The organism is Pseudomonadota bacterium (genome assembly GCA_039193195.1).
In the GTDB taxonomy this organism is placed as follows: Bacteria; Pseudomonadota; Gammaproteobacteria; order Steroidobacterales; family JBCBZW01; genus JBCBZW01.
On sequence record JBCCWS010000032.1, the window covers coordinates 1 to 57671 of the forward strand.

Below are 57671 nucleotides of genomic sequence, written 5' to 3' on the forward strand. Positions count from 1 at the left end.
CATGCAGATGATGTCCTTGGACCGGCGGGATAGTCAGCCAGGGTGGGTGGTGACCGTGCCGGCTGCTGGGGGCTCACGACTAGGACAGCGAGGCTGCGCCAGCGCCAGGGTGGCAACTCCCGCTGCCATCTTGCGAACTAGGTGCGCATTGCGTGTTTCTTCATCGGCGAGCCTGTTCTTTACTACAAGTGCTGGTCCTTGGCGTCGCCGCCAGCTGATCCCCGCCGCGTCGCGACGATCCTGCCCTTTGGTCTGCACCAAAAGGCACGCAGCAGCAAAGCCCTGAGCCAGAGGCTCTGCGATCGGCATCCTCTATCGTTCAGCTTGGGCGAACCCTCTGCTCAGGTGGCGTTGATCGCGCCCTCGTGCGGTACCCGTGCGGCAAGGCCGGGACCCGCAAGGCCTCGACTGAGCAGCTCTAAGCAACGCGTCGCGCGATGTTTGAGCCCCGAGGCATTGCGCTGGTAGGGTACCGTATCCGTAGCTTAGCCTAATGGGCCAAAGGCCGATCAACTGTGTTTGCGCGCCAGTGGCAGCTTCTAGTTGCGAGTCTCGCGGTGCTTTTCGGAGCCTCCCTCGTGGTGCTCGAGTTTGCCCGAAGGCCGTCGACGGCGACTGAATTTCAAGCGTCAGCGGCCGGGGTTCGTTGGCTGGATGCCCGGCTGTCTGCCGACGGCAGCGGGCGCGTCTGCGCCGCGGGCGCGTCCGCTCTGCCGTCGCTACCCTGTAAGAGACGGCTGTCGGAGCAAAAGGCGGCCCTGCGCCAACGCACGCTACTGAGCGTGCTTCCAACCTTAAGCAATCAGGAGAAGGCGCTGGCCTGGCTGATCTCCGGGCGTTCCAGTGCGGGCGCGGCGCAGCTCCTCGAGCAAGCGTTGCAGCAACGCCCGCGGGACAGCTCACTATGGAGCGACCTTGCCGCTGCGGAGTACTTGGCTCGCGATGACGATGACGACTGGAGGTCCCTGGAGCGAGCCCTGGCGGCGACCTGGAAAGCGCTTGAGTACGCGAAAAACCGGCGTGCTAGCGACAATCGCTCCCTGATTCTCCACACCCTTGGGCTCACTGGCCAAGCAGGGCGTCTTCGCGCAGGAACGCCGCAGCTTACCGAGGGCCCGCCCACGATGGCCGAGCGTACGCGCGGCGGAGCAGACCGCGAAACTGAACTGACCCCGGGCCATTCTGCGGCAAGCCCTATGAGCGCCTCAGCACTGCCCGCGTGGCTTGGTGCGCCAGGGCGCAGTGAACTCGTGTCCGCAATGCTCGACGATGGTCGGCTCCTCTCGCGCCTCGCAGCAGACGCGGGGACGGTCTGTGTTGAGGAGGCTGCGGCGTGGCAGACACTGTCGGCATCGCTGAACACCCAGCACAAGTCCTCCCTACTCACTGATACCATCGATTGGGTATGCGGCGCGCAGGCTGTGCAGTTGGAGGCCCTCGGCACGCTGGCCAAGGCCGTTCGCCTGTACGGTGAGAATGATACTGCGCAGGCCGAAGCCCACGCCAAAGCGGCGTTGCTGGTACTTGCGGCTACGCCCCTCGAGGTCATTGCTAAGCTGACGATTGGATCGAGCTATTTCGCTGCTGGCATGTCCTCGGAGGCAGAACCGGGGCTGTCGGTCGCCGCAGCGAGTGTCTATCCGGAAGTTGCCGCTAGGGCGCACGAACGGCTTGGTACCCTGCGCTCACGACAGTCCAATGTGGAGCAAGCCCTAGGTCACTACGATCGCGCCCGAGAGCTGTTGGCGGGGGGGAGTGATCCGGCGCGTTGGGTGAGGATCGGTATCGTCAGCGCGGATGCGTACTCCCTCTACGGCCAGCCCGACGCGGCGTGGCGCAGTGGGCTATCGGCGCTGCGCGAAGCGCGGCGTCAACGGCTTTCACCTGAGTTGCTGGCCTTTGCCTGCGAAGTCCTTTCCATCGTGGCTACCGACGTCGACGCGAAGCAACTCAACTATGTCTTCTCTCAGTGTGCTGTCGACGTGCTGGAGGGCGGTGGAGACGCCAACCAGGCCGCTTCTGTCCATCGCGCACGCGCGGCGGCCCGCTTTGCCGCCGGCGATCGCGGGGGTGCGATCGCAGACCTTGAGACCGCTAGGGCGCACGCAAGGACCCTTCCAGCCCAGGACCGAAGGACGGTCGAGGGCTACCTCGACCTCACGGCGGGTCAGGTTCACCTAGAGGCCTCCCCGCAGCGTGCTCAGACCCTGTTCGCGCGGGGCAAGGCGCATTTTCTTGCTCAAGACAGCCCGGAGAACGCCATCATCGCCTCCCAAGGCTTGGTCGATGCGCTGTATCAGCAGCGGCTCTACGAGGAAAGCGAGGAGGAGCTCAAGGAACTAACGAAACTGATCGGTCAGTCCCAGGCGCTCGCCGAGTCTACCGCGGTTACTCAGACGATTCACCAGCACCGTCGGGGTGAGTTCGAGCGCCTGATCCGCGCCCAGCTGCGCCGAGGGGATCAGCTTGCCGCGCTCACGACCCTGGTGGCTGCGCGTAGGCCGAAGGAGATGGCCACTCTAAACAGTGGTGTGCTGCTTGAGCGCTTGGCACCCGCGGCGGGATCTGTGCGGCTTGTCTATGCGTGGGTACTCGGGGAAGTCAGCTGCTGGGTTATCTCCAGCACGGGGCAGGTCCGGTGGTTCGAATCGCCTCGCCCGCCCGCGGCGGACCAACCTTGGGAGCTGCTAGTTGATCGCGCCTTGGGCCGGCATCAGGAGACCGCGATCGGTGGACGCCGCGCGGCCCTGAGCGCTCTTTACGACGGATTGATTCGACCTGCACTTGCGTACGCGGATTCGTCGGACACGCTGATCGTGGCGCCGGACGGGGCACTTTTCGGTGTGCCCTTCGCGGCACTGTGGGATTCGCAAACCGGAGAGTTCCTTATCCAGCAGCGCAGAGTGGCTGTGGTGCCGGAACTGCTCGCCGGCGCTGCGCCGGGAGAGGCGACCTCCGCGGCGCAGTCCGGGCGTGGGCACGCTACCCGCGTTGTGATCTACGCCAATCCCGCTGCGGATCCGTCGCGTCCTCTCGCGTCGCTGCGATCGGAGCGACGCGCGGTCGCCGATGCGTTCGTGGACACGCACGCCACGGTGCACGCCGTCACTGCTGCCAACGCCAATTCGCGCACGTTCTTGCAGGCGCTACAGGATTACGAGGTTGTGCACTTCGGTGGCCACGGTGAGGTCGATCCTCGCTCCCCAGGCCAATCGAGGCTCATCTTTTCCAGTGGCGCGGATGGCCGCACTGCCGACTCCCTTTCCGTGGCTGACATCGACGATGCAATCGCCAGTGCAAGTGCTGAGTCGGTGGGGAACAGGCATGCCCGCTTGGTAGTGCTGGCAGGGTGTAGTACGGCTGGCTACGCTAGACGCCTGCCCCACGCACTGTCCCTAACCCGACCGCTACTAGCCTTAGGGGTGGAGCAGGTACTTGGTAGTCTGCGAGAGATCGAGGATGCGGCGTACCTAGACCTGATGAGAGGCTTCTACCTAAGGTACGCAGAGACTGGTGACGCGAGGCAGGCACTGCATGATACCCAGGTTGGGTTTGCGCAGGCGACGTCCGTCGATGCCCCTGCCGGCTGGCAGTATCTTCAGTTGTTCTCCTACCTGTAGCGGTTTGTGCGAGCGGCGGCCAAGCGGCCGTGGTGTCTGAGGAGTACAGCGATAGAAGTTGACCGCAAATCATCGGCGCTCATCAGGGCGCCGGGGCACTCAGGCCTTGCCGATACAGCGAGACGTTGGGCGGCTAAGCGGCTGTCGGCTTGGGAGCGCCATGGCTTGAGATGAGCTTCCGCGAGGTCCATTCGAGGCTATTCCCGGAAGCGTCGAGGGGGCGGACGTCGTGTTCCTGCATTCGGAGCGTTGATCGGCGCTCTTCAGGTGACCCTACTCGATCACTTTGCGCGCGCGCCCGCGAAGACCGCAAGGATGACGGCAACATCGACGATAGGCTTAGGGCAGCACTACAGTCTCTCGCGCGCTTGAGACACGGCTTGTCCACGCGATGGCGCTCCGTCTAGCGTACCGAGTGCCTTTCGTCACCTTCTAACGGACCGTGCGCGGCATCCAGGTGAACCTCATCAGCTGCCGCGGCTACGGCGACGGTGCGCTCAACACGGAGCGCTTGATAGCCGCTGCCGAGAGGGCACTTGGCCGTTCGGGGAGTTAGAAGGATAGTGATGTGTCGGCCCTGGTAGCTGCACGCACCCTCATTTGAGGGAAATCTCAAAGGCGTAGCTGGCGAGGATGTCGTCACTGACAGCATCCACCAGTCTCAACTCGTAGGCGCCGGGCGTGAGAGAGGTTCCCGGTATGCTCAGGCGTACCGTTCCTTGATCTGGCTCCGGCGCAGGCACGCTTGCGATTAGGTACTCCACGCCGCCGCCCTTCACCCGCAGCTTCAAGCTACCTAGTGTTGTGCCGCGCGCAGGGAGCTTGAGATCCAGCACGAGGGACTCTCCAACACCGGGCAGCGCCACGCCCTGGCCCAGGGTGGCGCTTGAGCGGACGGGGGCGAGCGTAAGCGTGTTGGAGACGAGGCTAGCACTCCGTTCGGATTCTAGCGTGGTGAGCAGGCTCTCGATCTGCTCTTGACTCGCCGCCAAGCGTTGCAACATGTAGAGGCTAGGTGCCAACGTGACCGCTAGTGCGATGCTGGCTGCGAGCGCAAGCCGCTGTGGTGTAAGGCGGATGGAAGCGTTTGGTAGGTCCTTCGCGGGTGTCTTGATGGGTGGCGTGGCGAAGTGCTGATGTACCGCCTGCTCAATCTCGACCAAGCGTGCGAGCTTCCTATCGACGAAGAAAGCCGCCTCAAATCGCTCTGCGTCGTCGTCGGTCAGCTCGTTCCTGACGTACTGGCCGATGATGTCGTTTTCGGCGATGAACTTATGGTCCATGTTCTGTCCCCCTAGTCCAGCCCCGTAATTTCCGGTTCGTCATCCACGCAGGCCTTTAACTGTTGCCGCGCCCGATGGAGAAACATATGAAATCGTTCGATCTTCAAGTTGATTTCCCGACACAGGGCGTGTCGGTCCTCCCTGCGTACCTGACCTTCGAGGATGCGAGCGTAGCGTCGGTGGATCTTCTCCATGCAGTCGGCTACCTTGCGGTGCAGCTGTTCCGCCTCTGCGTACCTTTCGAGCGATGGCTCTAGGCTCTCCAGCAGGGCCTGCATCTCCGTACTCAGCTCCAGCAAGCGGCCCTTGGGCTTGAATTGCTCCAGCTCGACCTTGCGGGCAATGCCGAGAAACCAGGCGACGTGGGAGTCCGGTTCCTTGCCCTCGAGGAGATGCTCGAAGAAGCGTAGCCATGTTTCCTGGTAAACCTCCTCCACGCGTTCGGGAGCGACCCGGCGTCGTAAGCTGATCAGTAGGGGCGTGTGGAGGAGCCGGCCGATCTGGTCGGCAGCGTTGGGGTCGCCGGCTCGCAACCGCATTGCCAGCGCTGCGATCTGCTCGTCCAGTTCCTTTCGTCCCACTGCGATCGTTCCCTCGCGTATCTGTTTCAGAGCACTAGGGTACACTCGGCGTGGAGTCATGCAGTAGGCCTCGTGGTATCGCGGACGCTCTCCCTAGTGGCGTGGCATCGGCAAACACCTCAACCGCCGGTCTTGCAAAGACCAAATTCGGTTCGGAATTGCGGGACAGGGGGCCAAGACTGTCCCACCGCTCGGTTGAGACAAACCGAAGCCTGTCGACACAGAACAGGGCAGGCGCTATTCCTCGAGCGTCCGAGTGTGCCGTTCGAGCAAGCGGTGCTCGCTCGGTGCGGACAGCCAAGGGAAGTAGACCTTAGGCGCCGATCAGCCCCTAGGGCGGAGCAGTCGACTCACGTCACGCTGTGGAACGCGGCGCCCATCACCTATTAGGTCAAGAGGGAGCTGCCGTTAGGCATCCGCGCCTCGCTAGAGGTGGTGACGTAGATGTCCCCTCGCGTGGCATCGTGAACTGCGCCATTGGCTTTCAGCGCCACTTCCATGGACGTTGCGATGTCGGTTGCCTCCAAGTTGGTGATGGCTTGTGCTATCCCGTCGGTAATCGCACCGTCTCGCTCACGACCCGGGGACAACCGGGTGCATCGGTCGACCCTGCCTCTGTCGCCGACCGTGCAGTCTAGCGCAAGGAGAGTGCTGAACTTCACACTGAGAGACACTAGGCAAAATGCACGCCTATTGCAGCCGTCCACGGTTGTCAGGAGGTGCCGGAATCGCTCTGCTCTTGCGATGGGCGTCGCGGCGCCAGGGCCAGGGCAGGCCAATAGGGTATCCTTCGCTCATGAAAACCGACTTCCTCTTCGCTAGCCTCTTCAACCTTGGCATCAACCTACTCTTCACGATCATTGCGTTGATCATCGGCGTGACCGCGCTGATCCTGATCGACAAGAGGATCCTGAGATCCGTCGACATCGAAGCGGAACTGAAGAAGGGCAACGTGGCCGTCGCCATATTCGCCTCTACCATCCTGATCTTCGTCGCTCTGATCGTGTCTTTCGGTTTGAAGGGCTAGTGGGCCGCTTGGTAAGTAAGGTAGCGCTCAGTCTGCGTAGGGGCAGCGTCAGCAAGGCGCGTCGCGCAGCCAATGGCATCGCCATTGGCAAGCGATGCAACGCCGCGATGGCGCCCGTGCTACTCGCTGAGCGTCAACTTATTTGCCAAGCGGCCCACTAGGGCAGCAGGGAGATGCGTACGGCGAGCGCCCTGCTGGGCGTCGTGATCGCGTTCCTATACGCGCTGGTAGAGCTGCAGACAGCGCTGGACGGCCCGCCCACCGACCAGCTGATCGAGGAAGGGCTGCAGCGCGCGAGAGCGGTTCCCCTACCGCAGCAAAATACCCTCCAGGATGGCTACGTGGAGGTGTTCGGTCAGCCCGGGCGCTTCTCCCAGGCGAGACTCCACGAACTCACTGAGAGCCGACCCGGCAGGGATCATACCTACGCCTGGAGCTGGGGCAGCCCCGACGACGCTGTCACCACCGCTTCGGCGTTGGGGTTGGACAATCTGCACCACTTCGTCAACTCCTACCTGGTCGGCTACCGTCCCTTCGACACTGATCAACTGTGGATTCCCCTCTACGTGTTGGCGAGCAGGAAGACCTATGAGTTCGACCACCTGCAGTACACGGGACTCAACGACGTCTGGCAAAACTCGGCCCAGGCGTTCCTCCAAACCCGCGGCGACTGCGAAGATCACGCCATCGCCCTGGCGGACTGGCTGATCGACATGGGGGCGGATGCCTGGGTGGCGCTTGGCAGATACCAGAACGAGGGGCACGCCTGGGTGGTGGTCAATCGCGAGGGCAGTACTTACCTGTTGGAAGCGACAGGTAAGCGCCGTCTGTCACGCTGGAGCGAGTATCGCCTCGCCGCTACGCAGACGGACTATCACCCAAAGTACATGTTCAACAGGGAGCAGTTTTGGGTAAACACCGGGAGCGAGTACACGGTCCGCTACGAAGGGGCGAGCTGGCGGCGTGCGTCGGCCTTTCATCCGCGCTGAAGGACGGTTTGCGCAGTTTCGCCCTCGTCAACCTGGCCGCTGTCTGCGCCGTGCGTGCGTCCATTGGGGCGGAGATCCCGCGAGGATCATGATCGAGTCCCTTCGCGGACGCGATACCTGGGTGGCTCGGGGGACATCGCGCGCCATCATCTGACGATTGCTGGCTTCCGCAACCAAGTTGCAACTTGGATCCAACCCTGTCGGCGGTTCATCTGCGCGAAGACCGCGGCCAATGGACTGGCAGGAGAGCGATCTCCGCCTTTCGAATTCGCGCTGTCAGGCCGAGTGCACGTCAGCTGACCGCCTCGCCCGCGCCCGCAGACTACTCACTGCCCAGCGGTGCTTCGCGCGCGGGCTGAGCCCTCAGACGATGGAATCAGCCCCGGGTGCGAAAGCAGTCGTGCTCCCGTCACTTGTCAACTAGCTCAACACAGAAACTCGGCTTGTTTTAAGGAGTGCTGTCCGATGCGCTATGTGGACTTCGTGACCGTCACGGCGACTGGCGTCAAGGTCCCGAGAAAGGAACTAGAGCCGCTAGGCATCTTCAACTCTTCCGTGTGCTGGGGAGTCTGGGTGGCTGCCTGGCGTGAATCGGACGAGAACCAGCGGACGCCCCACCTCGTCATCTCTCCGTTCGAACCGGAGTGCTGGACGAGGCTCATTCGAGTGGAGCTTCAGCTGCATGAGCGCCCGGGGGTGATCGCTGATGCGTGCAGAGTGCTGAAACAGCAAAACTTCAACATCCTTAGCATCGACGGTACGCCCGTTGGCCACTACTACGGAACTGTGAACATCATTGGGGAGGCACTTAGTCTGCGCGAGGTCGGTAATCTCCCATTCGCAAGCCCATCCCCCACCAGCCCGGAGCTTCGCAAGTACGTGCACGAAGTCCTGGCACCCGAGACGCTGAGATACTGCGAGGTGCTTCAGCAGGCCCTCGAGCGGGAAGACGAGGTGCTTACGGAGCAGGGCTGTCCGCTGCTGCATCCACCCTTCAGGGAGCTCTGGAGGGGGGCAACAGAGCGCAAGCTTCCTAAGAAGTTCGAGAGCTTCGCGAAGTACGGAACGCTCTATAGCGTCGATCAGCTCCCTGGCGATCTACGGCAGTTAGGACAGGAGCAAGCGACGCAACCGATTCATATCCGTTGGCTGCAGAACCTAGCCTTCTACCGAATTCTCAATCAACCCAACTACGGACCTCTGCGCTACCAGTTTGACGGTAGCAACCAGAAGCTAAATCTGGTCTCTTCGACCAGCTTCGACCATCCATTCTGGCTGACCAGAGACGAACGTACCGCCGGGATCGAACTGCCCAGAAAGACCATCGCGTGCTTCGACTCGGACGAGAAGTTCTTGCGTTTGCACCTGTCCGATCTCGATGTGCCGCGAAAGTCGCTGGAGATCCAAATTCCCTACAGAACGCATGGGAGCACATCTCTGGGACTGCAGCATGAGTTGGCGAAGGGGCTTTGGGACGCGGGCTTTCATATCCGAGCTCTAACGAAGACGGTGAAGGCGATTTCCCAGCAAGGGGAGGAGGGCAACATACGTATAGCCATCTCGCGCATAGACAGAGGTGAGATAACCTCCCAGGACCCCGACCGACTGAAGGCGGCTGTCGAAGACTCCGCCAACAAGATGCAGTTCAACACCCACTGCACCAACACTACCTATCGACGACTGTCTGCGGCCACACTATTTGTCTCCACGAAACACCAATTCAGGAAGGACCGAAAGTGGGCGTTTGAGAAGCTTGGGAAGCTTGCCGAGCAGGAGGGCATAAAGCTCGTCTATGGAGATCTCGATGAGTTTACGACGGAGGACTACGAGCAAGCGGAAGCACTCGGATCGGATCTCACACGCAGGGCGATTCAACGCATCAAGGAATGCGACGCCTTTATTGTTGTGTTGCCGCAGACTGAGGGTGAGGACGAGCGGGATCTTCAGTGGCTTCTGTTTGAACTCGGATGCGCAGCGGCACGGGACATTCCGCGCGCTATCTGCGTAGAAGACTCCCATTCCAGCGAGTTGTGGAAGCGGCTTCGTGTCTTTCGAGGTGATTATGTGCTTACCTTTTCGAGTAAGGGAGGCGATGCGGCAATCACCAGCGCTCTGACACCTGCCATCAAGCAAATTGCGGGTCAGGTCAGTGGCACACCCTGGACCACCTCGGTGTAGTTGATAGGCAATCGGGAACAGTGGTTGTCGGCGCCCGCGGGTCATGAGGCGCGTGTGCGCGTACCCGTAGCCTGGTCGTCGGCCTCGTTGGCGGGACGCGTGGAGGAAGGTTTCGTGCTAGGCGCGCACGGGTTTGTCCGCAAGCGCCACTTGGAATGGCGAAAGTGCTTGGTTAGGAGCACCACTCACGCGTGGCTGCCTCCACGACGTGTTTGCACATCGTATCGCGGCCGACCTCGCCCGCCCGATCGCCCTCTACAGGTACTCTTCAAACCACTGCACGATCGCCACGTCAGAGGTCACTCGATTCTCCACCTTGCCCCAGCCGTGCCCCTCGTCGGGGAACAGGACGTACCGCACGGGCACGTCGCGTGCTTCCAGGCTCTCTACCACCTGTTCGGCCTCCACCACGGGTACGTTGGTGTCGTTAGCGCCGTGGAGGACGATCGTCGGCGTGGTGATCCGGTCGACGTGGTGAATGGGGGACAAGCGACGCAGCATGTCCGCTTCGGTCACCGGATCGCCGTACTCGATGGTCGAAATTGCAGCCATCCACGGCTCGGTTTGGGCGAAGAAAGTCTCGAAGTTGACCACTCCGAAGAGGTTGGCGCCGGCGGCGAACATGTCGGGGTACTCGGTGATAGCGGCCATCACCATATAGCCTCCATAGCTGCCCCCCATGATGCCCAGGCGCTCGGGGTCTGCGTAGCCGGCGTCGGTCACGAAGGTGACGGTCGATTCGATGTCCTTGATGCCGTTGACCCGTAGGGCACCGTTGTCGAGGTTGACGAAGGTCTTGCCAAAGCCGGAGGAGCCGCGAACGTTGGGGGCGAACACGGCGATGCCGCGGCTCAGGAGCGCCTGGTAGGTGGCACGGAAGCGGGGCCGCTCCTGACCCTCTGGGCCGCCGTGGAAGCTGAGTACCATCGGTCCCGGCGCCGTTCGGTCCGCGGGCAGGTATAGCCAACCACTCAGGGTCAGCCCGTCGTGGGCGGTGTAGCGCTCGAAGCGCGGCGTGACCAAGCGCTCGAGCGACACGCCGTCGTGGGGCGTACGCGAGATCTTGGTGAAGGTGCCGCTTTGCGTGTCGAGGCGCCAGACATCGCTTGGCGTAGTTGAGCCAGAGACCGTGAACAGGGCCTGGTTGCCATCGGCCGAGGCTTGGGGGGAACCGGTGATTTCCGCGGGCAGCGTCGGCCCGGGGCTCAGCTGCCCATCCTCGATCGCAAAATAGGCCAGCTCGCTGCGGCCGCCGACGTTCCAGTTCAGCAGCAGGCGGCCGTCGCCCAGGTCCTCGATACCCGCCAGCTCCGCATCATCGCGTGCGGCCAGAATCTGCAGCTCGCCCGCAACGTCGTCGACGATGGTGATGCGCGCGAGGGCCAGCATCTCGCGGTCGACATTGGTGGCGAACACGATCGTTTGGTCGTCAAGGAATAAGGCCTCCTCGGAGATGGCTACTCCTTCGTGGGCGGTTAGCAGTTGTTCCTGGCCGCCGTCGATATCGGCCAGGTACAAATCGGTGTTGCCGCGACTGACCATGCGCCAAACCAACGCGTGCTGATTGTTCGGTGACAGGGAGCACACGTCGATACCCTGGTTCTTGACGATCAGACGGTTCTGGCCAGTTTGCGTGTCGTGCAGCCAGCAGTCCATGCCGTTGTTGCTCGCGGCGCTGCTGGAGTAGCTCACATAGCGCCCGTCGTCGCTCCAGGCCACAAGCCAGTTGTTCACGTCGCCGCCGGCGGTGATCAGGCGTTGCTCGCCGCCATCTGCTGGCATCAGGTAGATCTGTCGGTTCAAGCCGCCGCCGGGAGCGACGTCGAGTGCCAGCAGATCGGCGGTTGGGGACCACGCCACGCCGTTGATCTGATCGTCCGACGTCGTGAGCTGGCGGAGGCCGCCGTTCTCGGCGATCCAGACGTTCGGCACCCCGGAGGCGTTGGTAACGAAAGCGATGCGATCGGCCAGCGGGGAAAACACGCCACCGCCCGAGTAGCCGATCGCGCCCATGCGCGATACCTGTTCGAGGAGGCTGTCGACGGGGGGCGCCGACTCCGTACCGTCCGGTGGGTTGGTCGGCGCGCACGCCGAGAGCAGCAGCAGTGCCCCGATGGACGCTAGGGAGGTCAGCGTGAGTCGGCTCATGGGCATTGGCTCCGCGGTGGGTGTGAGGATCAGATGGTGAGCAGCCTCGTCGTCGGGCGGCTTGAGGTCAATCCGATAGTCGTGCATTGCTGGCGGCTAGCTGGGCGCTGGCGAACAGGCATCGCGCCCTTGCCAAAGCTTCGTAGGGGTGAACAAGGGTAGCAAGTCGACTACCCTTGGGAGGCAGTCTACAACGGGCCCGCCTCCAGGCCAGCTGTCCCGCTCGAATCGTCGCGCCACAAAGAGCTCGCGTTGCATGAAGCACTCCGTCGTTTTCATCGCCACCCTCATCCACCGGCTGCCCCGTCCCTTCGCCATGTCGCCCGTCGGCACTCTCGCGCTGCACAGGGGCGCCCACGGACCCAAGCCGCTCGCCTGGCCGGTGCCGCTGGTCCCGCTCACGATCGCCGCACTCATTTTCGGGTTCTACGATCTCAGGGGCATGATCTGCGCCTTCGGCGGCTTCGCCCTCGCCACCTCCGCTGGGTGCCGGCTTCTACGCGCGCTAGGCCTCGCCGCCCGTCACGGTGCTGGCGCTTTGCTTGGCGCGGCTTTCAGCCTGCTGCTCCTTGGGCTCCAGAGGTTTCTCGAACGCGGCGAGCACGACAAGGCCGTGCTCGCTTGAGAATCGTCACGCTGCTACCGAGCGCCACGGAGATCGTGTGCGCCCTTGGCTTGCGCGAGCAGCTTGTCGGCGTATCCCACAGCTGCGACTTCCCAGCGGACGTCGCCGAGCTGGCCGTGATGACCAGCACACGCGTGCCGGTGCAGAGGCCGAGTGATGAGATCGACAGCTTCGTGCGCGATCACCTGGGTGAGGGCAACGATGCGCTGTACGACCTTCACGCGGATAGGCTCGCGGCGGCGGCGCCGGACGTAATCGTCTCTCAGGCGCTGTGCGACGTTTGCGCCGTGTCCACGGGCGATGTTGCGAGCACGATTGCCGCACTGCCGACCTCGCCCGTGTTGATCGATTTGAACCCGCAGACCCTCGACGATGTCTTCGCGGATATCGAGCGAGTGGGGCAGAGCGTGGGTCGGGCCGCGCAAGCCGCTGAGCTGGTATCGAGCCTGCGATCGCGCAAGGAGGCTGTGGTTCGGCGCACGAAGGGCATCCCGGAGGTGGAGCGCCCGCGGGTCGCTTTCCTGGAATGGCTGCTTCCGCCATTCAGCGCAGGACACTGGATGCCGGAGCTACTGCGCGCTGCCGGCGCCGTCGACGTGCTCGGCCGTGTCGGCGAGCCATCCGCGACGGTCACCTGGGAGGCGGTCGCGGGCGCTGAGGCGGACGTGCTCTTCGTCGCTTGCTGTGGCTTCGATATCGAGCGGACTCGTGAGGATGTCGACCGCGTGCGCGACCTCAGCGCTTGGCGAGGGTTGCCTGCGGTCGAACAGGGGCGGGTGTACCTGGCGGACGGCGGCGCGTACTTCTCGAGCCCGGGTCCACGATTGATCGACGGCTTGGAGCTGCTAGCGCACGCACTGCATCCCCGCGTCCACCCGCAACCTAATGCGGGCATCCGCCCGGCCGTCGTCGACGGCCTGTCAGCCTGAGAGCGAATGACCGCCCAGAGACCGGCAATTCGCCGCGTGTTGCTCTCGTGGAGTAGCGGCAAGGACTCCGCCTGGTGCCTGCACGTGCTCCGCCAGCGCAGCGATGTCGAGGTGGTCGGCCTGCTCACCACCATCGACGAGGCTGCCGACCGCGTCGCAATGCACGCCGTGCGTCGCGAGCTGCTCGAGCGCCAGGCCGATGCGGTGGGCCTGGCGTTGATCACGGCAGAGCTCCCCTGGCCGTGCCCGAACGCCGACTATGAACGGTTGGTTGGGCAGGCGATCGCCGAGGCGCGGTCGCGGTTCGCGGTCGATACCGTGGCCTTCGGCGACCTCTACCTAGAAGACATCCGGCGCTATCGCGAGCAGCAGCTCGGCCGCTTGGGTGTCGAGACCTGCTACCCGCTGTGGCAGCAGCCTACCGCCATGCTCGCCCAGCAGATGGTCGCGGGTGGACTCCGTGCGGTGATCACCTGCGTGGATCCGAAGCGTTGTTCGAGTGTCTTGGCAGGGCGCGAATTCGATCCCACCTTGCTCGCGGAGCTACCGCCGAGCGTCGACCCCTGCGGAGAGAACGGCGAGTTCCACACGTTCGCCTTCGACTCACCGGACTTCGAGCGTCCAATCGATGTAAAGGTGGGAACTCAAACAGAACGTGATGGCTTTGTCTTCGCCGATCTCACGCCGATCACCACTGGTAGATGAGCGGGTGCGAGCCGGTTTCATTCCCGCTGCCACTCCTGTAAATTTCGCGAAATCGGTGAGCCCCTCGCCACGTGTGGGGGTGAAAAAGGGAATGCGGTGAGAATCCGCAGCTGTCCTCGCAACTGTTAGCGCGGAGCGAGTTTCCAATAGGCCACTGCGTCGTAGGGCGGGTCCATGAAGGATCTCCCCGGACCTGGGAAGGCGGAGACGAGCGATGAGGCGTAAGCCAGGAGACCTGCTACCGACAATCGCTACTGCGCCGTGAAGCGGGGAGTCTTCGCGGGCCGGTATCCGTTGCAGTGGCGTGCTAGTAGAGCTGCGATGGAAAGCCCTCCGTGCCCGGAAGTATCGATCCGTCGTTGACCCGCGTGCCTCTGCACGCCTGCGGTCAACGCCGTCGATCCGGTAGCGACGCGACCCCTTCGGCAGCTTTAGAGTCTCATCTGCCAAGGAAAGTACGTTGCCATTCTCAAGGATTTCCGGGGACCTCGCCTCCCTGTGGCTCGCATTGGGCCTGCTTATCGCCCCCTCACTTCCTGTCCAGGCTCAAGAAGCCTCTATCGAGGAGATCGATGAAGAGCTGATCGTGATCGGCTCGCGCCTGCCGACCCAGCAGTACAAGCTTGGGAACGTGGTCACTACTCTCGATGAGGCGGCTATCGACAGCGTTGGCGTGCAGTTCGCCGCGGACCTGTTCCGTTTCGTACCCGGTGTAGCCGTTAGCCGAACCGGTGGCTTCGGTGGGCTCGCGCAGCTTCGCCTGCGCGGTGCCGAGGGTAACCACGTGCTGGTGCTGGTCGACGGCATCGACGTGTCGGCCGCCGGCAGCGGTGAGTTCGATTTCTCTTCCCTGCTGTCCGGGGATTTGCAGCGCATCCAAGTGCTGCGTGGGCCCCAGTCCGGGCTGTATGGCTCCAACTCCCTCGCCGGCGTGATCAGCATCGAGACGCTGGACCCAGAGGACGGCCTGAGCGTAAGCGCCAACTTCGAAGGCGGCGCCAACGACGTTCGCCAGGGCATGCTCTCTATCAGCGGCGGCAGCGGGCCGTTGCGTGGACGCCTCTCGCTGCTCCAGCGCAACTCGTCTTTCGATCTCTCCGAGGACAACACCCTGGGCGAGGAAGATGATGACGATGAGAACACCACCGTCAGCGGCAAGCTCTCGTTCATCCCAAGCGATGCATTTCGCCTGGATCTGGTGGGGCGCTTCAACACGCGAGACACGCAGACTGACGGCTTCGACTTCAGCGGAGGTCCTCTGCAAGGGCTCGCCGTCGATGACGCCAGCATGGCAAAGACGGAGAACCTGACCCTCGGCGTGCGAGGCACCTTCCGCGCGTTGGACGGTCGCTCGACCAGCCTAGTCTCCGTTGAGCGTACGGACAGCGAAACGGACGGCGGCACCTTCGGGTCCGACTCCGCGCGCACGCGCCTCGCCGTGAGCACGGGGATGGAGTGGGGCGATCTCGGCAACGCCACCCATCGCAGCACCTTCTTCTTCGAGCGCGAGCAGGAGTCTTTCAAGAACACGGTGCCCTTCGACCCGTCCCAGGAGCCGCGTCAAGACCGCAGCCTGCTTGGCGCAGGGGTGGAGCATCGGATCGATGTCGGCGAGCGGTTTTTCCTCTCCGGCACCGTGCGTCACGACTGGAACGATGACTTCGACGACCAGCTCACCTGGTCCACGGGGGCGTCCGCCCGCATCCTCGAATCCGGCACGCGATTCCATGCGAGCTACGGCGTCGGCGTCACCAACCCCACGTTCTTCGAGCAGTTCGGCTTCACTCCCGGCCAGTTCCTGGGCAACCCGGACCTAAATCCCGAGAAGTCCCAGGGCTGGGATTTCGGCATCGAACAGACCCTGTTGAACGGCGACCTCGTGGCGGACATCACCTACTTCAACGCCGATCTCGAGGATGAGATTCAGAGCGTGTTTCTCTTCGAACAGGGTCTTTCTTCCGTGGCCAACGATGAGGGCGACAGCGATCGCCAGGGCGTGGAGGTGAGCGTGGCCTACCAGCCGCGAAGCGGCACCCTGGTGCGCGCCGCCTACACCTATACGGATGCCACGGACGCGGCGGGCCGCGAGGTTCGCCGGCCCGAGCATACGGCGAGCCTGCTCGTCGACCAGAGCTTTCTCGATGAGCGCTTTGCGATCGGCGCTAGCGTCGTCCACAACGGCGATCAGCTCGACACGGACTTTCGCAACTTCTTCGAGACCTTCGTCGCGGAGGCGACTCCCGTGGAGAGCTACACGTTGGTCAACCTCCACGTACGCTTCCAGGTGATCGATAGCCTCCAGGTGTACGCGCGCGTGGAGAACCTCTTCGATGAGGACTACGAGGAGATCATCAGCTACGCCACGCCGGGCGCGGCAGTGTACGCGGGCTTCCGCTACCGCTTCGCCGGCAACTAGCGAAAGTAAGGGTTGGGTGGACCGGGGCACGTGCACGCCGCGCCGGTCCCCTCGAGGTTCAGGCCGCCGGCGCGGGTTGCTGTTGCGTGATGCAGTGAATGCCACCACCGCCCACGGCAATGGCGTCGATGCTCACCATCTTGACGGCGCGCCCGGGAAAGTAGTCACTGAGGCGCTCGCGCACCGCATCGTCGGTGGCGATGCCGTAGGACGGGGCGATCACGGCGCCGTTCGCTAGGTAGAAGTTCACGTAGGACAGGCAGAAGCGATCCCCGATGATGCAGTCCTCGCTGGCCTCCGGCAGGGGTAACAGCTCGAAGGGGCGGCCCTTCGCATCGGTTTGCTGATCGAGTGCCGCGTGTAGGGTGTCGAAGTAGGCCTTGCGCGGATCCGCCGGGTCGTCGGTGGATTCGACGATGATCTTCCCGGGCGCCGAGAAGGCGGCAACGCCGTCCACATGGCCATCGGTCTCCTGGTCCAGGGCATCGCCTGGTAACCACAGCACCCTCTCCACGCCTAACCGTGTCATCAGCTCCGCCTCGATCTGCTCCCGGGTCCAGTCGGGGTTGCGGTTGGCGTTCGGGAAGCAGGAATCGGTGGTGAGGAGCGTACCCTCACCGTCGACGCAGAGGCCGCCGCCCTCGGCCACCAGGTCTGAGCGAATGACGGGCAAGTCCAGGGAGGCCAGAATGCGCTCGGCCATCAGCGCGTCCTGATCGTGCGGGTGGTACTTGCCTCCCCAAGCGTTGAAGGTAAAGGAGACGCCAGCCAGGGAGCCGTCATCGCCGTGCACGAAGTTGGGGCCGCTGTCCCGACACCAGGAGTCGTCGATCGGCACCGCGAGCAGGGTGATGTCGCTGCCCAAGTAGTTCCGCGCGCTGGCCGCGAGGTGGGGCGGCACGAGCATGCTGACTGGCTCGTACTCGGCGATGGCGTGGGCGACGCGAGCGTAGGCTTGGCGGGTCGCCTCGGGGTCTTCCCACAACCCCTCGCGGCTGGGCCAGGCCATCCAGCAGCGATCGTGTGTCTCCCACTCGGCGGGCATGCGGTAGGTGGTCATTTGCAGGGCTCTCTCTCGTTCACGGATGCCCTAGTTTGCAGGCTATGTGGGTACAGCGGTAGGAGCGAAGCGTCTGCCATCCACTCGGTACACTCCTTAAGCCGGGCTAGCTGGGGCAACGCTGCGTGAATACGTGAACGCCTCCTGATGCGCACACTCTGACAATCGGATCATAGCTGCAGGCGCAGTGCACTGGACTGGTCGCGGTCGCTACCCGGCTAGAATCGTGAGTCGCTTGAAGCACCGAACCAGCTCCCCCCTTGATGGCGAAACAACGTCCCATCGACGCGTAAGGTACGCAGCTGCCCACAGTGACGCCACCTACGAGACACCCTCTGACTCGGTGGCTTGGGCAGCCGAGGGAAGCGTGCCAGGAATCCAGAGCCTGTACTCGGTGATCTCGCGTCACCTCATTCTCGCCCCTTCCGCGCTTTCTCGTTGAGCGCTCGCAAGTCGCCTTCCCAATCAAATCTGAGGTCTTCAGAGGGGTCGTACTGGGGAATCGGTGGCAGAGTCTGTCCGAGGTCTTCGAGAAGCCTGATCGCACGGTTCAGGCGAAATCGGACCACGTAAGGCTCACCTCTGCCGCACGCGAAATGATGAGCCCTCAATGCCGCCTTGACCGCCAGTTCTCCTTCCCCAAGTTCTTGCCAGATCGTTGCAATGACGAGTGTCAGTCCCCCATTCTGCTCAAAGCTGCTCAGCTCCAAATCGTCGTATCGCTCGGCGACATCTCGCGCCTCTGACTCTTGACCCGCTCGTAGCTTTGCTAAGGCGAGTAGCGACTCCGCTCTAGGGGCATCCTCCCCGCTTTCTCGCAAGAGGCGCACCGCCTCCGTAAGCGGAGCAAGTGCTGGCACTACTTCGTCGCGATCTAGGAGGATCTCTCCTTGCAACATCAAGCAAAAGTGCAAGTAGAGGCGATTGCTAGCTTCTTTGCAGAGTAGTGAAGCCTTCGTTGTGAGAGCGTCCTCCGGGTGCCCGCGATGGTACATATCGTGGGCACGGATCGTCTCCAGGCGGCTCCGTTGAAGAGCGCTCTGGTTCCTGCCCTTTAGGGATGTACTTAGGCGCGCATAGTGTTCATCAGCCTTTGTTGTGTCCCCGCGTCTCTGGGCGGTGTTGTAGATGAACAACAGTGTCGAAAACACGCTGTCCTCATACCTGGCGGTCTCTGCTAGCGTTAGCGCTTCTTGGTAGCATTTTGCTGCCACGCCTAGATCTCCCATCTCCTCAAGGCAGCCGCCAACCTCTCTCAGAGCAGAGCAAACATGCCCGGTGCTCTCTTCGTCTATCCAAATGCGGAGAGCTCGCTGTCGAAGATCTAACGCTAGACGGCTACTTTGCCGAGAGAATGCAACGCCCGCTGCACCTAGCAGCATCGCCTGGTTGCGTGGACTGTTCGACATTACTCTTCCGTGCCAGCCGTCTGGGAAAAATGGCTTCAATACCCGCTGCTGCTCGGATTTCGCCTGCAAGCTGTGGTTCAACGCAGATACAAGATCACCTAGATAGGCACGACTGGCACGCTCGAACTCCCCCATCCGAGTTAGGGTGACGACAAGCTGAATCCCAGGCGCTAGATCGTGCAGGCTCTTCGCCTGCTCCCAGGTGTCAAGCGGTTTGCCTGAAAAGTAGTCGACCACACCTTCACCGATCTCACGGGCCTCACTGTCATTGAGACGCCCGGAGGCCACACCCCGTACTACCGGGTGGAGATCGAATGACTTCAACCCCCGTTCATACTGAAGAAGTCCGCGTCGTTCGAGTTGGCGAAGCGTTTCATCGAAATCAGCAATGGCAGCTGCGTATTCGGGAGAGTCTTGCCATGTCGACAACTGCTGCTCGTACTCCGTTTGCGCCTGTTGGTGTTTCTGTCGAGCGAGCAGGCGTTCCTCCGAATCCTCGTATCGAAATGGCCGGAACTCCTGGGGCTTCGCGGGCGCAGGAGGCATATGCGGGTTGAACGCCCTAAGGGTGTCGTAGCTGGCGCTACCGTTCAGAAGGGAAAGCGTTTGCAGCAGTCGACGGTCCGGGGGCGGCAGTGAGTTGATTGCTGCATCGAGAATGTGATGCTGGCGCTGCTTTAGGTCTAGGTCGGCGAGGCCAAGCTTACCGCCCGCCGCAGGGTCTTCGAGCCAAGCGTCGAAGTTACCGCGGTCGGGCAAGTACTCGTTAACCAGGCCCGCCAAAGCGCCGATGACGAGCGGATGGCAATCACAGTTGCGCTGCAAGTACCTACGGATCGACGCGCCATCGCCCGTGACTTCGCAAGCTCGAAACATCGCTTCCGCATCTGATGGCCGCAAGCCGTAGAGCGGTTCGTGGCGCACGCCGGGCACTCGTGCGTTTGCGTTGTTTACCAGTGCCTGCGGTGTCAGACGTGACGACACCAACACCTTCGACTGGGATGGCCCGGCTAAGCGGCGTAGAAGCTCGTCGTCCTCGGGATTGATCGCGGCACGGGGATCACGGTCTAGGATCTGGTCTGTCGCTTGCTCCACCTCGCCGTCCCGCATGTGCGGAGCGTCGACTCGGTGGTACGCCACGAGAATTCGCTCCAGCCCGTCGAGCACCAGAAGCCAGGGCCGAGCCTCGAGCTGCGCCAACAGATCAGGCATCATCGCGCGCGTGGTGAGCTTTCGGAACTCCTCGACGGGTGTACTGGTGATGTAGGCAAGCGCCTCTTGGCAGAAGCTGCGCATCGTGGCGCCGCCCTCGTAGAAGGAAAACCAAAGCCGCCCGGCCCAGTCGTCGCGCACTACGGGAGCGTGGGCGTTTAGCCAGGTCCAGGTGAGCATGCTCTTGCCCGATCCACCGATCGCCTCGAAGAGCAGCATCGGATTGGGATCTGCCGCGGCGCACCAATCATCGAGCATATTGAGTTCGGCCTGACGTCCTACGAAACGGTGAGAACCGAGGTAGCGTGGCAGGGCGCGCAGGTCCGGGGCCGCGGCGGCATGAAGGCCGTCGACAGACTGAGTGGGTAGTTGGCCGGTGTTGGGTGAAGCAGCCGCTTGGCGATCCAAGAAGCTCGCGACCTTCGCTACCGCCGTAGTCGCGGCGACCAAAAACTCTTCTTTGGTGTTGAATACTTGGTATATCCGTTCGACCTCGCTCCCCGCGCCCATCTTCTTCGCGCGTTCTCGGAAGGCATGGAGCTTCTTGAGTCTTTCAGGGTCCCGCTCGACGTGGGCGGGCTTAACGGCATAGTCGTCGCCCATAATGAACAGCAGGATAGGGCGATCGAGCCGTATTGCCTCATTGAATTCGAGCTCGGTGATGGAGAGCTCGTCGGGATTACTATCGGGGCACAACGGTATCTGGCCGTAGCGGTGGCCAATGACGGTAACGAGGGCGGCGGCATTCCGTACCATTTTCAAGGACGCGTCGATGACGTTGCTTTCGGCCTGCGCGCCGGAGTACTCCATCACCTCAGCCCGAAAGCCGTGTCGGTTGATCGCGTCGATGACCGCGCGACGATCCTCCTTGAGATCTGCGAAGGTGCTTGCCACCATGATCGCTTGGAATTGCTTCGGCGTGTCCATTCCTGTTCCAGGGGTTCGTTTTCGATATTGTTAACCAAAGGCGCCGGTGTGGGAAGATCTGTGCGTCCGAGTGACGTCGAACCAACACAGTCGCCATCTGGTTGGAGCTGCGTACCTCAGGAGGTTGGAATGATTCGCTCGTGGGGTAGGCGGCGAGCCGTTCCGGCAAGAGCTGACCACTTTGCAGGCGAACCGCACCCATGAGACAAAGACGCGGGAAGCGATCGGTGTTCGCTAGGTCCAGGATCGAAGGGGCTCGCAGATGCGTGAAGTGACGTTGGCCGCCGCCCAGATGGCGTGCAGCTGGGATCGGGAGGCGAACACTGCTAAGGCCACGGCGATGGTCCGTGAGGCCGCGGGGAAGGGTGCACAGGTCATCCTCCTTCAAGAGCTGTTCGAGACGCCCTACTTCTGCATCGAGCAGCATGGCGAGCACCTTCGCCTCGCCACGCCCCTGGCGGACAATCCGTTCCTCGCCCACTTCCAGGCGCTCGCCGCGTCGCTCGGCGTGGTGCTGCCCGTGTCCTGGTTCGAGCGTAGCGGCAACAGCTTCTTCAACTCCGTTTGTATGTTCGATGCTGACGGCGCCATGCTCGGGGTGTACCGCAAGACCCACATTCCGAATTCGATCGGCTACCAGGAGAAGACCTACTTCAGTCCGGGGGACACGGGCTTCAAAGTGTGGAACACCCGTCTCGGGCGTATCGGCGTCGGCATCTGCTGGGATCAGTGGTTCCCTGAGGCCGCTCGTGCCATGGTGCTCGGCGGCGCCGAGCTCCTCCTCTACCCAACGGCGATCGGTAGTGAGCCCGGCGATGCATCCCTCGACTCGCGAGCGCACTGGCGCCGAGTGATGCAGGGGCATGCCGCTGCCAACATGGTGCCCCTCGTGGCGTCGAACCGTGTCGGCGCGGACGTGGCCACGCAGACGGCGCAGCTCGAGATGTCCTTCTACGGCAACTCCTTCATCGCCGATCATACGGGCGCCCTGCTGGCGCAGGCCGATGACCGTACCGAGATGAGCTTGTTGGCGACGGTCGATCTCGATCTCTGCGACCGGTACCGGACCGAGTGGGGCGTGTTCCGCGATCGACGACCCGAGTGCTACGGCGCACTCATGACTCTCGACGGCGTGCAGCGCTAGGTGATTCCCGGGCCCGCGATTTGGGCGGCATCGCTCATCGGCTGCGTTGCGCTCATCCCGATTCTCATCGGTCCGATCATCATCGGGGTACTGGTCGACTTCGGGGGGCTGACCGATACGCAGGCCGGAGTCACCTCAGCGTACGGAGCGATCGGCACGGTTACCGTCGCCCTGATCTGCGCCCTGCGCATGCATCGACTGCCCCTGCGCCGCCTCGCGACGATGGGACTGGGCGCGGCCATCGTCACGAACGTCGTGACGGCCCTGAGCTACGAAAACCTCGCGCTGTTCTACAGCTTGCGCATGCTCAACGCCCTCGGCGAGGGGGCAGCCTACGCGGCGGTGATGAGTTCCTTTGCGCGCAAGCCCGAGTCCGAGCGCTGCTATGGGTTGTTCATGATGCTGCAGTTCGGGGTTGCCGGCGTATTCCTCTGGGCCCTCCCGACCTACCTGCCGCAGATGGGGGTGCGGGCGATGTACCTGGGCTTCGCAGGGGCGCAGCTGTTGGTACTGCCCTGTGTGCGGTGCCTGCCTGCGGATGCTGCCGACGCTGCGGGGATTACCATTCGAGGCGCCGAGTGGCGTCTGCTATTGGCGGTACCGGCCCTGGCGGGCCTGGTGGCGTTGTGTTTCAGCGAGGCCTCGAACGTGGGCACGGATGCCTTTCTCGAGCGGATCGCCGTCCATGCGGGACTGAGCGATGCGCAGGTCGGCACCAGCTTAGGGCTCGCCTCGATCCTAGGGATGCCTGGTGCCTTTGGGATTTTGCTGTTGGGCAGCAGGCTCGGCCACGCACTTCCGGCGCTGGTCGGCTTTACCGTGGGGGCTGGCTCCCTCCTCGGGATCCTGAGTGCAGACTCTTACGCGGGCTTCCTCGCCTTCACCTGCATCCACAGCGTGGCGTGGGCCTTCGTCACGCCCTATGTCCAAAGCGTGCTCGCCGATCTAGATCCCGGTGGCGCGGTTGTCACTGCTGGGGGGATTGCCAGCGGTGCCGGCGCAGGCATCGGTCCGGCCGCCACCGCCACGCTGGTGTCTGCCAATAGCTACGAGGGCGTGTTGACCGTCGGTCTCGGCGCCTTTGCCATCGCCGCTGTGGCGATCGTGCTCGCCTCGAGCGGCTTGAAGCGGGCATCGCGTGCGGAGCATTAAGTCATACAATAGGCTTTACCCCTTGGTTATTTGACGCTGGTCACAGCTCGTCCGTTGCTGCACAGGATGCTTGCCAAGCACATCGATATTGAACCGCGGATACTCACTCCCACATCGATTCCGTACCGGGGAGAGAGGGATGAAGGGTTTCGCAACCGTAGGCGCAGCGCTGCTGGTGCTGAGCGGCGTCACGCAGCCAGCGCACGCCAACCATGGGCTGAGTTCAGAGCAAGAGCAGGCCGCAGCGCCGGTCGAGGCGCTGCGTGCCGCTACGAGCTATCTCGTGCAAGCGCGGGACGTTGCGACGGCCGCGGCGCTCGTGCGTCAGGTGGGCGGCACGGTGGTGTCCTCCGTCGAGCTGATCAACACCGTCGGCGCGCGACTGAGCGAAGAGCAGGCTGCAGCCCTGCGTCATCACCCCGATGCGAGGGTGTTCAACAATACGACCGTGCGCGCCTCCAGCGCGAACGAGGCCACCTCTAACCTAGAGGACTTCCTGCGCAGTATTCCGCGGCACGCTTGGTACGTGCCGACCTTCTACCCGGCACAAGTCGGCGCTGGCGCATTGCACGATCTGGAGATCTACGGCTACGACGTTGGCGTTGCCGTGATCGACACCGGCATCTCCGATTACCTCAGCGAGCAGTATTGGACCAAGTGGATCGTCGAGGTGGACGTGCTCGGCGATGATGTGCGTGTGAAGCGCCCTCATCAGTGGTGGAAGTACGGCTTTGGTGATGAGAGCGGCCACGGCACGCACGTGGGCTCCATCATCATCAACGACGGGTGGAACCGCAGTACCCGCCAATACGAAGGCGTGGCCCCGTATGCGAGCCTGATCTCCGTGCGCGCCTTCGATGGCGACGGCGCCGGCAGCTACCTCGATGTGATCGAGGCGATCGACTGGGTCGTCTCCAACCGTGAGCAGCACGACATCCGCGTGCTGAACCTGTCGTTTAGCGCAGCACCCCACTCGCATTACTGGGAAGACCCGATCAACCAGGCGGTCATGGCCGCCTGGAAGGCGGGCATTGTGGTAGTGGTATCTGCGGGCAACACTGGACCGGAGCCGATGAGCATCGGTGTGCCCGGCAACGTGCCCTACGTGATCACCGTGGGCGCGATGACCGATAACTACACGCCCCACATTCCCGCGGACGATCACGTGACCTCTTTCTCGTCCGCCGGCCCGACCTACGAGGGCTTCGTCAAGCCGGACGTGATCGCCCCCGGCGGCCACCTGCTGGGCCTTGTGCCCGACGACAGCCGACTCCTGGTAGAGCATCCCCAAGCCATGGCGCCGAACGAGTGGCACTACGCCATGTCGGGCACTTCGCAGGCAGCAGCCGTCGTCAGCGGCGCAGTTGCACTGCTGTTGGACGCCGAGCCTGAGCTCACGCCAGACGAGGTGAAGTGCCGGCTGATGGCGACGGCCCGCCGTGCGACCGACGCAGACGGCGGGTCAGCGTTCAGCGTCTTTCAGCAGGGGGCGGGCCTCATCGACGTGTCCGCCGCGCTGCAGACCGACGCCGCAGGTTGCGCCAACGTTGGCCTAGACATCGCCGACGACCTCGCCGGCATTCGCCACTTCGGTGGCCCCGCCAACATGAACGACGATGGCGAGTTCTATCTGATGGATATGGAGGCGGCCACGCCCAACCAGGAACTGGAAGGTAGCGGCTACACCTGGAGTCAGGGCTACACCTGGTCGCAGGGCTACACCTGGAGCCAGGGCTACACCTGGTCGCAAGGTTACACGTGGAGTCAGGGCTACACCTGGTCGCAAGGTTACACGTGGAGCCAGGGCTACACCTGGTCCCAAGGCTACGTATGGAGCCAGTCCTTGCCGTGGGCAGAGGGGCCGCCGTCCGAGGCGTCGAACGCGCGTAGCGCGACGGTGGATCGGTGGGTGCCTAACGAGTAGCTGAGAAGGACGACCCTGACTGGGGCTGAGGCGCTGCTGACCGGCGGGTCGGTGGCGCCTTATTTTTTGCGAAGGCCCGAGCGCAGACGCCTGGACGCGCGAAGACGATGGTGGGGGATGGTGGGAATCGATGCGGCGCGCCGCCGAAAGCGTCGGAGCCCAGCCGCGGTCCACGCACCACCACGCAGTGCTACTCGTCCTTTTTGCCGAGCTCGATAGCGCCCAACGCCAACATTAGTGAGGCTACGGCGCCCAAAATCACGTGGTCGTCATACACCGCTTTTAGAAACGCGATTATCGGGATTGCACCGAAGATCAGGATCAGGCCCTTCGTTTGGTGTGAGAGCTTTCTCGGCGGCTTGTCGGACATCCTGACTTCCCATTCGCGTGAGTCACCCCAGATCGATCGTGGTGCGGCGTCAGCTCCTCGGTCGCCTATACGACCGGCTGCCGCCGGGCCGCGATCACTGGCAGCATGCAAGGGGTGTGCCCGTGCGCAACATCCTCACGGACCGGGGCCGCACCGTCATCCACTGCGGCGATAGGGTGAAGAATTGGTCGAAAATTCAGTGGGTAATGCGGAGCCGTGGAGGGAGAGTAAAGCGCTCCTAGCAGTGGGTCCGCACGGTCAGCTCTGTCCAAACTATGCACGACATTAGGGCTTGGCTGACTCAGTTCAGGGCAAGCGCGGTTGCTTGCCCACAAGCGTAGCGTCTGCGGCGATCCGTGCGGCCCGCCCATCTTTGTGCCGGTTTCGATTGCAATGGCGCATAGGTGACCACCGCCGCCCATTGGCCAGATGTGGCCTGATTATTGCTGCAGACAACGAATGATTGGAGGCGTCAAGACAGCTAAGGGAGGAGCGAGATGTCGGACGAAGCAGCTAGCCTAGAGCAAGCCACCAACCCGCCCGTGCACCGCACCGCGGGCGCCAGCAGGGCAGCCTGGACCGCGGGGGATTACCTGTCCGCCGCCATCCAGCCTACGCTGGTCATCGGGTCCATGCTGCTGGTCGCCACGATGATCGTGACCGAGTGGTGGGACCACAAGCTCTTCGCCCTGATCATGATCATCCTACCCACGCCGCTGCTCATCTTCGCTGAGCGCATCTGGACCAAGCGTAGGGACTGGATTCTCGAACCGCACGAGCTGGCGGAGGACGCCTTCTGGCTCGCTATGGGCGGCCTCCTGTGGGCGCCCCTGTACAGCGATTACTACAAGACCCCCTTGTCCGAGGGCTTCCGCGCCCTGCGAGACATGGCTCCTCTGCAAATCACCCTGGAACCCGAATCAGTCCTCGGCCTGATCGCCGCCGCTCTCGCGGTAAAGCTGGTCGCGAGTTTCGTCTACTACTGGCTTCACCGCTGGCAGCACGAGTCGTCCTTCTGGTGGCGCATCCACGCCACACATCATCACATCACGAAGATGAGCTGCATGCGCGGCGCTCGCACCCATCCGCTGGAATACCTCGCACTCGCCGTCGGTACGCCGGTCGCCCTAGCCCTACTCGGTGCTAGTGACTACGTGATGGCCGTCTCCGGCGCGTTCGGGATGTGGAACGGCAAGCTAAACCACTCAAATCTACCGCTCAAATCGATGCCCGGCTACGACTGGTTTTTCGCGACGGCGCAGCAGCACCATGTTCATCACGCCCATGCGCTGGAGCAGAGCAACACCAACTACGGCTGCAACATCATCCTCTGGGATCGGCTGTTCGGCACCTATTGCGGCGATACGCAGGTGGGACAGATCGGTGCTGGCAAGGCGAAGGCCTTGTCGATAAAGGATCAGCTGTTGATGGCATTTTACTCGAAGGAGAAGCTCGACAGTCTGTAGCGCACCCCGCATGCTACGGACGTCATCAAACGTCCTACCCTTATGCAATCCGGCGCCGTCATGTCCGCGGAGCACATCGCCCGCCCTATCCCTAGCTCAGGAAGCACTTCTCACTGGGTGATTATGAACTGCTGGTTAGGCAAATCCTTAGCTTTCTTGTTCAGATTGATCAGCTGATCGATCAATGACAAGACTTGGGCGCCTCGGCTCGCCGGGTCAACGCCAATCCTAGTGCCTGCGAAACTTGCATTGATGAACGTGCGAGCGCTGTCGTCACCGAACTTGAGCCCGAACAGCTCGCTGCCATCGACCGTTCGGTTGTGCGCCTCGCCGCTCGTCTGATCGGTGCAAGCGGCAATTGTAGAGCCAGGGTTTGCCAATATCTTATCGGTTCTACGGAGGTACTCTCCGGCTCCATCTACGGCACCATCAGCACTGCGCGTGATCAATGTGATTGATGGCTCGAAAGCGTGTCTGAACAGACGTTCCTCGCTGTCGAGTAGCTCTTGGTAATCGGCGTCGTTCAATCCGCAAAAGGCGATCATTGATTTGGCGAGGCGCTGCTCAACGGAGTTGCGGTCGCGAGTCATCTCCCACTTCACAAATGCCTGAAAAAAGGGATCGTCATCCTTCGCCGCGATATCGACTACTTGAGACATGGCCTTAGCGGCGAGTGCGGTACTGCGTGCCTTGCATTTCTTGTCGTTGGGGGGCGGCGGAGTCTCTAAGAGCCGGTAGCGTGCGCGCAACGAGTCGCCGAATAGCTGGGATTGAAACAGCCTAAAGGGTTCCTTGTCGGACTCCTCTGGGCTTGCGGAGGAGGACGGTGCACCGGTTGCCACTGGCGTGAGTGAACTTCCGGCCGTCAAGCGAGAGAGAGCCCCTAGCAGATAAGTCCTCGGTAGCGCGCCATTAACGGTGGGCAGGTAGATGTCGTCCGGACTGGCTAGCGCCAATCGGACGTACGGGAAGTCGTCGATCGCGGCTTGGTAGGTTGTGTTCCACCACCCGTAAGTGTCCGTATCCTTGTAGGTGCGCATGGTCAGCGAAACACCGCCTTTAGCGCTGCGGCTGATCTCGTAGCAAGCGTCTGCCTTGCAGTTAGACGCTTCGAATCCTGCCTTGTACAGAGCCGGGATGTCCTTAGCTCTCAAGTCCTTCGTCTTCAGGATAGGTGTCTTCTTGCCCTCCGTGCGGTAAAGCGTCAGAGAGAAACTCTCGTCTACCAGTTTACTCCAAGTGAGATTCCTTGGATCGTTCTCGACATACACGCGGGTGCCGTCCGGGAACTCGAACTCGATGCCTTCGAGCAGCGTGTGTGCGAGGAGATCCGACGGCCATCCCTGTGCCACGTAAAGGCCGAATGTGCCGGTGGAGATCGGACTCGTTATCCCACGGTAAAACTCTTGGTTGGCGAGAACACCAACAACGTAGCTCGGGTTGGTCACGTAGCTCGTACCAACGGACGGTGTGTATGTGTTTTTCGCGGAGTTCAGTGTCCGCTTAAGGGTGTCCGGTGCGTTGGATCCCTCCGAGATGACGACGTCGCCGGAGCTCACGTTGGTCTCGGTGTTCGTATTGGTACTAAGTACCTCATTGAGCTCGCGAGACGTGAAATCGCCCGCGACCGTGGCCGTGGTGCTGGCGTTTAGGGTCAGCGTCGAGTTGCCCGTCACTTGGGTGACGGCGGTGTAGTGACGCGGCAGGCCGCAGGCTGATCGAAGCACATTGACGAGAATGACCTCGTCGGCAGAATTCGCGACAGCCTCGTTGTAGTCGGTCGCACTCTTCTCGATTGCGGTCGACAGCGTGGTACACCCCGTAGCGAATACCAGCAGAATGGGCGTGATGCCGTGCAGGAGCTTCATCCACCGTGTCCCTTATGGTTGGCCTACTGGTGGGTGTTGCTACTCGCCACTTTATCTCACGTCAGTTTTCGAGCAGGTGGTTCGGTATCGCACTGCTGCGCCGTTACCCATGCACCTCGTAACAAGGCACGTACTCCCCAACCAGCTTCATCCTGCCCGCTGCCACAAACTCCCTGAGCAAGCCGTCCAGCGGTGCTAGCAGGGTCTCGTCCGCCCGAATTCGAAACGGTCCGTGCGCAGCCACGGCGCGAATTCCTGGCTCTTTCACGTTGCCCGCCACGATGCCAGAGAACGCCCGTCGCAGATCCGCGGCCAAATCGTGCACCGGCCGGTCCCGCTCCAAGCGCAGGCCCGCCATATTCTGGTGCGTGGGCTCAAAGGGGCGCTGGAACTCGTAGGGAATTCGCAGTAGCCAGTTGTAGTAGAACGCATCGCCGGTGGTTACGCGATTGCGCCGCACCCGCCTGACGCCCTCGTTCACGCGCTCCGCTACGGCCGGAGCATCGTCTACGATCACCTCGTAGTATCCACGCACCTGCTCGCCCAGGGCCTTTACTAGGAAGGCATCGACCGATTCCAGCCAGTCCCGACTGTGCTCCGGTCCGGTCAGCACCAACGGCAGCCTTACATCGGCGTTGTCGGGGTGCATCAAGATGCCGAGCAGATACAGTATCTCCTCCGCCGTGCCCGCGCCGCCGGGGAAAATCACGATCGCGTGGGCCGCTCGTACGAAAGCCTCGAGGCGCTTTTCGATATCCGGCAGGATCACCAGGTGATTGACCAATGGGTTAGGTGGCTCGGCGGCGATAATTCCAGGTTCGGTGAAGCCGATGTAGCGCCCGGTGCGGTTTCGCTGCTTCGCGTGCCCGACGGCAGCTCCCTTCATCGGTCCCTTCATGGCGCCGGGGCCGCAGCCGGTACAGACGTCGAGGCCGCGCAGACCCATGTGGTAGCCAACGGCCTTGGAGTAGTCATACTCCTCGCGGCCGATCGAGTGACCTCCCCAGCAAACGACAAGGTTAGGCGGCGTACGAACCGCCAGGATGTCGGCGTTTCGCAGCACATGGAAGACAGCGTTGGTGATGCCGGTGGTGCTATCGAGATCGAACAGATCGTCTTGCTCGAGCACGGTGGTCATGTAGAGCACGTCGCGAAGTACAGCGAACAGGTGCTCCTTGATACCCTCGATCATGTGGCCGTCGACGAAGGCGCCGGCGGGAGCTCTGGCGATCCGCAGCTGGACGCCTCGGGTGCGCTGGAGGATCTCGCAGGCGAAATCAGCGTGGCGGGCGAAGATCGCCGCAGCGTCGTCAGTCTCGTTGCTAGTGTTCAGCACGGCCAAGGCGCAGCGGCGGAAGAGTTCGGCGGCGCTGCCCGTGCCGGCGCGGCGCAATACGTCCACCTCTAGCTGCGAGAGCATCTCGAGGGCCCCGCGGGGATTTACGTCTACGGAGACGGTGTCGCTGTCGGTGCCGGCAGATAATCGCTTGCTCATGGGGACTCGTTGCCTTGTGAAGGGACGAAGCGGACGGGGACGCTCGCTGCGGCCACGATGTTACCGCTGTTGGGCTCAGGGGGCGCTCTTGTCTGCGACAGTCCTTCCTGAGGGCGGCAGCCCGTTGCCTACCGCACCGAGCGCTGAGCTGGGCCCCTGTGCGCCCCGAGGGCGGCGCTGCGCCGCGATCGCGATAGTGGTGCGGCGCACGGTGGGCGAGTGCAGGGCCGTAACAGCGGGCGCGGGCGCGGCGAAGTGGCTTGTGGCTCCAGGAATGGCGTGTGTGAGAGGGAGTGGTGCCTATGGACACATAGGGTAGATTCGACGGCTAGCTGGAGCTAGTAGTTGCGTTGGCTCGCCATAGCGTTTCGTTCGGAAAAGCGCTCGTGCGCTGACGGTGCCCATCCAGCTCTCGCCTTTGATTCGCTAATGTCGCATTGTTACGCCCACGCTTGCGCCACATCGGCGATGCGCTGCACCAAGGAAGATCAATGACTGCGAAGATCCGTCTGCAGGGACGTCGACGACAGATCGACGATGGCACCAAGAGCGAGTTGCCCACTTCCACCAGGCGCGTCAAAGCGAAGGTGATCCTGGATGTGGCCTGTGACGCTGGCGCCCGCGCGGGCGGCGAGCGCGTCGAAGCGCAGGCGCGCGGAAACGATCTGCTAGAGGTCGATTTGGGCGATGGCCTGGTGCTGTGGACCACCGTCGAGCAGTACCTCGAGGACACGGGCGATCAACCCTTCAAGGCGCGCGCTCGCTCCCCCCAAGATCTGCCTCTTGAGTATCCCGTGCGCAATCCTCGCGGCACCCGCGGGCGGGTGGCGTGGGCGGTGAAGGGCCTGAAGACCGTCGGCATCGACCTGGTGGAGATCGGTGCAGACGCGACCATCGACCTGCTGGCGGAGAAGATCGAGAAGGATCGGTTAGCGAGCACCGGTGACCAGGTGGGCGGCTTGTATCGCTTCGACGGCGAGGTGCTAGGTGAGTGCGTGACGAGTCAGGCGCAGATAGCCACGGACGAGGGGCCCATTCTGGTCCTCATTCACGGCACCTTCTCTACCACGCCAGGCTCCTTCGCCAGCCTCAAGCGTGCCCAGGCCGAGAGCTGGAATCGCTTGCTGAGCACCTACGGCGATCGCATCTATGGCTTCGATCACCGCTCGATCACGCAGAGTCCCGCCGAGAACGCGCGCGACCTCCTTGAGCTACTGCCGAGCGACACGCCGGTACATCTAATCAGCCACTCGCGGGGTGGACTGGTCGGCGAGCTGCTGTGTGCTGGCCGCGGCGCGAAGGGCCGCGACGAGCCGGTGTTCGACGCGAGCGCGATCGGCCTGTTTCCCCGCGACGAAGACCAGCAAGCGCTGCGGGCGCTAAGCGATCGGTTTAGGAAGGATGGGTCACCCGTCGAGCGGTTCGTTCGCGTGGCCTGCCCGGCTCGCGGCACCACCTTGATGGAGGGGCGCTTCGACCTGTGGCTGTCGGTCGTCATCAACGTGGCAAAGGCTTCGGCAAAGGCCTTGGGAAAGGCCCTCGGCGTGCCCACAGGTGGCCTCGCCGGCGATCTGGCAGACGTCGCGAGCATCGCGGCGGACGTGCTCGCCGCGGCCGCCGAACTGCGTGCCGATCCGATGAAACTGCCGGGCTTGGAGTCGATGCTGGTCGACTCGCCCACGGTGCGCGTGCTGAATACCTTTCCGACGCTAGAAGCTGACCTCACGGTAGTGTCCGGTGACTTCGAGGGCAGTGGCATCGCCGGTCGTCTGGCGGAGTTCGTCAGTGATCGGTACTTCGGTGAAGACCACGACCTGGTGGTGCCCACGGCCTCGATGAAACGCGGCATTCGCCGCCCGGATGGCCGCCTGTTTCACGTGCCGAAGGTGACCCACGGTGGGTACTTCTCTCATCCGCAAAGCGCCGCGGCGATTGCTGATGCGCTTCGGGGAGAGGAGATGAGCGGCTTCGATAGCCTGCGAGGACGTGCAGAGGCGGTCGAGAAAGCTCACAGGGGGGCGAGCAACGCTGAGGGTGAGCTGGTCGTCGACGAGGCGAAGCCTTGGTTGTACGTCCTGCCTGGTATCTTGGGCTCGAACCTGAGCGTGGATGGCAACAAGATCTGGCTCGACTTCTTCGATCTGGCGCGCGGGTGCATCAACCAGCTTGCCGTCGACGCGGCTGGCGTGGAGGCTACGTCGCTGAACGCCGGAGCCTACGGCAGCTTCGTGAAGTACGCGCGGGAGCACTTCAATGTAGTGCCCTACGCCTACGACTGGCGCCTCTCCTTGGAGGCGTTGGGCGACCAGCTGGCGGATGAGCTTGAGGGTGCCCTCACCCAGGGCCAGCGGCCGATTCACTTGATCGCCCATTCGATGGGCGGGTTGGTGGCTCGCGCGATGATGGCGCGTCGGCCCGAGGTGTGGGATCGCATCGTGGAGCCTGGCGGTCGCCTGGTGATGGCAGGCACACCGAACGCGGGCTCCTACGCGAGCGTGCGCTCGCTGCTCGGGCGGGGCAAGATGATCTCCTTGCTGGCGCTGGTCGATCAGCTGAACGACAAGGAGTCGTTGCTCGACGTCGTCAACGAGTTTCAGGGCTACCTTCAATTGCTCCCGCAGCCCGGCAGCGAGCCCCACCAGCAAGCGGACCACTTCGCGTTGGCCACCTGGCGCGAGTACCGCGACCTGCGAGAGCGCGGGTGGTCTGTGCCCAACGGCAACATGCTGCGCCAAGCGGGCGCGGCGGCGCGACGGGTGCTGGACGTCCCCTTGCGACATCACCAGCACATCAAGTACGTCGCTGGCTGTGCACGCGAGACGCCCGCGGGCATTGCCCTCGACGAGGGCAAGATCCGCGTCGTGGGTAGCCGCCGTGGAGACGGTACCGTCTTGTGGGACGGGGGCATTCCCAAGGGTACACAAGCCTGGTACGTGCGAACGAAGCACGGCAATTTGCTCGATCATCGCAAGTCGTTTTCCGCCTACCGCGATCTGCTCACGCGCGGTACCACGGCGGAGCTGTCCCAGGAGCCGCCGGTTGCCCGCGATGGCGATGCACCGTTTTTCCTCGAGGACGATCCGGATCCTCAGTACTTCCCCGACGAGGACTCGATCTTCGACGATTACCTCGGTGGCGCCAGCGACGGCTGGGCGAGGGAAACGGTGTCCGTGAGGGTCAGCGTGGTCCACGCGGATCTGCGTTGGGCTAAGCACCCGGTGCTGATCGGCCACTACCTCGATGACGGGATCTACAACGCGGAACAGGCACTCGACGAGACCTTGGGCTACCGCCTGAGCCATCGCTTGAGCCTCGACGATTACCCGGGGGACCTCGGCTCAGCGGCCGTTTTCTTTGCCGACGAGCACGCCGGCGAGACCAAATGCAAGGGCGCGGTGGTCGTTGGCCTCGGCGTGATCGGCGACTTGGAGCCTGGAGCGTTGGTCACGACGTTAGCCCGCGGCATGCGCAGCTACGCGGCGCGCTGCGGGGAACTAATGCCGAGCGCGGAGGGACTTTCGCTGACGGCGTTGCTGATTGCGAGTGGCGAGGGCGGCGTTGGCACTAAGGACTCGCTGCGCGCCCTGTTGAGCGCTGTTCGTCAGACCAACCTTAAGATCGAAGAGGTCAATCAGGTGAGTGCGCACGGTGATGGCGCCCAGCCTCACCTCTCGCCGATCACCCAGCTGGAGATCTACGAACTCTTCCACGACCGCGCCGTGCAAGCCCAACACTACGTTCGCGAGCTAGTCGAGGAGGCCCGCTTTACGAACTGGTTGAGCGCCGAACAGCATTTGCGACCGGGCAAGGGCGGACGCCGTCGGATGGTGTTCGAGACCCGTAATGCGTGGTGGACACGTTTGACCATCGAGCGGCTGGCGTCGGCCACGGACCCGGGCGGGATGCCCTTGGGGTTCAAGTTCACCGCGCTCGCCGATCGCGCGCGTTCGGCCGAGCACCGCGTCATCGTGCAGTGGCGGTTGATCGAGGAGCTGCTCGCCAACGCCCTCACCGGGGATCGGGATGCACTCTGCGACCGCCAGGCGTTGTTCGAGCTGATGCTGCCTCACGACTTCAAGCGAGCGGCGGCGGAAGGGCGCAACGTCGTACTCGTGGTGGATACGAAGGCGGCGAGCTACCCCTGGGAGCTGTTCCTCGATCGCGGCCTCGACGCGGATCGCGAGCCCGGACCCGCCACCACGGGCCTGCTGCGCAGCTTGCGGGAGGAGCGCCCTCGTGCGGTCACCCACTCGAGTGAGCTGACAGCATTCGTGCTCGGTGACCCGACCCCCGCCGGTGATCTCGATTTTCTGCAGTTGGACGGGGCTCGCCGCGAGGCACTCACCGTCATGGCGCGCCTTCAGCGCAAGGGTTGGGACGCTAAGAACAGCCTTGTCCGTGGACGGGCGCCGATGGGCACCGCCGATGTGTTGTGCGCCCTGTTCAAACGGGAGTACCGCCTGTTGCACCTTGCCGGTCATGGGGTCTTCGATCCCGATGATCCCACCCGCACTGGCATGATCATCGGGCCCGTGGATGGCGATAGCTATGCGCAACGTACGGCGGAGCGGCCCCTACTGACACCCGGCGAGATCCGCCAGCTCCCCGTCACCCCAGAACTCGTGTTCATCAACTGCTGCTACCTAGGCGCCATCGATAATCCAGACGGACCCGGCGAGCAGGATGCGCGGGCCGACCGCCACTTGTTGGCCGGCAACCTCGCCACGGAGTTCATCCGCATGGGCGTGAAGGCGGTCGTGGCCACGGGGTGGGCGGTGGAAGATGACGCCGCGGGCGAGTTCGCCGATGTCTTCTACGAGCGCATGCTCCAAGGCGAGAACTTTGGCGAGGCGGTGGTCGCAGCTCGCCGAGCGGCCTACGACAAGGCCCCCGATTCCAATACCTGGGCGGCCTATCAGTGCTATGGAAATCCTCAGTTTCGCCTGGTCGTGCGAGAGAACGAGCAGGGCACGTTTACACCAGCGCGCTACGTGGATCCCGGCGAAGCGGAAGTGGACCTACTGAACCTCAGTGCGATGGTCCAGCAGGGCAGGGAAGACGCCCGGCAATACAGCCGGCGTGGTGTCGAGCGCATCGAGCAGGCGATCCCCGAGGCATGGCGTCACAGATCGGACATCAACACCGCCATGGGGGAGCTCTGGGGCAATCTCGGCGATTTCGGGGCGGCGATCGACTGTTACACCAGAGCTATCGTCAACGCCAAGGAGGGCAGCGGCGTCCCAATTCGTGCGATCGAGCAGCGCGCGAACCTCCGTGCACGCTGGGCGGGAGAAATCGCCGTCGAGCTAGCCAGCACAAGTCTACTGACGCCGCAGGCAAAGGAGGAGGCGTTGGCGAAGGTGGTGCAGTCGGTGGACGAGCTCCAGCACCTGATGGCGATCGCGACGACACCAGAGCGTGAGGCAATCCTCGCTAGCGCCTACAAGAGCACGGCGATGATCGAGCTGTTGGGCGTGACGGCAGGGCAGTCCGGTCGTCGTAAGGCTATCGATGCCTTGGTGGAAATGGCCAAGCGCTACCGAGCTGCGGCCGACGAGGTGGGGGCGGACTTGTACGCACAGACTAATGCACTGGTTGGGCTTGCGTTGCTCTACGCTCTGTCCAAGCGGGATTTCGGCGCGTCCAAGCATGGGTTTCCCAGCCTAGAGGAACTGCAGGAGGAGTGTGAAGGTGTGTTGTCGCTTGCTCGCATTGCTGCGAACGATGCCGAGAACTTCTGGGATCTGACTTACGTGCTGGATGCACTCGCGGCCAAGCAGCTGATTTGCGTGGAGTCCGATCGAGCTGAAGCTGCCGAGGAGCAAAGGGCGCGTCGACAAGCATTGCTCTCAAGCCCCTTGGGTGCGGTACGAGAGCGCCGCTCTGTTGAACGACAGGCGCGGTTCATCGAGCTTGTCAAGGGAGTCGCTGGGTGAGCCGGGGGGGCGCGTCGGTGACCGCCACCGCGATCCAGGTGGTGGTGCTTCGTCCGGCTTCCGATCGAGACACCGATGCCTACGCGCGCACCATCCGAAGCGCCTTTGACAGTAGCGGAATAGCGGGCACGTACCTGGACGGCGCCCTGAATACGGGTGTTCCGGTCCTAATCCCGCAGGACCCCACCGGCGAGGATTTCAAAGAGCACCATGCCGCGGCGATGCTCGATGCGGCGGTCTTCACGGTGATGGTAGTGCTGCAACCCTCCGTAGCGAACCCGAAGCTACGCAGCGTTGTCGAGGACCTGTCGTCGCATCACTCAGCGCGCATCGGGCTGATGGAATACTACCTCCCTAGGAAGATCGAGCTCACTGATGTGCAGCAGGCTGCACCCTCGGATCGGGTGCGCGAGCAGGACCTCCAACAACCCCAGCTGGCGTTCGAAGTACTGCAACAGGTACGCCTGCGGTTGCTCGAGTACGGGCTTAAGCGTGGTTCTGAGGCGCAAGGGGGCGGGAGGCGGCGCAAGACCCGAGAGCCGACCCTGTTCCTCAGTCATGCGAAGATCGATGGTATCCCGACAGCGCTATCACTTTTGAACCTGGTGATGCGTTTACGCTTTCGGCCGAAGAATGAGAAGAGCAAGAAGGAGACCAGCGAGGAGGTCAGCAGGGTCTATTACGACGCCGTCGACATTAAGCCAGGCGAGAATTGGCAAAAGGAGCTACTGCGCCATTCGTCATCGAGTGTGATGATCGCCCTGCGCACAGAGGCGTACGAAACGCGCACGTGGTGCCGCAAGGAGTACCTGCAGGCGGAGACCCATGGCATGCCGATCGTGGTGGTGGACCTGCGCACGCAGCAACACCATCGCCCGGAGCGTCTGCCCTTTGGACGCGCTACCACGGTGCGTATCCACGACGGCAATCTCCTTCGAGTGCTGGTCTGTGCCTTGACCGCGGATGTTCGCCTGCTGCGCATCGAGGCCCTGGTCGCAGAGTTGCTGAGGCGCCTTCACCCGCGTAGGCTGCCTCCATTCGTGGTATTGCCTCACGCACCGAGTGAATTGTCACTCGCGGGTGCCCGCGCCGAGATCAACAGGCGGGCAGGTTCTTGGAAGCTTGGGTACGTGATCTACCCTGAACCCGCGCTACACGGCGTACACGCCACGGCGGCCAGATCTATTCTCGGTCAGTCCGATGTGCGGATCAGATTTTATACCCTCGCCGAATTACGCCAGAGGCTACTGGGTAAGTCTCGCCATGCCGCCTAGCTCATCGCCTCGCTTCACCGTCAGCGTCTCCGTGGGTGGGAGTCGAGAGTCCCGCGCCATGGGCTTCGATAGGGTGGCACTCAATCAGGTGCTGATCCGCTTGGCGGAGCACTTCATCTCTCTTGGTGACCGGGTGCTGTTCGGTCACGATTGGCGGGCGGACGGTGTGATGGATGCCATCGGAGCCTACGCGCAGTCGGCGGTATCGGAAGGCTCGCTGATGAACGACCCGAAGGGCGAGCGCTTGCTCAACCTAGTCCCATCGGGAGGGAAGCCGCTGAGCGTGGCGGCGGAAGAAGCGGAGCGCTACGGTGGGGGCGTGCTTGCCGTTCGCACCCTGCAAGATGCGGTGGAGAATGAGGACCCGGAGCGCAACCTTGTGGATCTGGGGTTCAAGCTGCCCGCGGGCTGGCAAGAGGATCGCGTGGTCGAGCTTTGGGTCTTGCGTACATGCCTTACGCGTTTGCTCGCCCCGGGTTGTCGCATATGTCTTGGCGGGCGTGTAGATGACTATGACGGGTTCTACGCGGGCATCCTCGAGGAGGCTTACTTCGCCCTCGCCCAGGGAAAGCCCCTGTACCTACTGCCAGCGTTCGGCGGTTCCACGCGAGTGGTGTGGGAGGCGCTGAAGGGCAATCTCGCCAGTCCGTTGCTGCAGCGTCAGGGTGAGCGTCCGAGGCCCGGCACGCTGCAGTCCAAGGTGGTCCGGAGAATCGGGTTGCCCATGGGTGGCCTGGGCAAAGCCCTATCGGCAGTCGGGGTCGCCGGCTATCGTCGCGCCAACGGGCTAGAGCTGGGGGAGTGCGAGCAACTCGAACGCACCACCGATATCGAGGTGGCCCTCAGTATCGTCACGCGCCGCGCCCATCAGGTGGCCTCGCCGTCAGGCTAGGCGCAGCGTGTGGGGCGCCGGGTCGTTTGCGCAGGGCGGTCGGGGTCGATCAGGTCCTTTAGGCGTCGGGTGGCGCTGCGGTTCGAGCATTTTCCAGGCGCGAGCCGTGCCTCGGAGCGTGGAGCAAGCGTGTCCCCCTTGCGGTCTCGGAGCGCAGGCCGCGGCGCGGCATGAGGTCTGCCCTGGAGTGAGACCGGCATCCAGGCTAGCCTCCTGACTTTATCCGCAGACGGACTCAGCATGCCCGCTAAGCAAGACACCGCAACGTCCCAAACCCTCGTGATCGACATCGGCGGCACGGGGCTTAAGATGATCGTCCTCGACGAGGCCGGGCACCCGATCAATGAGCGCGCCCGCGAGCTGACACCCAAGCCTGCCACCCCGGAAGGTGTGACGGCGGTCCTCGAGGGCATGATCTCCTCTCAACCGGCGCATGCCAGGGTGTCGGTGGGGTTTCCGGGCGTCGTGCAACGGGGTGTCGTGCGCACAGCGCCCAATCTCGGCACCGAGGCGTGGGCAGGCTTCCCCCTGGCCCACCGCATTGGCGAGCTGACGGGTAAGCCGACCCGCGCCGTCAACGACGCGGACCTGCAGGGTTTCGGCGTCATCACCGGCGAGGGAACGGAGCTCGTCCTCACGCTGGGGACGGGGCTCGGTTCAGCGGTGTTCGCCGACGGGCGTCTCGTCCCCAACCTAGAGCTCGCCCACCAGGCGTGGCGCAAGGGCGACACTTACGAGGAGCGCGTGTCGAATGAGGCGCGCAAGCGCAAGGGCAACAGCGACTGGTCGGAGCGCGTGCATCGAATGCTGGCGGACCTCGCGCCGATCTGGAACTACGATCGACTGCACCTAGGCGGCGGCAACGCAAAGCACCTGGAGGGCGATCTACCCGATTGCGTACGTCTGTTCTCCAACGTGGAGGGCATGACAGGTGGCGCTCGGCTGTGGCACGAGGGACTCGACGCGAAGGGTGCGTCCCAGGGCGATCCCGCCGGTAACCTATGAGCGATCCTATCCACCGGGCTGCGACATCGGCAGAGCACGAGCGCCTAATCGAATCCGAGGCTCGTCGGGCGGACTGGAAAAACTGGGGCCCCTATGTGGCGGACCGTGCCTGGGGTACGGTGCGCGAGGACTATAGCCGCGATGGCGACGCGTGGCGCTACTTCCCGCACGAGCATGCACGTAGCCGCGTGTATCGCTGGAACGAGGATGGTATCGCAGGGCTTTGCAACCGTCACCAGAACCTCTGCTTGGCCTTTGCCTTTTGGAACGGCGTAGATCGAATGCTGAAGGAGCGTTTTTTCGGCGTCACGGGCCACGAGGGCAACCACGCGGAGGACGTCAAGGAGTACTACTTTCATTTGGACGGTGTGCCCAGTCACGCCTATATGAAGATGCTCTACGTCTACCCGCAGGTGCCTTACCCCTACGAGGAGCTCGTCGCTGAGGGCGCCAAGCGCGGCACCGATGAACGGGAACTCGAGCTGGTCGACGTCATCGGCGATGCCCTTGGCGAGGGTCGCTACTTCGACATCGTCATCGAGCAGGCGAAGGTGTCTCAGGATGACCTAATCGTTCGGATCACTGCCTACAACCGAGGCCCCGATCCGGCCCCCCTGCATGTGCTGCCTCAGCTGTGGTTTCCGAACACCTGGTCCTGGGGTCACGACGACAGACGTCCCGCACTTGCGGCGGCCGAAGGGGGTGCGGTCCGGGCGGACGAGCGTCACCTCGGCACGCGATGGCTCTACGCGCGCAGCGACGGTGACGCGGATCCAGCGCTGCTCTTTACGGAGAATGAAACCAACCACGAGCGCGTGCATCAGCACGCGAACACTTACCCCTACGTCAAGGACGCCTTCCATGATGCGGTGGTGGAAGGACGGCAAGATGCTGTGAACCCGGCCCGCGAGGGTACCAAGGCCGCCTACCACTTCTGCTACGAGGTGCCGGCGGGAGGGCACCTCACGGTGGATGTGCGCCTCGCAGATCATCAACAGGTCGATCCCTTCGCCGGATTCGACAACACCCTGTCACGCCGCCTAAGCGAGGCCGATGAGTTTCATGCGGCGTTGTCCGGACCGCACCTGTCGGCTGAGGAGCGGGATGTGCAACGTCGGGTGATGGCGGGTCTGCTCTGGACCAAGCAGTTCTACCACTACAGCGTCGAGCACTGGGTGGCCGGCGATCCGGCATCGCCTCCGCCCCCGCCGGAGCGGTTGCGCGGGCGGAATCACCGTTGGCGTCACCTCTACAATCGCGATGTCATCTCCATGCCGGATGGCTGGGAGTATCCGTGGTACGCCGCTTGGGACCTCGCCTTCCACGTGGTGCCGATCGCGCGCATGGACCCGGAGTGGGCCAAGCGCCAGCTGGTCCTAATGCTGCGCGAGTGGTACATGCACCCCAACGGGCAGATCCCCGCCTACGAGTGGGCGCTTGGCGATGTGAATCCGCCGGTCCACGCGTGGGGCACCTGGCAGGTCTACGAGATAGCCAAGCAGATGACTGGCCGTGCAGATACGCAGTTTCTCGAGCGCGTCTTTCACAAGCTGCTGCTCAACTTCACCTGGTGGGTGAACCGAAAGGATCGCGATGGCAACGATATCTTCGCCGGCGGCTTTCTGGGGCTGGACAACATAGGTGTTTTCGACCGCAGCCGTCCGCTGCCCACGGGCGGACACATCGAGCAGGCAGACTCCACCGGTTGGATGGCCATGTTCAGCCTCAACATGCTGCGCATCGCCCTGGAGCTTGCCCAGACGCGGCCTGCCTACGAAGACGTCGCCACCAAGTTTCTCGAGCACTTTCTGGCCATCGCGAAGGCGATGAGAACCGTTTGTCCGGAGCATCCGAGCCTGTGGGATGAGGAAGACGGCTTTTTCCACGATGTCATCCACCTCGACGATGACACACGGCTGGCGATGAAGATCCGCTCCATGGTCGGCTTGGTGCCCCTGTTCGCCGTGCAGGTGCTGGAGCCTGAGCTGCTGGAGAAGTTGCCGCGCTTTCGGCGGCGCCTCGATTGGCTCGGCCGCTACCGCCCTCACCTCGCCGACAAGGTCCACTCACTCCTGCAGCCTGGGGAGGGAGGTCGGCGGCTGCTGTCGATACTCGATGACGGCATGCTCAGCCGAGTCTTGGAGCGGGTGTTGGATCCTGAGCAGTTCTTGTCCGACCACGGCCTGCGGGCCCTATCGCGCGAGCATGAGGCCCATCCCTTCGTCCTGCATCTCGCCGGTGAGCGGCACGAGGTGCGCTACGAGCCAGGAGACTCGAGCTCGCGGATGTTCGGCGGCAACTCGAACTGGCGTGGACCGGTGTGGTTCCCCCTGAACTTCATGATGGTAGACGCGTTGGCGTCTTACCACCGCTACTACGGCGAAACGCTGACGGCGGAACTTCCCGCGGGTTCGGGGCGTCGCGTGCCCCTGGGGGCGGTGAGTGAGGAGTTGGCGCGGCGCTTGATCGGCTTGTTTCTACCTGACCCAGCGCGTGGCGGTTGGCGTCCCGCCCTGGCGGGCATGGGCCTGCCCGATACGGCCGAATGGAAGTCGCGCCTTCTCTTCCATGAGTACTTCCACGGAGACGATGGGACTGGGCGCGGCGCGAGCCACCAGACCGGTTGGACGGCGCTGGTGGCCGAACTTATCCGCCGCCACGGAGGTGGCGCGCCTGTCAGCCCCGATGCGTCGTAAGCTATTGGGCGCGCGAGCGTCGGCCGAGGAAGCCGAGACCGAACAATCCGGACAGCAGCAGCGGCAGCCCCGCGGGCAGCGGAATCGCGCTCAGATCCGACCGAAAGTAGGAGAAGCTGCCACCGGCGCCTCCGCCCCGACCCCAGTCGGTGAATAGAACTTCTAGGTAGATGTCATCCTCTATTAGGTAGATAACGCCGAGGCGGTCGAGAATGTTGAAGGCTAGCTCGCCGCGACCGCCGAGGGAGCTCTCCCAGTCGGTGAAGCTCAGATCGGCAAAGTCCTCGGCGCTGATGTCCGCCGGGTTGCCGTTGAGGCCGGCGAAGGCCCAGAGCGTGCCGGTGGGGCTGCCGTCGACGAAGGCGCCTTCCACGGCGATGTTGAACAAGCCCTGCACGCTGTCGCGTGTGAGGACGACGTTGTCCGTCAGGAGATCCTGGTTCTCCGCCAACTGCGGATCGGCGAAGGGATCCTTGCTAAAGCTCACGTCGAGCCCCGTGAACACGGTGGCGGCGTGCGCGGCGTTGGCGAGGAGCAGGCCGAGCAGGAGCAATGGGCGCATATCGATTCCCCCCGTGGATCCGCCCCCGGCTGGGCGGAGGCTCGCGATGGGTCTGAGGGTAGCGTGTCGTCTCCCGAGGCGTAAAGTGGCGCGCTGCGTAGGTACTCAGCTAGTTGATGTCGCGGGACGAAGTCGGGCGGCCATGAGGGCTTGCCGAAAGTTGGGTGATCTGCTGCGTCGCGTCGCCCGCTCCGGTTTCCGCAGCAGGGCGACGGCGTTCGAAAAGGTATCGGCTCCTCGTTAGAGATCTGTGAGATTCAATCCCTACACTCGTGCGGGTAGCTCGCGCACGTCGCGCCATTGGGGAGGCACCGGTGCCCAAGTACGCCTATTGCACTGCAGGACTGGTCGTGGGACTGACCGCGTGCGTGCTCGCGGGCGCCCAGACGCCTGTGCTGTTCGAAGAGCTCAAGCTGGTGCCCGCGCAAGGAGCGCCGAGCAATCGCTTCGGTCGCAGCGTCGACGTCTCTGGGCCGATCGGTTTGGTTGGAGAGCCCTTCGCCAATGGCGCCGCGCCAAACTCGGGAGCGGCCTACCTGTTTGACTTGCGAAGCGGCCAGCAACTCTCGCGCCTTACGCAGGTGGCGCAGCCGGGAGACGACTCGCCAGCCGAGGACGGCTTTGGCGAAGACGTGGCCCTCGGCGGCGATGTCGCCCTGATCGGCGGCCCCAACAACGAGACGGAGGGAGTCTTCTCCGGCGCGGCGTATACCTTCAGCGTTGTTGACCGCGAACAGACCGAACGGCTCCTCCCTTTCTCTCCGCCGCCGTTCATGGAAGCAGGCAGCGCCTTTGGCGAGCACGTGTCGGTCAGTGCCGATGGCGCCCGCATGATCATCGGTGCCCGAGGTGATACGGGCGAGGACGATCAAGGCGCGAACGGGGGTGGCGGCGCCGTTTACCTGTACGACAACGTCGCTGGCACCGCGATCAAGGTGTTCGCCAGCGACGCTGCCTTCGCCGACAACTTCGGCACCAATGTGGCGATCTCCGACGAGTTCGCCATCGCCAGCGCTCCCTTCAACGACGACGCCGGCTCGAGCTCGGGGTCCGTTTACCTACTCGATCCCGACACCGGTGCGGAGTTAGCAATTTTGCGAGCGAGCGATGCTGCCCCCCAAGATCTCTTCGGCTACCAGCTGGCGATCTCAGGGTCCATGGCGGCGATCGCCACGCCATTTGCCGATGGGGCAGGCGGTGTCGATACGGGTGCGGTGTACCTATTCGATCTGATCACCCGAGAGGAACTGCTCAAGATCACCCTCGAGGGTGCCGCGCCCCTCGAGCAGTTCGGCTTCGACGTCTCCATGGACGGCGCCTTGATCGCCATCGGTTCGGCCACGGGGCGCGCGTGGGTGTACGACATAGAGGCCGGCGGTTTCATCGCCGAGCTACGGCCGAGCGACCCCGCGCCGGAGCAGTTCTTCGCCACCGCCGTGGGTATCGATGGCATGCGGGTGATTGTGGGCGCCGAGGGTGATGAGGCCAACGGCGAGCGCTCCGGGGCCGCTTACGTGTACGACCTCGCGAGTCTCGTCCCGGAGGGTGCGAGTCGGGTGGCGTCCATCGACCCGGGGTTCTTCCCGCGGGGAAATCGCTTCGGGGCTGAGGTCGCTGTGAGCGTGCAGGACACCGACGGCACGCCAGTGGCCGGCGCCATCGTCACGGCGCGCGCCTTCGGCGGTATCGTGCAGACACTGCGTGGCACGACGGACGCCAACGGCGTCGTCGTGCTCAGCAGCCTGCGCGCATCCGAGGCGCCGTTCACCTACACCGTTTGCGTCTTCAACATCGTAAGCGAGCTGCCTTACGACGCGCGCGCTAATGCGCAGACGTGCGCCTCGGCTAGCGCGCCGTGAGCGCCGGGCGGTCGGTCAGGTAGCAGGTGGCTGCACGGCGTCGGCGCACTAGCTGCGCCTTGCCCACTCGCGGGCCTTCAGCTCCTTGCGCTTGATCTTGCCGCTGATCGTCTTCGGCAGTGCCTCGACGAACTCGATTTTCCGCGGGTACTTGTAGGGCGCCGTCGCGTCCTTTACGTGTTGTTGCAGGGTCTTGACTAACGCCGCACTCGGCACGTGCCCCGTCGCCAAGACCACGAAGGCCTTGACAAGCTCACCGCGCGTGGGATCGGGGCTCGCAACGACCGCAGACTCCGCCACCGCGGGATGCTCGAAGAGCACGCTCTCCACCTCGAAGGGGCCGATGCGGTAGCCCGAAGATAAGATGACGTCATCGGCGCGACCGACAAACCAGAAGTAACCCTCGCTGTCGCGCACGGCGCGATCGCCCGTGAGGTACCAGTCACCGCGACGGGTGCTGGCGGTGCGTGCCTCATCGTCCTGATAGCCGAGGAACATGCCCTGCGGTTTCGCCTCGGGATGGACGTTCACTGCGATGTCACCTTCCGTATCGATCGGCAGGATCGCCCCGGCCTCGTCGATCACCTGTAGGTCGACGCCTGGGGCGGCCACGCCCATGGAGCCCTGGCGGATTGGCACGCCCGGGAAGTTGCCGCACAGCAGAATGGTCTCCGTTTGACCGTAGCCCTCGAAGATTTCCAGTCCCGTTTGCTGTTGCCAAAGGGCGATCACCTCCGCGTTGAGGGGTTCGCCCGCGCTCACGCAGTGACGCAGCGAGTGGGAGCGATCTGGGGCGAGTTGACCGGAGCGCACAAACAGGCGGTAGATCGTTGGAGGGGCGCACAGGGTGGTGACGGGGCAGTCGGCGAGGGTGGCGAGGATCTGCTCGCCGTCGAAGGTCTCGGCGTGGAGCGCGAACACGCCGGCCCCGGTCAACCAGGGGGCAAAGAGGCTGCTCCAAGCAGCCTTCGCCCAGCCCGTGTCCGAGAGGTTCCAGATTAGCGATCCCGGGCCCGCCTGCAGCCAGTGGTGCCCCGTTGCCTGGTGGCCGAGAGGGTAGTCATGGCGGTGAATCGTGAGCTTAGGCTGGCCTGTGGTGCCGGAGGTGAAGTAGCACAGGGCCGGGGAGTCGGCGGGCGTGTCGGTCGCGCTCGGCTGTGGCGGTACCTCGGCGCGCAGGGATTCATAGGACTGCCAGCCTGGGGCAAGGCCTGGCGATAGGCTTACGCGTGCGCCGTTCCAAGCAGTCTGCGCTAGGGCCTCGTCCACCTGCGGCGCTACCGCAGCGTTGGTGATCACCGCGCGTGCCTTCGCCGCTTGCAGGCGGTAGGCGATGTCCTTGGCCTTGAGCTGCGTCGTGCCGGGCGAGACCACCACGCCGAGCTGTAGACAGCCCAACATGAGCTCCCACCAGCGTTGCTCCCGCGAGAGGATCAGTAGCACGGCATCGCCCGGTGCGAGGCCGAGCGTGCCTAGCACGCCGGCGGCGCGGGCCGCATCGTCGCGCAGTTCAGCGAAGGTACGCAGCACCCTATTGCCGTCGGCGTCCATCCAGTGCAGGGCGACGGCGTCGGGCTGGGTCCGAGCCCAGTGCGTGATCGTGTTGCCAACGAAGTTGTAGCGCGCTGGCCGCTCCCAGTGGAACTGCGCGCAGAGCCTGTCGTAGGGGAGAGGTTGCGGCGGTTGCTGGCTCACGGCTCGCTCCTGGGGTTGCTGCAGTCTCGGCCAGTCTACCGCGCCGTGGCATCGCGTCGATGTTCTCGACCCCCGAATCCCCTCGCCCGCGAGATGGCTCGTGCTGGCTTGCCGTCAGTGCCTTTGGCGATAGCGCGGGTGGGTCGACCGAGCCATGCGGGTGGGCTTCACCCGCTGTCGGCCATTGGGTGATGAGGAACGGGAAGGTGCCGTGCGACTTCCAGCGCTTGCGTTTGATCGGGATGCGGCCAGCGCCCGGGCGTTGGCCAGCGATACGCTCGCGCCGTCGCCGAACTTCCACTGCTGCGGATTCGTTTGGCGCTGAGCGGCGGCTGCCCACGGCGCTTCCTGGCGCCTGGCGGCCGGGCGCGAGGGGCGGCCGAGGGCGGAGTGGGCTTGGAGCGCGGGCGCTGCCCTCCCACGCGGCCTGACGGCGTAGCGCGTCGGGTAAGCTGGATAGGGGAAGCGGGACTGCCAGGGGGTGAGCGGGAACAGCGCCGACAGACCGGAGCCCACCGCGTACCAACCGGTATCACCCCAAACGTGCAGTGATGAGAAGCGTGGGCCTTGTGGGTAGGGGTAGTAGTAAACGGTGCACGGGCGCGGGAAGCTGCTCGACGCGACCTGCTCTCGCCAGTCCTCGCCAGGCGCTCGGGTGTCGCAAGCTGGGAGGTCGAGCGCTGCCGACGTGTCGGGTGCGAGCGCTTGTGCGCGAAGGGCCTGGGGCGCCCAGACGGTGCCCAGCACAAGCCCCAGCCACATCGCGTGGGCGATGGTTCGTGCGGGCGGCATTTTCATGAGCGTGCTCCCACCTGCTGCTTACGTCGCGTTTGGCGACTGCACTTTCGCGAACTGTGCGGCGCTTACGGTATGGACCTCGGCCCGCTCCCTCCCGGGTACAGACTACACCTCGTGCAGCGCTTACGACCACGCGTAGTTGTGTCGGGCGCACGCGCGTGGCCGTCGCCGTCCGGACGTAGATCTGCTAGCGTCCGCTTCACCCCCGATCACGGCGTAGCGACATGAATGTGCTCTTCTTCTCCCCCGGTTTTCCCGACGAGATGGGTCGCTTCGCTCGCGGACTTGCCGCCTGTGGCGTCAATGTGATCGGTCTCGGCGAACATCCGCCCTCCAGCATGTCGATCGCGATTCGCGGCGCCCTTGCGGACTACCTGCAGGTCACCTCGCTAGTGGATGAGCACGCGGTGCTACAGGCCGTGCAGCGCTATGCGCAGCGGGTTCGTATCGACCGCATCGAGTGCCTGTGGGAACCCTTCATGACCCTGGCGGCGCAGCTGCGCGAGGCGCTCGGACTGCCGGGCATGGGTATTGCCCAAACCCACCTCTTCCGCGACAAGGAGGCGATGAAGCAAGCCCTCGACGCAGCGGGCCTTCGAACCCCACGCCACCTGCAAGCTGTGGGTGAGCAGGAGATTCGTGCTGCTGCGCAGGCGATCGGGTTGCCGCTCGTGGTCAAGCCGATCGCCGGGGCGGGCTCGGCTAACACGCACCAGGTGCGTGACAGCGCTGCGCTCGATAGGGCGATCGTTGATGTCGGGCGCCGGGCGGTGAGCGTCGAAGAGTTCATCGAAGGCGAGGAGTACACCTTCGACACCGTCTGCAGCGACGGCCAGATTCACTTCGAGAACATCGCCTGGTATCGGCCGAAGCCGATCATCGGTCGCAACGAGGAGTGGATTAGTCCGCAAACGGTCAACCTGCGCGATGTCCGTCGAGCGGAACTTCAGGTGGGCCGCGAGCTCGGGCGCCAGGTGCTAGAGGTGCTCGGGTTTCGAACGGGCTTCACGCACATGGAGTGGTTTCTCACGGCCGATGGCGAGGCGGTGTTCGGCGAGATCGGCGCGCGCCCTCCGGGGGGGCGTTCGGTGGACCTCATGAACTACACCCACGACTTCGACGTCTACGCGGGTTGGGGCCAGGCCATCGCCAAGCAGCCCTTCAGTCAGGAAGCGAAGGCGCGCTACAACGCCGCCGCCACCTTCAAGCGAGCACGCGGGCAGGGCAGGATTAGTGCGATCCATGGTCTGCATGAGCTAAGGCAACGCTTTGGTGACTACCTGGTATTGGAAGATCTGCTGCCGATCGGTGCGCCGCGCCGCAACTGGAGGCAGACGCTGCTCGGTGACGGTTACCTGGTAGTGCGTCACCCGGAGCTGCAGACATGCTTAGCGATGGCAGATGCGGTAGGCGCCGACATGTGGCTGGAGGCGCGTTAGCGGTCTTTGGGGGTTTGCGATGCGTACGAACCAGTTCGGGCAGCCGATAGGCGAGCCGGTGGAGGATTGGCAAGGGGCAGCCCTACCGGACCGCCGCCCGTTACATGGGCGGTACTGCCGCCTACTGCCCTTGTCTGCTGCCGAGCACGGCCCGGATCTGCATGCGGCCTACACGCAGGCAGACGACGGTCGCCTCTGGACGTACATGCCCGTCGGCCCATTCTCGACGGAGCAGGACTATCTGCGGTGGGCGAGGGATGCGGAACACTCGCAAGATCCGCTGTTCTTCACGATCATCGCCGGCTCGTCGTCGCAGCCCTTGGGTCTGGCCTCCTACCTGCGGATGCAACCGCCGATGGGTGTGATCGAGGTTGGGCATATCGCCTACGCACCTCACCTTCAGCGGACGCGGGCGGCGACGGAGGCGATGTACCTGATGATGGCTCGCGCCTTCGATGGGTGGGGCTACCGGCGCTACGAGTGGAAGTGCGACGCGCTCAACGCCCCCTCAAGGGCGGCAGCAACACGGCTCGGGTTTACCTATGAGGGTCAGTTTCGCCAAAACGTAGTCTACAAGGGTCGCAACCGCGACACGGCCTGGTACTCGATCACCGATCGCGAGTGGCCTGCTGTAAAGCAAGGCTTCGAACGTTGGCTCGCGGAGGGAAACTTCGATGCCGACGGCCAGCAGCGCAGCAGCCTCGTGCAGCTACGCGCCGAAGGCGCTGTGCAGTAGGCGCTTATTGCATGGAGCGGCGCTCATGATGGCTCATTCGCGTGTCGCTTCGGACCTAAGAAAGTAGACGCAGAGGCTGAGCGCGATCGCGCTTGCCGAGAAGATGGTCATGATTCTGCCCGGCACCACCTTGCCGAACTCGCCAAGATCGATGAACACGAAATAGCCCACATCCAGCAAACCGCCGACCATAGCGGTGACCCAGATAGCTGTTCGATTGCCGCGCCAGATGAACACCGCACCGACGATCGTGACCAAGCCCCCCCAAAGTAGATTCCAAGCGTGTTGATTGAGCACCCCACCGACGGCGGGGTGGTAGTCGTTCGTCAGCGCTTCGGGCGGTACGGCATCCGCGATAGCCTGGAATCCGCTCAGGGTGTCGCCACTCATGATCAACGCGCCAGCCGCCGCGTGCACGAGGCCCCAAACGATCCATAGCAGGGCGGAAGCTACCAGCATGAGGCTGGCGGTTCTGTCGTTCATCAAGGCATCCCCGATCCCTAAGTGTGCCAAGTGCTGGGCAGGCGCCGCGTCGTCGCGGTTCAGCGTGAGCAAAGCCTCACACGAGCGTTTGAGGGTGTACATGCGCGCAGGCGCACATCCGCCGTGCGGCGGTGGCGACGTGATTGGGGGCCACGCCGGGCGAGCTTGGCGAATCGTCGGGCGTTAGCTCTCACGCAGCACCTTGAGGAAGCTCTGCACCTTCGCGCTGCGGTGAAGATCGACGTGGGTCACCACCCAAGTGCGTGCTTTCCAGTGAGGGTTCGCAGGCTCTAGCTGCACGACCGCGTCGCCGTGGCGCTCGGCGACCTCGAGTGGCAGAAACCCAATGCCAAGGCCGCTAACGATCGCACGAATCAACACTCGGGACTCGTTGGTCTGAAACGTGCACCGGTGGCTCGGTGCCTGGCGACGCAGCCACGCCTGCATGCCTGGGGGCCCGATGGGGTCCAGCAACGCGAAGCGATGATCCGCGTACCGTTCCTCGCGTTCGCCCGCCGGCATGCCGTGCTCGGCAATGTACTCGGGGCTTGCGAACAGACCAAAGTCGATGTCCTTGAAGGGCAGCACCACGTAGTCCGGCGTCTGTGGTTTGCGGCCCATGCGAAAGGCCACGTGGGCTTCCCCGTACTCGAGCTTGAGAGGTTCCGGTCCCTCGATGAACCGTACCCGCACGTGTGGATACTGGGCCTGGAATCGCCTTATCGCCGGGATGACCTGGTAAGCCGCATCGGCCACAGAGGTCAGCAACAGCTCGCCCGACACCGTGGATTCCTGAGCGAGGGCCTTGCCGATGATCGAGCGAAACTGTGCCTCAGACGCTGCGGCAGTTCGGATCAACTCCCGACCCAGGTCGGTCGGGGCATAACCCCGGGCGTGGCGATGGAACAGCTTCGCGCCGAGCGACTGCTCGAGCGCGTCGACGTGTCGAATGACGGTGGCGCGGTGGATGCCTAGGTAGTCGGCCGCGGCGGAGACCGTGCCCAGGCGACCCACCTGGTAGGCGGTCTGGATCTCGGTCCAGTTTTGTAAAGCGGGCGCGGTGCCGTCGGACGCCGCGTCGCTCGGTGGGGTGCTATCAGCCATGGACGTATGTTGCTCCTGGCGCGATCGGTGTCGAGCGCGTGTGGCCGTTCGCCTGGCCCCGCGATCGGTTCTGCTGCGAATCCACCGTCTGCTGTGCAACCGATGGGTGTTGCGCTGTAACCCCTGCGCGCCGAAGCGAGCGTTCCGCGCGACCAACGGACTCCAGCATATTGCGGGCGCTTCGCCCCGTGGCGATACTGGTTATCCATGAACACCTTTTGCGAAGCGTGTGATCGCGGCGTGCCCGCGATGTCCCGGACCAGGGCGCCAGCCTCGCTGCACTGCCTGCGCACCGCCGATACCTAGCATCCCGCCTATGACCTCCTGGACCGTCGGCGCCTTTCAGTTCGATGCCAACACCAACCGCCTGCACGGGCGCGGTGGCGATGTCGCGCTAGAACCGAAGGCCTCCGCCTTGCTCGCCTACTTCTGTGAGCACCCAGGGCGCAACATCGGGCGCGATGAGTTGCTGCAAGCCGTCTGGCACGGCCAATTGGTGTCCGACAACTCGATCAATCGCGTGATCGTCCTGTTGCGCAAGGCCTTGGGTGATGACAAGAAGGTCCGTGAGTACATCGCGACCGTGCCTAAGGTAGGTTATCGGTTTATCGCGAGGGTGTCTGCGATCGAGCACTCACCGTCAGCCTCCGCCCCGGTAAGCCCGCCGCGACGCACGGCACCCGCACTGCTCGCCATTGCGATCGCAGTGGCGACGGTGCTGCTTTGGTCCGGTAGATTTCCATCGCCCCCGGCACCCGCCGTGCGCTCGATCGTGCCCCTCTCGCGCCTCGCGGTCACCCAATCGAACGGGGCGCAAGCGCACGATGGCGGAGCACTGCTCTACACAGCACACGATGGACAGTACGATCGGATCTATCAGGTAAGCAGGCCTGGCGATGTGCCCGAGCCCATCAGCGCTCCTGGGGGCGATGCAGATTTTGCCAGCTGGGCGCACGATGATCGCTTTATCGTCTACCAGTTCTTCGACGGGGAACGCTGCGAGTTTCATCTGCTTGAGCGCGCTCAGTTCGGGACGGGGGAAGTGCAGGTCATCTACGAGTGCATCTCCGGCAGCTACTCAGAGCTGGCGCTATCCCTGGACGATAGGACGCTCTATTTCCTTGAGCGCCCGACGCCTGCCGCGCCCTACGCGGCCTACGCGCTGAAGCTCGAAGGCGGTACCAAGCGACGCCTATCTCAGCCCGTGGCGCGCGGCTACGGCAATCACTACCTCGATGTGCATCCAACCCGTGGCAGCTTGCTCCTGCTGAGCGATCAGCGCCCGGGCAAGACCTCGGTGTTCGAGGTGGACCCAGCAAGTGACAGCTTTAGCCTGCTGACCGTGTTCGAGTATGGCCTGGACAGTGCCATCTGGAGCCACCGCGACGGCTACATCGTCCATCCTTCCCGGCATCCGTCCTACCAGCTCCTCGAAACATCCTTGACCTCCGACCAAAGCCGTGTGGTCGTCTCCGATAGCCGTCGCATTAGCAGTGCGCGGCGCATGCGCTCGTCCGGCCAGGACTACCTATTCACGTCCTACCTGTACAACCGCGACATCGAGCTCGCCCAGGGGTCGAACGCCGGCCTCAACTCCGCCGTGATGGACTACTTGCCCGCCCTGTCCCACGACGCGCGACGCCTGGCCTTTATCTCCAAGCGAGCCGGCTACAGCCAGATCTGGGTTCGGGAGCTGGCCTCGGGGCGTCTACGTGCCATCGAGCCGCCGGACGAGGGGCGGCGCTTTCACGATCTACGATGGTCTGCGGACCATGGCCAACTGCTCGCCAATACCAACACAGGGCTGTTGGTGTATGCGATCGCTGAGGACAGGGCCGACCTGATACACGACGTAGCCTTCGAATTGCCGGTGTACGCGGTGCGCTGGCGCGACGAGCGCACTGTGAGCTTCAGCCACTACGAAAATGGCCGCTGGCGCGCCTACGAGCATAGGCTCGACACGGGGCAGAACACGGCCCTTGATGCGCGCTGGGCATTCTCCCTCGCGCAGGGCCAGCGGGAGCTCCTTCTGGACCAGTCGCTGGTCGCCTTTCGGGACGGCCGACCGGTGCTCGAGCTACGGCGCTGCGCCGATCCCGTTTGGCGCTATCAGCTGCGCTGGTACAGCGACGGTCAGGACCTGTATTGCCACGCTGGCGACTCCCCAGCAGATGTGCTGCGATTCGACGCGCAGCTAAACAGTACCCGACTCCCTGGCGCCGTAAATCGCTTCGAGTTCTTTAGTGTCGCCCGGGGCAAGATCGCCAGCACCTACGTGGCGAGTTCGCACAGCGACATCATGCGCACCGGCGGCTCTGAGTAAGGCGCGGTCACGACGCCCGACTGCCGATGGCTCCCGGGCGCCGCGCTCGCGCCGCCTACTGCTGGTTGGTCACCCGACCCCACACCACGTTCGTGACACGCCAACCGTCAGCGAGCTTCAATAGCACGATGTTCTTGACGTAGGTGTTCTGGGGGGCTTCCGGTTGATAGCGGTGAAGGGACGTCACGACGGCCATGTCGTTGTAGATGTCGATGTCCAGCAGGTTGTGGATCACTGCGTCTGCGCCCTTCCCCGTATCGTTGTCCAGGGGCGGTGTTCCGTAGGAGTGGCGGCCGTTCTCGTCGATACGATGGTAGAGCACCGTGTCGGCGATGCACCGCGACGAGTTCTCGGCCCCGCCGTGCAGATCCCACTGGTAGAAGCACTCCATGGCGGCCTTGATCTGTTCGCGATCCGTGTCGGCGTGAGCCGTCGGTGCTAGTAGGGCAAGGCTGAGGGCAAGGCTGAGGGCAAGGGTGAGCATCATCTTCATGTGTTGGCTCCGCGTTAGCGTCGTGGTTGAGGTGATTGGATCGACTCGCCGCGGGCGAGCATCTCCAACAAGGTGGTCGCCAGGGGACCGGCAGAGGCCGGGTTTTGCCCGGTGAGCAAGTTGCCGTCTCGCACCACCCACGGATCGTAGGGGGCAGCGGCACTGAATTGAGACGAGGCGTCCTTCAGCTTGTCTTCCAGCATGAAGGGGTAGTTCTCTCGGGCCCAATCACCCTCTTCGGCGTTCGACTTCGCCGTGAGGTGTTTGTCCTTGATCATCAGCTCGCCGCTGCTCAGGCGCACCGCCGCGAAGGCGGCCGGGCCATGGCAGTCGGCGGCGACGGGTTTGTCATCCTCGTACATCATTGCCGCGATTCGATTCACCTGCGGATGGTCGAAGAGGTCGAACATGGGGCCCGCGCCGCCAGGCACGTAGAGCGCCAGGTAGTCGTCGGGGTCGATCTCGCCGAGCTTGCGTGGCTTGGCCAGGATGTCCGTGAGGCGCGCAAGGGTTCGCCGCTGCTCGGAGGTCATCATCTGGGCGCCGGCCTGAACGCCCGGCGCGCCACCAGGGGTGGCGAAGGCCACCTCCAGCCCGGCGTCCGTAAGGATCTTGTAGGGCGTGAGGACCTCCGGCAGCCAGTACCCGTGTTAGTGGGCCGACAGAATGAACAGTACCTTGCCCTCGTGCGGGCTTTGGCCTTGGGCGGACAGCGCCAGCACCGCCAGGAGTAGGGCGGCGGGCAGAGTGGACTTGCATCGCATCAGCGTCTCCTCGTGGTGAGTAGGCGCCAGAGTGTGCGAGGGCCGGTCAATCGGCGTCGTTGGGCGTCAGTGATGTTTCGTGATGTTTTGTGATGCCCCTGGTGAATCAGCCGCTTGCGTTCAGCCGCGGCGGTGCCCAGGGCGGCTCGAGGCGCTGGCGTGGCCGGCCTGCGGTCAGTTGACGGGTGCGCCGGCGCAGGGCACCCTCGCGCGCATGGTCGACCTCCTCCAGTTTGCGAGTCTGTTCGAGATCGGATTCGCCCTGCACATCGCCGTCGCCTTGCTCGAGCGTATCTACGCGCGGGAGCTGCCCGTTCGGATCGATCGGATCTCCGCCAGGTTGAACGCCCTGGAGCGCTTCAAGCGGGAGATGCAGGAGGGGGCGGTCCGCCTTGAGCAGAGCGGCCAGGAGAGTGAACTGCGGCTGGCCTACCGTCGCATCAAGAATCCCATCTGGGCGCAGCGCAATGACGCGCTGCTAGACCAGCTGTACGATCTCGGCCACGTCGCTAGCGGTCGACTCACGGGCCTAAAGCAGGCGTTAGGAGTAGTGACCGTGCTCTCTATCGTGGTGGTTGTCTACGCCGTGACGATGCTGTTCCTGATCGGGTTGGATCTGCCGCTGGTCAAGGGCCTAGATCCCTGGGTGGCGAGCCTGCTGGTGCTGGCGCAGCTCCTGCCGCTGCCCCTTGCCGCGGGGGTCTTTTTCCTCGTCGCGCGGCGCATGAGCCTGCGTATCGATCGCAAGCTGCGCGGCCTTGGCGAGCTGCGGGTGCTGCTCGCCAGCCCTACCGCCACCACCACCGGGGTGGCATACGCCTCGATCGAGGAGGTGTTCCAACGCGATCTGGGGCGGCAGGGCCGGCTTTACGCAGACCATTGACCGTTCGCGAGCTCAGCGCTGGATCGCCACCATCGCGGCCTCGATGTTGGTCTGCACGTCCTTTCGCTTCGGGTCGACCGCCGCGGCTTGCTCGAACCAGCTGAGGGCGGCGTCGAAGTCGCCCATCGCGTAGTGGTACACGCCGAGGTTGTTCAAGTCGCTCCAGGTGGCGTACTCGCTTTGGACGGCCACGGCGCAGGCCTCTGCGGCCATCTGCAGGTTTTCCAAACGCAGCTGGGCCGAGCAGAGCGTGCTGTTGGCTAAGTGCTTGTCAGTGGAGCGGCGAAGCAGCCCCATACGCGGCAAAATCAGCCCGACCGCGCGGTCCAGGCGACCCTCTTCGAGGGCCAGTTCGGCTCGTTTCAAGAATCCGGGGGTCCTATCGAAGGTGCCGGGGCCCTGGCGTGCTGCGGCCGCCGGCAGGGCACTGCCCAGGGCGCCGGCGATGCAAAGGACCAGTGCGCCTACGCGTAACGTCGTATTCATGGCCTATCTCCAGGTGATCAAATCGCTCGAAGTACAGGCTATGCCGATCATCAATGCATAGCGATAACGGAGAAACATACTTACTATGCGCTGATGAATAGCAAAGATGTGCTCCAGGACTGGGCAGACATTCGCCTTTTCCTCGCTGTCGTCGATCACGGCAGCCTCTTGGCCGCTTCCGAGCATCTCGCCCTTTCCCAGCCGACGGTGGGCCGCCGCCTGAGCGCGATGGAGCGACGGCTCGGCCTGCCCCTCTTTGTGCGCACGGGTCGGCGTATGCAGCTCACGGATACGGGCGGCGCCATCCTGGAGAACGCGCGGCGCATGGAGCGGGAGATGCTCGCCATCGAACGCGCCGTCGAGGTGCAGTCGAAGGGCTTGGCAGGGGAGGTCGTCATCACTGCCACCGAAGGCACCGGGACCGAGTGGCTGGCGCCGGAACTCTACGAGTTTCATCAGCGCTACCCGGAGATCGTGCTCAACATTCACGTGGACAATCGCGCGATCGACCTGGTGCGCCGAGAGGCGGATATCGCCCTTAGGCTAGGCGAACCGAAGGGGCCGGAGCTCATCGCCAAACGTCTGGTGACCGTCGGCTTCGGCATGTATGCGTCGAAGCGCTACCTCGACAGATCACCGCCCATACAGTCGCTTGACGATCTGCAACAACACGACTTCATCGGCCTGTACGGCGGCGACGGCAAGGCGCAGCTCGCCCTCGGTGACCACACGCCGATAGACTTTCCCCTGCGCATGGTAATTCTCACCAATAGCCCCTCGGCGCAGCTCTCCGCCGCCCACGCGGGCTTTGGCGTGGCGGTGCTCTCGCACCGCTGGGTGAGTATGCGCGGTGAGTTGGTGCCGGTGCTGCCGCAGATCACGGTGCAGGAGACGGACATGTGGCTGGTGACCCACGAGGAGCTGCGCCATAGCGCCCGGATTCGAGCCGTTTCCGACTACCTCACCGAGCGCGTCCTCTCCAGTAAGGAGCAGTTTCACGGGCGTGGTTCCGTCTGAAGCAGCACCTGTCTTTGGAGTGTGCCGGGGTTAGCCCGCAGTCTGTCATCGCATTAAATAGGTGCAATGCAGCTGTGCTAGGTATCGTGGGTCTCGAGCGGCGTGCGACCCCGCCCACGGGTGTACGGGGCCTGTCCTGAGTTGGAAGTTCGTTGATGAATTCGCACGCGAGTTTTTGTCCCTGAGCGCGGTGCGACGACGAGCGTGGCAGGTCCCACGGGAGGAGGAGCAACGTGTTCAGGGGCGAAAAGGTGCCGCGAAGTCATCAACGAACTTCTAACTCAGGACACTAAGGTAAGCTCAAAGCACCAGGCACCCGGTGGCATAGCCGTTTCTGCGCCCATTGGCCCATTGCCTGGGCCGCCCGTTGGAGTACAACGTGGGTGGGTACCGAACTGAGCAAAGGAGCGACCATGACCAGTGCCGTCACCGCCGTCCCCGCCACCGATAGCCAGCGTGCCGCCGAGCACTTCGCCACCTCCCTCGCCTTCGAGGCCGACTGCTGGGACACGCACGAGGCGATGGCGAGCGGCCAACAGGACTTCGTCCTGCTCGATGTGCGCTCGCCGAGCATGTACCGGCGCAGCCATATTCCCGGTGCCATCAACTTGCCTCACGGCAAGATCATCGAAAGCAAGCTGCGCGACTGGCCCGAGAACACGCTCTTCGTGGTGTACTGTGCAGGCCCCCATTGCAAT

The 57671-nt window shown here is 63.6% G+C and carries 41 protein-coding genes and 1 riboswitch (1 of these 42 running past the window's edge); of the genes, 24 read left to right on the forward strand and 17 right to left on the reverse strand.

Translation table 11 applies throughout. The features are described from left to right. Nucleotides 1–557: 557 nt before the first annotated feature. Nucleotides 558–3620 carry a CHAT domain-containing protein gene (locus AAGA68_19795; protein MEM9387312.1) on the forward strand — a complete coding sequence of 1021 codons (3063 nt, stop codon included), beginning with the start codon at nt 558–560 and terminating at the stop codon, nt 3618–3620. A gap of 596 nt (nt 3621–4216) precedes the next feature. Here AAGA68_19795 and AAGA68_19800 read toward each other — a convergent pair. From AAGA68_19800 to AAGA68_19810, 3 genes are all read right to left on the reverse strand, one after another. Next, nucleotides 4217–4903, reverse strand: coding sequence for a hypothetical protein (locus AAGA68_19800; protein MEM9387313.1), 687 nt, complete (start codon nt 4901–4903; stop codon nt 4217–4219). Between the two features lie 11 nt (nt 4904–4914). After that, on the reverse strand, nt 4915–5484 hold the full coding sequence (locus tag AAGA68_19805) for a hypothetical protein (GenBank protein MEM9387314.1): 570 nt from the start codon (nt 5482–5484) through the stop codon (nt 4915–4917). 386 nt (nt 5485–5870) lie between these two features. Further along, nucleotides 5871–6074: a hypothetical protein gene (locus tag AAGA68_19810; protein ID MEM9387315.1), complete on the reverse strand. Its 204-nt coding sequence runs from the start codon at nt 6072–6074 to the stop codon at nt 5871–5873. Nucleotides 6075–6280: 206 nt separating this feature from the next. Between AAGA68_19810 and AAGA68_19815 the strand changes: the two genes are divergently transcribed. The 3 genes from AAGA68_19815 to AAGA68_19825 all read left to right on the forward strand — a co-directional run bounded on the left by AAGA68_19815 (nt 6281) and on the right by AAGA68_19825 (nt 9678). Next, a complete protein-coding gene (locus AAGA68_19815) occupies nt 6281–6511 on the forward strand; it encodes a DUF350 domain-containing protein (GenBank protein MEM9387316.1) in 231 nt (76 codons plus the stop codon). A gap of 173 nt (nt 6512–6684) precedes the next feature. Beyond that, nucleotides 6685–7500, forward strand: coding sequence for a transglutaminase domain-containing protein (locus tag AAGA68_19820; GenBank protein ID MEM9387317.1), 816 nt, complete (start codon nt 6685–6687; stop codon nt 7498–7500). Between the two features lie 666 nt (nt 7501–8166). Further along, nucleotides 8167–9678: a hypothetical protein gene (locus AAGA68_19825; GenBank protein ID MEM9387318.1), complete on the forward strand. Its 1512-nt coding sequence runs from the start codon at nt 8167–8169 to the stop codon at nt 9676–9678. A gap of 255 nt (nt 9679–9933) precedes the next feature. Here AAGA68_19825 and AAGA68_19830 read toward each other — a convergent pair whose 3' ends face one another. After that, entirely contained in the window at nt 9934–11826 is a 1893-nt protein-coding gene (locus tag AAGA68_19830) for a S9 family peptidase (protein MEM9387319.1), read from the reverse strand. 256 nt (nt 11827–12082) lie between these two features. Between AAGA68_19830 and AAGA68_19835 the strand changes: the two genes are divergently transcribed. The 4 genes from AAGA68_19835 to AAGA68_19850 all read left to right on the forward strand — a co-directional run bounded on the left by AAGA68_19835 (nt 12083) and on the right by AAGA68_19850 (nt 16501). Beyond that, nucleotides 12083–12451: a hypothetical protein gene (locus tag AAGA68_19835; protein MEM9387320.1), complete on the forward strand. Its 369-nt coding sequence runs from the start codon at nt 12083–12085 to the stop codon at nt 12449–12451. Then, on the forward strand, nt 12448–13380 hold the full coding sequence (locus AAGA68_19840; protein ID MEM9387321.1) for an ABC transporter substrate-binding protein: 933 nt from the start codon (nt 12448–12450) through the stop codon (nt 13378–13380). The genes AAGA68_19835 and AAGA68_19840 overlap by 4 nt, the downstream gene beginning before the upstream one ends. A gap of 6 nt (nt 13381–13386) precedes the next feature. After that, nucleotides 13387–14085 carry an ATP-binding protein gene (locus AAGA68_19845; GenBank protein ID MEM9387322.1) on the forward strand — a complete coding sequence of 233 codons (699 nt, stop codon included), beginning with the start codon at nt 13387–13389 and terminating at the stop codon, nt 14083–14085. A gap of 40 nt (nt 14086–14125) precedes the next feature. Beyond that, a riboswitch (cobalamin riboswitch) is annotated at nt 14126–14343 on the forward strand. A 202-nt stretch (nt 14344–14545) separates the two neighbouring features. Next, nucleotides 14546–16501, forward strand: a complete 1956-nt coding sequence (locus tag AAGA68_19850; GenBank protein ID MEM9387323.1) for a TonB-dependent receptor — start codon at nt 14546–14548, stop codon at nt 16499–16501. A 58-nt stretch (nt 16502–16559) separates the two neighbouring features. Here AAGA68_19850 and AAGA68_19855 read toward each other — a convergent pair whose 3' ends face one another. Beyond that, entirely contained in the window at nt 16560–17561 is a 1002-nt protein-coding gene (locus AAGA68_19855) for an agmatine deiminase family protein (protein ID MEM9387324.1), read from the reverse strand. 410 nt (nt 17562–17971) lie between these two features. Next, nucleotides 17972–21109, reverse strand: a complete 3138-nt coding sequence (locus AAGA68_19860) for a DUF4062 domain-containing protein (protein MEM9387325.1) — start codon at nt 21107–21109, stop codon at nt 17972–17974. A 262-nt stretch (nt 21110–21371) separates the two neighbouring features. On the opposite strand from AAGA68_19860, the gene aguB reads away from it, so the two are divergent. From aguB to AAGA68_19875, 3 genes are all read left to right on the forward strand, one after another. After that, a complete protein-coding gene (aguB, locus tag AAGA68_19865; protein MEM9387326.1) occupies nt 21372–22253 on the forward strand; it encodes an N-carbamoylputrescine amidase in 882 nt (293 codons plus the stop codon). Continuing rightward, on the forward strand, nt 22254–23405 hold the full coding sequence (locus AAGA68_19870; GenBank protein MEM9387327.1) for an MFS transporter: 1152 nt from the start codon (nt 22254–22256) through the stop codon (nt 23403–23405). A 139-nt stretch (nt 23406–23544) separates the two neighbouring features. Next, nucleotides 23545–25329 (forward strand): S8 family serine peptidase, encoded by a 1785-nt coding sequence (locus AAGA68_19875; GenBank protein ID MEM9387328.1) that lies wholly within the window; start codon nt 23545–23547, stop codon nt 25327–25329. Between the two features lie 190 nt (nt 25330–25519). Here AAGA68_19875 and AAGA68_19880 read toward each other — a convergent pair whose 3' ends face one another. After that, nucleotides 25520–25699: a hypothetical protein gene (locus tag AAGA68_19880; GenBank protein MEM9387329.1), complete on the reverse strand. Its 180-nt coding sequence runs from the start codon at nt 25697–25699 to the stop codon at nt 25520–25522. 497 nt (nt 25700–26196) lie between these two features. On the opposite strand from AAGA68_19880, the gene AAGA68_19885 reads away from it, so the two are divergent. Continuing rightward, nucleotides 26197–27165, forward strand: a complete 969-nt coding sequence (locus AAGA68_19885; protein MEM9387330.1) for a sterol desaturase family protein — start codon at nt 26197–26199, stop codon at nt 27163–27165. A 110-nt stretch (nt 27166–27275) separates the two neighbouring features. Here the strand turns inward: AAGA68_19885 and AAGA68_19890 are convergent, their stop codons facing one another. After that, a complete protein-coding gene (locus tag AAGA68_19890; protein MEM9387331.1) occupies nt 27276–29033 on the reverse strand; it encodes a hypothetical protein in 1758 nt (585 codons plus the stop codon). Nucleotides 29034–29136: 103 nt separating this feature from the next. Further along, nucleotides 29137–30528 carry a nucleotide 5'-monophosphate nucleosidase PpnN gene (gene ppnN, locus AAGA68_19895; protein MEM9387332.1) on the reverse strand — a complete coding sequence of 464 codons (1392 nt, stop codon included), beginning with the start codon at nt 30526–30528 and terminating at the stop codon, nt 29137–29139. 491 nt (nt 30529–31019) lie between these two features. On the opposite strand from ppnN, the gene AAGA68_19900 reads away from it, so the two are divergent. The 5 genes from AAGA68_19900 to AAGA68_19920 all read left to right on the forward strand — a co-directional run bounded on the left by AAGA68_19900 (nt 31020) and on the right by AAGA68_19920 (nt 42331). Continuing rightward, a complete protein-coding gene (locus tag AAGA68_19900) occupies nt 31020–36464 on the forward strand; it encodes a CHAT domain-containing protein (GenBank protein ID MEM9387333.1) in 5445 nt (1814 codons plus the stop codon). Then, entirely contained in the window at nt 36461–37738 is a 1278-nt protein-coding gene (locus AAGA68_19905; GenBank protein MEM9387334.1) for a hypothetical protein, read from the forward strand. Before AAGA68_19900 ends, AAGA68_19905 begins: the two co-directional genes overlap by 4 nt. Then, nucleotides 37728–38630: a hypothetical protein gene (locus AAGA68_19910; GenBank protein MEM9387335.1), complete on the forward strand. Its 903-nt coding sequence runs from the start codon at nt 37728–37730 to the stop codon at nt 38628–38630. The genes AAGA68_19905 and AAGA68_19910 overlap by 11 nt, the downstream gene beginning before the upstream one ends. Nucleotides 38631–38870: 240 nt before the next feature. Continuing rightward, nucleotides 38871–39635 (forward strand): ROK family protein, encoded by a 765-nt coding sequence (locus AAGA68_19915; GenBank protein MEM9387336.1) that lies wholly within the window; start codon nt 38871–38873, stop codon nt 39633–39635. Continuing rightward, complete coding sequence (locus AAGA68_19920) at nt 39632–42331, forward strand: glucosidase (protein MEM9387337.1); 2700 nt, start codon at nt 39632–39634, stop codon at nt 42329–42331. Before AAGA68_19915 ends, AAGA68_19920 begins: the two co-directional genes overlap by 4 nt. A gap of 1 nt (nt 42332) precedes the next feature. On the opposite strand, the gene AAGA68_19925 is transcribed toward AAGA68_19920, so the two are convergent. Next, nucleotides 42333–42893 (reverse strand): hypothetical protein, encoded by a 561-nt coding sequence (locus tag AAGA68_19925; GenBank protein ID MEM9387338.1) that lies wholly within the window; start codon nt 42891–42893, stop codon nt 42333–42335. Nucleotides 42894–43207: 314 nt separating this feature from the next. Here AAGA68_19925 and AAGA68_19930 point away from each other — a divergent pair, with 314 nt between their 5' ends. Then, nucleotides 43208–44752 (forward strand): hypothetical protein, encoded by a 1545-nt coding sequence (locus AAGA68_19930; protein ID MEM9387339.1) that lies wholly within the window; start codon nt 43208–43210, stop codon nt 44750–44752. Nucleotides 44753–44800: 48 nt separating this feature from the next. Here the strand turns inward: AAGA68_19930 and AAGA68_19935 are convergent, their stop codons facing one another. Together AAGA68_19935 and AAGA68_19940 are read right to left on the reverse strand one after the other, a co-directional pair. Further along, complete coding sequence (locus AAGA68_19935; GenBank protein MEM9387340.1) at nt 44801–46447, reverse strand: AMP-binding protein; 1647 nt, start codon at nt 46445–46447, stop codon at nt 44801–44803. Nucleotides 46448–46561: 114 nt separating this feature from the next. Next, nucleotides 46562–47245, reverse strand: a complete 684-nt coding sequence (locus AAGA68_19940; protein MEM9387341.1) for a hypothetical protein — start codon at nt 47243–47245, stop codon at nt 46562–46564. A 224-nt stretch (nt 47246–47469) separates the two neighbouring features. Between AAGA68_19940 and AAGA68_19945 the strand changes: the two genes are divergently transcribed. After that, complete coding sequence (locus AAGA68_19945) at nt 47470–48684, forward strand: ATP-grasp domain-containing protein (protein MEM9387342.1); 1215 nt, start codon at nt 47470–47472, stop codon at nt 48682–48684. A 19-nt stretch (nt 48685–48703) separates the two neighbouring features. Then, the gene (locus AAGA68_19950) at nt 48704–49420 is read left to right on the forward strand and encodes a GNAT family protein (protein ID MEM9387343.1); all 717 of its coding nucleotides are present in this window, start codon (nt 48704–48706) and stop codon (nt 49418–49420) included. 33 nt (nt 49421–49453) lie between these two features. On the opposite strand, the gene AAGA68_19955 is transcribed toward AAGA68_19950, so the two are convergent. Both AAGA68_19955 and AAGA68_19960 read right to left on the reverse strand, forming a co-directional pair. Then, nucleotides 49454–49903, reverse strand: coding sequence for a hypothetical protein (locus AAGA68_19955; protein MEM9387344.1), 450 nt, complete (start codon nt 49901–49903; stop codon nt 49454–49456). Nucleotides 49904–50086: 183 nt separating this feature from the next. Continuing rightward, nucleotides 50087–51007, reverse strand: coding sequence for a LysR family transcriptional regulator (locus AAGA68_19960; GenBank protein MEM9387345.1), 921 nt, complete (start codon nt 51005–51007; stop codon nt 50087–50089). A 316-nt stretch (nt 51008–51323) separates the two neighbouring features. On the opposite strand from AAGA68_19960, the gene AAGA68_19965 reads away from it, so the two are divergent. Continuing rightward, on the forward strand, nt 51324–53330 hold the full coding sequence (locus AAGA68_19965; protein MEM9387346.1) for a winged helix-turn-helix domain-containing protein: 2007 nt from the start codon (nt 51324–51326) through the stop codon (nt 53328–53330). 55 nt (nt 53331–53385) lie between these two features. Here AAGA68_19965 and AAGA68_19970 read toward each other — a convergent pair whose 3' ends face one another. Both AAGA68_19970 and AAGA68_19975 read right to left on the reverse strand, forming a co-directional pair. Continuing rightward, entirely contained in the window at nt 53386–53823 is a 438-nt protein-coding gene (locus AAGA68_19970) for a hypothetical protein (GenBank protein ID MEM9387347.1), read from the reverse strand. Between the two features lie 14 nt (nt 53824–53837). Beyond that, nucleotides 53838–54461 (reverse strand): type 1 glutamine amidotransferase domain-containing protein, encoded by a 624-nt coding sequence (locus tag AAGA68_19975; GenBank protein MEM9387348.1) that lies wholly within the window; start codon nt 54459–54461, stop codon nt 53838–53840. A 340-nt stretch (nt 54462–54801) separates the two neighbouring features. Here AAGA68_19975 and AAGA68_19980 point away from each other — a divergent pair, with 340 nt between their 5' ends. Continuing rightward, on the forward strand, nt 54802–55470 hold the full coding sequence (locus tag AAGA68_19980; GenBank protein MEM9387349.1) for a hypothetical protein: 669 nt from the start codon (nt 54802–54804) through the stop codon (nt 55468–55470). Nucleotides 55471–55482: 12 nt separating this feature from the next. On the opposite strand, the gene AAGA68_19985 is transcribed toward AAGA68_19980, so the two are convergent. Beyond that, the gene (locus tag AAGA68_19985; protein MEM9387350.1) at nt 55483–55956 is read right to left on the reverse strand and encodes a tetratricopeptide repeat protein; all 474 of its coding nucleotides are present in this window, start codon (nt 55954–55956) and stop codon (nt 55483–55485) included. Nucleotides 55957–56049: 93 nt separating this feature from the next. Between AAGA68_19985 and AAGA68_19990 the strand changes: the two genes are divergently transcribed. Together AAGA68_19990 and AAGA68_19995 are read left to right on the forward strand one after the other, a co-directional pair. Beyond that, a complete protein-coding gene (locus AAGA68_19990; GenBank protein ID MEM9387351.1) occupies nt 56050–56973 on the forward strand; it encodes a LysR family transcriptional regulator in 924 nt (307 codons plus the stop codon). Between the two features lie 413 nt (nt 56974–57386). Beyond that, nucleotides 57387–57671: the 5' portion of a rhodanese-like domain-containing protein gene (locus tag AAGA68_19995; protein ID MEM9387352.1), read on the forward strand. The gene runs 141 nt beyond the window's last position; the window shows 285 of its 426 coding nt (coding positions 1–285); it begins with the start codon at nt 57387–57389; its stop codon lies off the right edge, out of view.

Coding starts and splice junctions, on each gene's coding strand:
- AAGA68_19800 (MEM9387313.1), bottom strand. CDS start 4,903: ATGGACCATAAGTTCATCGCCGAAAACGACATCATCGGCCAGTACGTC.
- AAGA68_19815 (MEM9387316.1), top strand. CDS start 6,281: ATGAAAACCGACTTCCTCTTCGCTAGCCTCTTCAACCTTGGCATCAAC.
- AAGA68_19820 (MEM9387317.1), top strand. CDS start 6,685: ATGCGTACGGCGAGCGCCCTGCTGGGCGTCGTGATCGCGTTCCTATAC.
- AAGA68_19830 (MEM9387319.1), bottom strand. CDS start 11,826: ATGAGCCGACTCACGCTGACCTCCCTAGCGTCCATCGGGGCACTGCTG.
- AAGA68_19835 (MEM9387320.1), top strand. CDS start 12,083: ATGAAGCACTCCGTCGTTTTCATCGCCACCCTCATCCACCGGCTGCCC.
- AAGA68_19845 (MEM9387322.1), top strand. CDS start 13,387: ATGACCGCCCAGAGACCGGCAATTCGCCGCGTGTTGCTCTCGTGGAGT.
- AAGA68_19855 (MEM9387324.1), bottom strand. CDS start 17,561: ATGACCACCTACCGCATGCCCGCCGAGTGGGAGACACACGATCGCTGC.
- AAGA68_19860 (MEM9387325.1), bottom strand. CDS start 21,109: ATGGACACGCCGAAGCAATTCCAAGCGATCATGGTGGCAAGCACCTTC.
- aguB (MEM9387326.1), top strand. CDS start 21,372: ATGCGTGAAGTGACGTTGGCCGCCGCCCAGATGGCGTGCAGCTGGGAT.
- AAGA68_19875 (MEM9387328.1), top strand. CDS start 23,545: ATGAAGGGTTTCGCAACCGTAGGCGCAGCGCTGCTGGTGCTGAGCGGC.
- AAGA68_19880 (MEM9387329.1), bottom strand. CDS start 25,699: ATGTCCGACAAGCCGCCGAGAAAGCTCTCACACCAAACGAAGGGCCTG.
- AAGA68_19885 (MEM9387330.1), top strand. CDS start 26,197: ATGTCGGACGAAGCAGCTAGCCTAGAGCAAGCCACCAACCCGCCCGTG.
- AAGA68_19890 (MEM9387331.1), bottom strand. CDS start 29,033: ATGAAGCTCCTGCACGGCATCACGCCCATTCTGCTGGTATTCGCTACG.
- ppnN (MEM9387332.1), bottom strand. CDS start 30,528: ATGAGCAAGCGATTATCTGCCGGCACCGACAGCGACACCGTCTCCGTA.
- AAGA68_19900 (MEM9387333.1), top strand. CDS start 31,020: ATGACTGCGAAGATCCGTCTGCAGGGACGTCGACGACAGATCGACGAT.
- AAGA68_19910 (MEM9387335.1), top strand. CDS start 37,728: ATGCCGCCTAGCTCATCGCCTCGCTTCACCGTCAGCGTCTCCGTGGGT.
- AAGA68_19915 (MEM9387336.1), top strand. CDS start 38,871: ATGCCCGCTAAGCAAGACACCGCAACGTCCCAAACCCTCGTGATCGAC.
- AAGA68_19920 (MEM9387337.1), top strand. CDS start 39,632: ATGAGCGATCCTATCCACCGGGCTGCGACATCGGCAGAGCACGAGCGC.
- AAGA68_19925 (MEM9387338.1), bottom strand. CDS start 42,893: ATGCGCCCATTGCTCCTGCTCGGCCTGCTCCTCGCCAACGCCGCGCAC.
- AAGA68_19940 (MEM9387341.1), bottom strand. CDS start 47,245: ATGAAAATGCCGCCCGCACGAACCATCGCCCACGCGATGTGGCTGGGG.
- AAGA68_19945 (MEM9387342.1), top strand. CDS start 47,470: ATGAATGTGCTCTTCTTCTCCCCCGGTTTTCCCGACGAGATGGGTCGC.
- AAGA68_19950 (MEM9387343.1), top strand. CDS start 48,704: ATGCGTACGAACCAGTTCGGGCAGCCGATAGGCGAGCCGGTGGAGGAT.
- AAGA68_19955 (MEM9387344.1), bottom strand. CDS start 49,903: ATGAACGACAGAACCGCCAGCCTCATGCTGGTAGCTTCCGCCCTGCTA.
- AAGA68_19960 (MEM9387345.1), bottom strand. CDS start 51,007: ATGGCTGATAGCACCCCACCGAGCGACGCGGCGTCCGACGGCACCGCG.
- AAGA68_19965 (MEM9387346.1), top strand. CDS start 51,324: ATGACCTCCTGGACCGTCGGCGCCTTTCAGTTCGATGCCAACACCAAC.
- AAGA68_19970 (MEM9387347.1), bottom strand. CDS start 53,823: ATGAAGATGATGCTCACCCTTGCCCTCAGCCTTGCCCTCAGCCTTGCC.
- AAGA68_19980 (MEM9387349.1), top strand. CDS start 54,802: ATGGTCGACCTCCTCCAGTTTGCGAGTCTGTTCGAGATCGGATTCGCC.
- AAGA68_19985 (MEM9387350.1), bottom strand. CDS start 55,956: ATGAATACGACGTTACGCGTAGGCGCACTGGTCCTTTGCATCGCCGGC.
- AAGA68_19990 (MEM9387351.1), top strand. CDS start 56,050: ATGAATAGCAAAGATGTGCTCCAGGACTGGGCAGACATTCGCCTTTTC.